46 protein-coding genes, 9 pseudogenes and 1 riboswitch (2 of these 56 cut by a window edge) are annotated in these 57,671 nt (G+C 53.7%); of the genes and pseudogenes, 25 read left to right on the top strand and 30 right to left on the bottom strand.

What is annotated here, in order from left to right:
* A pseudogene (btuB, locus tag HA45_RS17680) lies at positions 1–1,539 on the bottom strand (TonB-dependent vitamin B12 receptor BtuB) (it extends 332 nt beyond the left edge of the window).
* 69 nt (positions 1,540–1,608) lie between these two features.
* A riboswitch (cobalamin riboswitch) is annotated at positions 1,609–1,791 on the bottom strand.
* A gap of 99 nt (positions 1,792–1,890) precedes the next feature.
* Here btuB and trmA point away from each other — a divergent pair.
* Positions 1,891–2,993, top strand: a pseudogene (gene trmA, locus HA45_RS17675) (tRNA (uridine(54)-C5)-methyltransferase TrmA).
* Positions 2,994–3,030: 37 nt separating this feature from the next.
* On the opposite strand, the gene HA45_RS17670 reads toward trmA, so the two are convergent.
* Complete coding sequence (locus HA45_RS17670; protein ID WP_034823705.1) at positions 3,031–3,387, bottom strand: YijD family membrane protein; 357 nt, start codon at positions 3,385–3,387, stop codon at positions 3,031–3,033.
* An 18-nt stretch (positions 3,388–3,405) separates the two neighbouring features.
* Positions 3,406–4,050 carry an HTH-type transcriptional repressor FabR gene (fabR, locus tag HA45_RS17665; RefSeq protein ID WP_100701971.1) on the bottom strand — a complete coding sequence of 215 codons (645 nt, stop codon included), beginning with the start codon at positions 4,048–4,050 and terminating at the stop codon, positions 3,406–3,408.
* A gap of 194 nt (positions 4,051–4,244) precedes the next feature.
* Here fabR and sthA point away from each other — a divergent pair, with 194 nt between their 5' ends.
* On the top strand, positions 4,245–5,645 hold the full coding sequence (gene sthA / locus HA45_RS17660) for a Si-specific NAD(P)(+) transhydrogenase (RefSeq protein WP_100701972.1): 1,401 nt from the start codon (positions 4,245–4,247) through the stop codon (positions 5,643–5,645).
* Here sthA and oxyR read toward each other — a convergent pair.
* From oxyR to argC, 6 genes and pseudogenes are all read right to left on the bottom strand, one after another.
* Positions 5,628–6,545: a DNA-binding transcriptional regulator OxyR gene (gene oxyR / locus HA45_RS17655; protein WP_100701973.1), complete on the bottom strand. Its 918-nt coding sequence runs from the start codon at positions 6,543–6,545 to the stop codon at positions 5,628–5,630. The two genes, sthA and oxyR, sit on opposite strands and share 18 nt — an antisense overlap.
* A gap of 263 nt (positions 6,546–6,808) precedes the next feature.
* Entirely contained in the window at positions 6,809–8,182 is a 1,374-nt protein-coding gene (gene argH / locus HA45_RS17650) for an argininosuccinate lyase (RefSeq protein WP_100701974.1), read from the bottom strand.
* Positions 8,183–8,258: 76 nt separating this feature from the next.
* A pseudogene (locus HA45_RS29125) lies at positions 8,259–8,893 on the bottom strand (adenine nucleotide alpha hydrolase family protein).
* The gene (locus HA45_RS29120) at positions 8,803–9,474 is read right to left on the bottom strand and encodes an argininosuccinate synthase domain-containing protein (protein WP_366557350.1); all 672 of its coding nucleotides are present in this window, start codon (positions 9,472–9,474) and stop codon (positions 8,803–8,805) included. The pseudogene HA45_RS29125 and the gene HA45_RS29120 overlap by 91 nt, the downstream one beginning before the upstream one ends.
* A 15-nt stretch (positions 9,475–9,489) precedes the next feature.
* The gene (gene argB, locus HA45_RS17640; protein WP_100701976.1) at positions 9,490–10,263 is read right to left on the bottom strand and encodes an acetylglutamate kinase; all 774 of its coding nucleotides are present in this window, start codon (positions 10,261–10,263) and stop codon (positions 9,490–9,492) included.
* Between the two features lie 15 nt (positions 10,264–10,278).
* Complete coding sequence (argC, locus tag HA45_RS17635) at positions 10,279–11,283, bottom strand: N-acetyl-gamma-glutamyl-phosphate reductase (protein ID WP_100702065.1); 1,005 nt, start codon at positions 11,281–11,283, stop codon at positions 10,279–10,281.
* A 170-nt stretch (positions 11,284–11,453) separates the two neighbouring features.
* Here argC and argE point away from each other — a divergent pair, with 170 nt between their 5' ends.
* Together argE and ppc are read left to right on the top strand one after the other, a co-directional pair.
* Positions 11,454–12,602 carry an acetylornithine deacetylase gene (argE, locus tag HA45_RS17630; protein WP_100701977.1) on the top strand — a complete coding sequence of 383 codons (1,149 nt, stop codon included), beginning with the start codon at positions 11,454–11,456 and terminating at the stop codon, positions 12,600–12,602.
* Between the two features lie 246 nt (positions 12,603–12,848).
* Complete coding sequence (ppc, locus tag HA45_RS17625; protein WP_100701978.1) at positions 12,849–15,500, top strand: phosphoenolpyruvate carboxylase; 2,652 nt, start codon at positions 12,849–12,851, stop codon at positions 15,498–15,500.
* Positions 15,501–15,737: 237 nt separating this feature from the next.
* Here the strand turns inward: ppc and metF are convergent, their stop codons facing one another.
* The 3 genes and pseudogenes from metF to metB form a co-directional block, all read right to left on the bottom strand.
* Positions 15,738–16,634: a methylenetetrahydrofolate reductase gene (metF, locus tag HA45_RS17620; protein ID WP_100701979.1), complete on the bottom strand. Its 897-nt coding sequence runs from the start codon at positions 16,632–16,634 to the stop codon at positions 15,738–15,740.
* A gap of 216 nt (positions 16,635–16,850) precedes the next feature.
* On the bottom strand, positions 16,851–19,283 hold the full coding sequence (locus tag HA45_RS17615; RefSeq protein ID WP_100701980.1) for a bifunctional aspartate kinase/homoserine dehydrogenase II: 2,433 nt from the start codon (positions 19,281–19,283) through the stop codon (positions 16,851–16,853).
* Between the two features lie 2 nt (positions 19,284–19,285).
* Positions 19,286–20,445: pseudogene (gene metB / locus HA45_RS17610) on the bottom strand (cystathionine gamma-synthase).
* 277 nt (positions 20,446–20,722) lie between these two features.
* Here metB and metJ point away from each other — a divergent pair.
* Positions 20,723–21,040 (top strand): met regulon transcriptional regulator MetJ, encoded by a 318-nt coding sequence (gene metJ, locus HA45_RS17605; protein ID WP_034823729.1) that lies wholly within the window; start codon positions 20,723–20,725, stop codon positions 21,038–21,040.
* A 75-nt stretch (positions 21,041–21,115) separates the two neighbouring features.
* Here metJ and rpmE read toward each other — a convergent pair whose 3' ends face one another.
* Complete coding sequence (rpmE, locus tag HA45_RS17600) at positions 21,116–21,331, bottom strand: 50S ribosomal protein L31 (protein WP_100701982.1); 216 nt, start codon at positions 21,329–21,331, stop codon at positions 21,116–21,118.
* A 221-nt stretch (positions 21,332–21,552) separates the two neighbouring features.
* On the opposite strand from rpmE, the gene priA reads away from it, so the two are divergent.
* From priA to rraA, 6 genes and pseudogenes are all read left to right on the top strand, one after another.
* Entirely contained in the window at positions 21,553–23,751 is a 2,199-nt protein-coding gene (gene priA / locus HA45_RS17595; RefSeq protein WP_100701983.1) for a primosomal protein N', read from the top strand.
* Between the two features lie 166 nt (positions 23,752–23,917).
* Positions 23,918–24,955, top strand: coding sequence for a DNA-binding transcriptional regulator CytR (gene cytR / locus HA45_RS17590; protein ID WP_100701984.1), 1,038 nt, complete (start codon positions 23,918–23,920; stop codon positions 24,953–24,955).
* Between the two features lie 151 nt (positions 24,956–25,106).
* Positions 25,107–25,999 (top strand): annotated as a pseudogene (gene ftsN / locus HA45_RS17585) (cell division protein FtsN).
* A gap of 89 nt (positions 26,000–26,088) precedes the next feature.
* Positions 26,089–26,625, top strand: coding sequence for an ATP-dependent protease subunit HslV (gene hslV / locus HA45_RS17580; protein WP_100701986.1), 537 nt, complete (start codon positions 26,089–26,091; stop codon positions 26,623–26,625).
* Between the two features lie 5 nt (positions 26,626–26,630).
* On the top strand, positions 26,631–27,968 hold the full coding sequence (hslU, locus tag HA45_RS17575) for an ATP-dependent protease ATPase subunit HslU (protein ID WP_100701987.1): 1,338 nt from the start codon (positions 26,631–26,633) through the stop codon (positions 27,966–27,968).
* 153 nt (positions 27,969–28,121) lie between these two features.
* Entirely contained in the window at positions 28,122–28,607 is a 486-nt protein-coding gene (gene rraA, locus HA45_RS17570) for a ribonuclease E activity regulator RraA (protein ID WP_034823742.1), read from the top strand.
* A gap of 65 nt (positions 28,608–28,672) precedes the next feature.
* On the opposite strand, the gene zapB is transcribed toward rraA, so the two are convergent.
* Positions 28,673–28,912, bottom strand: a complete 240-nt coding sequence (zapB, locus tag HA45_RS17565) for a cell division protein ZapB (protein ID WP_100701988.1) — start codon at positions 28,910–28,912, stop codon at positions 28,673–28,675.
* 422 nt (positions 28,913–29,334) lie between these two features.
* Between zapB and HA45_RS17560 the strand changes: the two genes are divergently transcribed.
* The 3 genes from HA45_RS17560 to glpX all read left to right on the top strand — a co-directional run bounded on the left by HA45_RS17560 (position 29,335) and on the right by glpX (position 32,831).
* The gene (locus HA45_RS17560) at positions 29,335–30,183 is read left to right on the top strand and encodes an MIP/aquaporin family protein (protein WP_100701989.1); all 849 of its coding nucleotides are present in this window, start codon (positions 29,335–29,337) and stop codon (positions 30,181–30,183) included.
* A 29-nt stretch (positions 30,184–30,212) separates the two neighbouring features.
* Positions 30,213–31,724 carry a glycerol kinase GlpK gene (gene glpK, locus HA45_RS17555; RefSeq protein ID WP_100701990.1) on the top strand — a complete coding sequence of 504 codons (1,512 nt, stop codon included), beginning with the start codon at positions 30,213–30,215 and terminating at the stop codon, positions 31,722–31,724.
* Positions 31,725–31,820: 96 nt separating this feature from the next.
* On the top strand, positions 31,821–32,831 hold the full coding sequence (gene glpX, locus HA45_RS17550) for a class II fructose-bisphosphatase (RefSeq protein WP_100701991.1): 1,011 nt from the start codon (positions 31,821–31,823) through the stop codon (positions 32,829–32,831).
* On the opposite strand, the pseudogene emrD reads toward glpX, so the two are convergent.
* Positions 32,821–34,010: pseudogene (emrD, locus tag HA45_RS17545) on the bottom strand (multidrug efflux MFS transporter EmrD). The gene glpX and the pseudogene emrD sit on opposite strands and share 11 nt — an antisense overlap.
* Before the next feature lie 296 nt (positions 34,011–34,306).
* Here emrD and fpr point away from each other — a divergent pair.
* The 3 genes and pseudogenes from fpr (at position 34,307) to tpiA (ending at position 36,637) form a co-directional block, all read left to right on the top strand.
* A pseudogene (gene fpr / locus HA45_RS17540) lies at positions 34,307–35,052 on the top strand (ferredoxin--NADP(+) reductase).
* 106 nt (positions 35,053–35,158) lie between these two features.
* Positions 35,159–35,749: a YiiQ family protein gene (locus tag HA45_RS17535; RefSeq protein ID WP_100701994.1), complete on the top strand. Its 591-nt coding sequence runs from the start codon at positions 35,159–35,161 to the stop codon at positions 35,747–35,749.
* Positions 35,750–35,869: 120 nt separating this feature from the next.
* A complete protein-coding gene (gene tpiA, locus HA45_RS17530; protein ID WP_100701995.1) occupies positions 35,870–36,637 on the top strand; it encodes a triose-phosphate isomerase in 768 nt (255 codons plus the stop codon).
* Between the two features lie 271 nt (positions 36,638–36,908).
* On the opposite strand, the gene HA45_RS17525 is transcribed toward tpiA, so the two are convergent.
* The 5 genes from HA45_RS17525 to cpxP all read right to left on the bottom strand — a co-directional run bounded on the left by HA45_RS17525 (position 36,909) and on the right by cpxP (position 41,718).
* The gene (locus tag HA45_RS17525) at positions 36,909–37,667 is read right to left on the bottom strand and encodes a CDP-diacylglycerol diphosphatase (RefSeq protein ID WP_100701996.1); all 759 of its coding nucleotides are present in this window, start codon (positions 37,665–37,667) and stop codon (positions 36,909–36,911) included.
* Positions 37,668–37,797: 130 nt separating this feature from the next.
* A complete protein-coding gene (locus tag HA45_RS17520) occupies positions 37,798–38,787 on the bottom strand; it encodes a sulfate ABC transporter substrate-binding protein (protein ID WP_100701997.1) in 990 nt (329 codons plus the stop codon).
* A gap of 147 nt (positions 38,788–38,934) precedes the next feature.
* The gene (gene pfkA / locus HA45_RS17515) at positions 38,935–39,849 is read right to left on the bottom strand and encodes a 6-phosphofructokinase (RefSeq protein WP_128598983.1); all 915 of its coding nucleotides are present in this window, start codon (positions 39,847–39,849) and stop codon (positions 38,935–38,937) included.
* Positions 39,850–40,103: 254 nt separating this feature from the next.
* A complete protein-coding gene (gene fieF, locus HA45_RS17510; RefSeq protein ID WP_100701999.1) occupies positions 40,104–41,006 on the bottom strand; it encodes a CDF family cation-efflux transporter FieF in 903 nt (300 codons plus the stop codon).
* Positions 41,007–41,205: 199 nt separating this feature from the next.
* Positions 41,206–41,718 carry a cell-envelope stress modulator CpxP gene (gene cpxP, locus HA45_RS17505; RefSeq protein ID WP_100702000.1) on the bottom strand — a complete coding sequence of 171 codons (513 nt, stop codon included), beginning with the start codon at positions 41,716–41,718 and terminating at the stop codon, positions 41,206–41,208.
* 150 nt (positions 41,719–41,868) lie between these two features.
* Here cpxP and cpxR point away from each other — a divergent pair, with 150 nt between their 5' ends.
* The 3 genes from cpxR to trmL are packed head-to-tail and all read left to right on the top strand — an operon-like array spanning position 41,869 to position 44,449.
* A complete protein-coding gene (cpxR, locus tag HA45_RS17500) occupies positions 41,869–42,567 on the top strand; it encodes an envelope stress response regulator transcription factor CpxR (protein ID WP_007885339.1) in 699 nt (232 codons plus the stop codon).
* The gene (gene cpxA, locus HA45_RS17495) at positions 42,564–43,940 is read left to right on the top strand and encodes an envelope stress sensor histidine kinase CpxA (protein ID WP_100702001.1); all 1,377 of its coding nucleotides are present in this window, start codon (positions 42,564–42,566) and stop codon (positions 43,938–43,940) included. Before cpxR ends, cpxA begins: the two co-directional genes overlap by 4 nt.
* A 35-nt stretch (positions 43,941–43,975) precedes the next feature.
* The gene (gene trmL / locus HA45_RS17490; protein ID WP_100702002.1) at positions 43,976–44,449 is read left to right on the top strand and encodes a tRNA (uridine(34)/cytosine(34)/5-carboxymethylaminomethyluridine(34)-2'-O)-methyltransferase TrmL; all 474 of its coding nucleotides are present in this window, start codon (positions 43,976–43,978) and stop codon (positions 44,447–44,449) included.
* On the opposite strand, the gene cysE is transcribed toward trmL, so the two are convergent.
* The 5 genes from cysE to HA45_RS17465 form a co-directional block, all read right to left on the bottom strand.
* On the bottom strand, positions 44,446–45,261 hold the full coding sequence (gene cysE / locus HA45_RS17485; protein WP_100702003.1) for a serine O-acetyltransferase: 816 nt from the start codon (positions 45,259–45,261) through the stop codon (positions 44,446–44,448). The two genes, trmL and cysE, sit on opposite strands and share 4 nt — an antisense overlap.
* A 66-nt stretch (positions 45,262–45,327) precedes the next feature.
* A complete protein-coding gene (gpsA, locus tag HA45_RS17480) occupies positions 45,328–46,347 on the bottom strand; it encodes an NAD(P)H-dependent glycerol-3-phosphate dehydrogenase (RefSeq protein WP_100702004.1) in 1,020 nt (339 codons plus the stop codon).
* The gene (gene secB, locus HA45_RS17475) at positions 46,347–46,811 is read right to left on the bottom strand and encodes a protein-export chaperone SecB (protein ID WP_100702005.1); all 465 of its coding nucleotides are present in this window, start codon (positions 46,809–46,811) and stop codon (positions 46,347–46,349) included. The genes gpsA and secB overlap by 1 nt, the downstream gene beginning before the upstream one ends.
* Positions 46,812–46,850: 39 nt before the next feature.
* Positions 46,851–47,105 carry a glutaredoxin 3 gene (gene grxC, locus HA45_RS17470; protein WP_007885328.1) on the bottom strand — a complete coding sequence of 85 codons (255 nt, stop codon included), beginning with the start codon at positions 47,103–47,105 and terminating at the stop codon, positions 46,851–46,853.
* 17 nt (positions 47,106–47,122) lie between these two features.
* Positions 47,123–47,554: a rhodanese-like domain-containing protein gene (locus HA45_RS17465; RefSeq protein WP_100702006.1), complete on the bottom strand. Its 432-nt coding sequence runs from the start codon at positions 47,552–47,554 to the stop codon at positions 47,123–47,125.
* A 249-nt stretch (positions 47,555–47,803) separates the two neighbouring features.
* On the opposite strand from HA45_RS17465, the gene envC reads away from it, so the two are divergent.
* The 3 genes from envC (at position 47,804) to HA45_RS17450 (ending at position 51,217) form a co-directional block, all read left to right on the top strand.
* Positions 47,804–49,105: a murein hydrolase activator EnvC gene (envC, locus tag HA45_RS17460; protein ID WP_100702007.1), complete on the top strand. Its 1,302-nt coding sequence runs from the start codon at positions 47,804–47,806 to the stop codon at positions 49,103–49,105.
* A complete protein-coding gene (locus HA45_RS17455; RefSeq protein WP_100702008.1) occupies positions 49,106–50,008 on the top strand; it encodes a divergent polysaccharide deacetylase family protein in 903 nt (300 codons plus the stop codon).
* 129 nt (positions 50,009–50,137) lie between these two features.
* Complete coding sequence (locus HA45_RS17450) at positions 50,138–51,217, top strand: glycosyltransferase family 9 protein (protein WP_100702009.1); 1,080 nt, start codon at positions 50,138–50,140, stop codon at positions 51,215–51,217.
* A 38-nt stretch (positions 51,218–51,255) separates the two neighbouring features.
* Here HA45_RS17450 and HA45_RS17445 read toward each other — a convergent pair whose 3' ends face one another.
* From HA45_RS17445 to rfaD, 4 genes and pseudogenes are all read right to left on the bottom strand, one after another.
* Positions 51,256–52,161, bottom strand: coding sequence for a WaaZ-like lipopolysaccharide core biosynthesis protein (locus tag HA45_RS17445; RefSeq protein WP_100702010.1), 906 nt, complete (start codon positions 52,159–52,161; stop codon positions 51,256–51,258).
* Positions 52,162–53,122, bottom strand: a pseudogene (rfaC, locus tag HA45_RS17440) (lipopolysaccharide heptosyltransferase RfaC).
* Positions 53,123–53,124: 2 nt separating this feature from the next.
* Positions 53,125–54,168 (bottom strand): ADP-heptose--LPS heptosyltransferase RfaF, encoded by a 1,044-nt coding sequence (gene rfaF / locus HA45_RS17435; protein ID WP_100702012.1) that lies wholly within the window; start codon positions 54,166–54,168, stop codon positions 53,125–53,127.
* Positions 54,169–54,185: 17 nt separating this feature from the next.
* The gene (gene rfaD, locus HA45_RS17430) at positions 54,186–55,118 is read right to left on the bottom strand and encodes an ADP-glyceromanno-heptose 6-epimerase (protein WP_100702013.1); all 933 of its coding nucleotides are present in this window, start codon (positions 55,116–55,118) and stop codon (positions 54,186–54,188) included.
* 231 nt (positions 55,119–55,349) lie between these two features.
* Here rfaD and HA45_RS17425 point away from each other — a divergent pair.
* Together HA45_RS17425 and tdh are read left to right on the top strand one after the other, a co-directional pair.
* A pseudogene (locus HA45_RS17425) lies at positions 55,350–56,557 on the top strand (glycine C-acetyltransferase).
* Positions 56,554–57,582 carry an L-threonine 3-dehydrogenase gene (gene tdh / locus HA45_RS17420; RefSeq protein ID WP_100702015.1) on the top strand — a complete coding sequence of 343 codons (1,029 nt, stop codon included), beginning with the start codon at positions 56,554–56,556 and terminating at the stop codon, positions 57,580–57,582. Before HA45_RS17425 ends, tdh begins: the two are co-directional and overlap by 4 nt.
* 34 nt (positions 57,583–57,616) lie before the next feature.
* Here tdh and HA45_RS17415 read toward each other — a convergent pair whose 3' ends face one another.
* Positions 57,617–57,671, bottom strand: partial view of a glycosyltransferase gene (locus HA45_RS17415; protein WP_100702016.1) — the 3' end only. The gene runs 1,028 nt beyond the window's last position; 55 of the gene's 1,083 nt are visible here — the last part of the coding sequence; its start codon lies off the right edge, out of view; the stop codon is at positions 57,617–57,619.

The raw sequence follows: 57,671 nt of genomic DNA, 5'->3' as shown, positions 1-57,671 counted from the left end.
CATCAACATAATCGTAAGAGACTTGATGGCTCAGCGGGCCTGTATCGAAGGAAGCAGTAGCTTCAACACCTTTAATACGTGCTTTGTCGATGTTGTAATAAACGTAGGTGCTGGGATCGCTATCAATCAGATTGTCGATATCATTGCGATAACCCGATACACGCCAGTTTACCGGGCCCGTCAGCCCCTCAAAGCCCCCTTCCCACTGCTTGCTCTTTTCTGGCTTCAGATCCGGGTTACCATAGGTCTGGCTGTACAGCTGTCCCAGATTCGGTGATTTGAATGCCGTACCGTAAGAGGCGAAGACACGGTAACCGTCGACAAACTCCCACGCGGCACTGCTCTGCCAGGTGTTGTGCCAGCCAAACGCATCGTTGTCGTCGCCACGCACCGCCCCTTCCAGCGTTACGCTGCCAAATTGCTGCTGTGCAGTGGCATAAATACCAGTATTACGCTGCTCCTGTCCTTCAATCGTGGAGTTGGTACCCGGTTCCGAGGTCTGTTTCTGCCAGTCCACGCCACCACTGATTGCACCGTGCCCGACTTGCACCGTATTGCCCCATTGCAGGTTGTACTGCTGCACATCATTTAAAGAGGCAGTCGCATCATATTTACCGAGTTGCGGGCTGTAGTTGTAATCTTTGGTATGGCTATAGCTGGCGATTAACTGGGATGAGTAGATACCCTGATTGAAGCGCAGGCCGGTATCCCAGGTTTGGCTATAAAGCTGGCGGGTATCGACAAAGGTGTTTGGTTCTACGTAAGTAGGATAACCATCGTAAGCGGTGCGGTTATCAAAGCCATAGCCGCGTACAAAGCCGCTGAAATCATCACTAAACTGATGCTCCAACGATCCATACAGGGTTTTACTCATAAAACCATCACGGTCTTTTGCGCGGGATCGCCATACACGTCAGGCAAGTTCGCCACGACATCGTAGCCCCTGGTGTAGGTATAGTTTCCCGCCATGGTGAGCTTGGTAGCATCACCCAGCATCTGCTGTGTGGAACCATCATAGCTTTGGTAACCGTTGGAACCGACACCCGCCGTCAACGTTGTACCCGGTTTCCCACGGCCGGTAATGATGTTCACCACCCCACCAATCGCATCCGAGCCATACACCGCAGAACGTGCACCACGGATATATTCGATGCGTTGCACCAGTGACAGCGGAATCTGGCTTAGATCAGACGAACCAGAAATACCCGCCTGATTGAGGCGAACGCCGTCAATTAATATCAGCACATGGCTGGAGTTAGTACCACGGATAAACATCGAGCTGGATTGACCAAGGCCGCCGTTCTGCGCGATATCCACGCCCGGTAAACGGCGCATCACATCCGTCAGGCTTTTCGCCTGCCAGCGATCGATCTCTTCACGGGTGACGACCGTTGTCGGTGCCAGCACCGATGAAACCGGTTGAGCGAAGCGGTTGGCGGTAACGATTTGCGTATCATCATCCTGAGCGTAGCCATACGCAGCCCAGAGTGAAAGCGCCGTTGCACTGAAGGCACACAGCGTAGTGTTGCTTTTATTCATTGTTGTAAGCATCCAAAAGACGAAGCAGGATGCCGCAGGCCTGCGACCGATAGCACGCGATGGTCGTAGTAAATGCGACGTCACACCGGCAGGTCTTCGGGCTGAGAATCATAAATGGTGAAAAACTTCCCATCCCGCAGGACAGTGTTGATAGGTGCACTCACCACGACATTCTTTTACCGCTGCGCGTCAGCTCCAGATTCACACTGGATTCCCTTTTAACTCAAGGAGGCCGGCAGTCGCAGTCTACGGTCAAGAAGGCCGGAAAGCCATCTTACCTTTACAGTACTGGACATCAGCAGGTGAATGCCTACAATCGCCCGGCAAGCAAGCTTATTACCAGGATTAAAGATGACACCCGAACAGCTCCCGATTGAACAATACGACGCGCAACTGGCGGAAAAAGTCAGCCGTTTACAGGCGATGATGGTGCCCTTTGCCGCGCCGGACGTGGAGGTGTTCCGCTCACCCGTTAGCCACTATCGTATGCGCGCCGAATTCCGCATCTGGCATGAAGGTGACGATCTCTACCACATCATCTTTGATCAAGAGACCAAACAGCGCATCCGTGTGGATCAATTCCCCGCGGCCAGCGAGTTGATCAACCAATTGATGCCAAAACTGATCGATGCGATCCGTGATAACAAAGCGCTGCGTTTCAAGCTATTCCAGATCGATTACCTGTCGACCATGAGCAATCAGATTGTGATTTCGCTGTTGTACCATCGCAAGCTGGAAGCGGACTGGACTGAAGCCGCCACCGCGCTACGAGATGCGTTGCGCGCTGAAGGCATCGATGTGCAACTGATTGGACGTGCGACCAAAACCAAAATCTGCCTCGATCGCGATTACGTCGATGAATGTCTGCCGGTGGCGGGCAAAGAGATGATTTATCGTCAGGTGGAAAACAGCTTCACCCAGCCAAACGCAGCGATGAACATTCAGATGCTGGAATGGGCGCTGGATGTCACCCAAGGCTCGCGCGGTGATTTGCTGGAGCTGTACTGCGGCAATGGCAACTTCTCACTGGCGCTGGCGCGTAACTTCCGTCGCGTACTGGCAACCGAGATCGCGAACCTTCGGTCGCATCGGCGCAGTACAACATTGCGGCCAACCAGATCGATAACGTGCAGATTATCCGCATGGCGGCGGAAGAGTTTACGCAAGCGATGAATGGCGTACGCAGCTTTAAGCGTTTAGAAGGCATCGACCTGAAGAGCTATCAGTGCGAAACCATCTTTGTCGATCCGCCGCGCAGCGGGTTAGATGAGGAAACCGTGAAGATGGTGCAGGCCTATCCGCGCATCCTTTATATCTCCTGCAACCCGCAAACCCTGTGCGATAACCTTGCCATACTAGGTGAAACGCATGACGTGTCGCGGCTGGCGCTGTTCGACCAGTTCCCGTACACCCACCATATGGAATGCGGCGTGTGGCTAACGCGTAAAGCCTAAAACAACAACGGGAACCCTGCGGTTCCCGTTGTTGTTTCTAGCTCTTGTTCCTGGCACGACGAAAGCGCGTGGCAATCCAGAACACCAGCGCCACCATCAAAATAGTCGGAATGAAGTTGGAACCGATATCTGGATATTCAGCACGCACTAGCGCGCTATACACCAGAATGCCCAGCAGGAAAAACGCCGCTGCCAGTGAAGGCATGCCATCTGGCATATTGCGATTGAGATAACGTTGATGCAGACACCAGGCCGCGAGGCCAAGTGCAATCAACGGAAATATCGAAAATGGCACAAACGTACTGAACAGCACCGAAAAGGAGCCGTTGATCGCTAATCCGGTGATAAAAGCCAGTAACAGGGTTCCTTTATCGCGCGGGTTTTGCTCAATCATTTCATTATCCTTATCACATTACTCTTCGGGTTTTTCCAGGGTAACCGCCAGACGTTCTTGCTCCCGGCGATACCAGTAATAAGCACCTTTGGCGATCATGCGCAGTTGCAGCACCAGGCGATCTTCCAATTTGCGCCGCTGTTCGATATCCACATCCAGCGCTTCTGCGCCGGCGCTGAACACGATCGTCACCATGGCTTCGGCCTGCGCTTCAGTGAAGCTGCGCGGCATACGGTTTTCCAGCTCAAGGTAATCCGCTAACTCAGCGATAAAGTGCTGAATTTCACGCGCGACTGCGGCACGAAACGCGGCTGATGTTCCAGAGCGCTCGCGTAGTAAGAGACGAAAAGCATTGGGATTGTTCCCGATAAATTCCATAAATGTGGCAACGGAGGTCTTAATGATGCTGCCGCCCTTGGCGATGCGCTGGCGTGCCTGACGCATCAACTGGCGTAACATCAGGCCACTTTCGTCGACCATGGTCAAACCCAGTTCATCCACATCTTTGAAGTGACGATAAAATGAGGTAGGTGCGATTCCGGCTTCACGTGCAACTTCACGCAAACTCAGGCTGGCAAAACTCCTTTCTGCACTCAACTGACTGAAAGCTGCTTCAATCAGCGTACGTCTTGTACGTTCTTTCTGTTGCGCCCTAACGCCCATTTTCCCGGCCTTTTGAGTGATCTGGCAGGCACTATAACAAACTTTTCAGCGTACAGTGGCGCAAAGTTTGTGACCGCCTGTGTACCTCACGCTTTGTCAAAACTGGGGATTTTTCGCTGTTAGAATTCAGAAGTGCGCGGCGAGATGTTAGAATCTCGTTGTAAAAATGTGATAAAAAAATAGGACGTACTGGTATGCAAAAGTCTTACGATTACGATGCCATTGTGATTGGCTCCGGTCCAGGCGGCGAAGGTGCGGCAATGGGCCTGGTGAAGCAGGGAGCGCGCATTGCAGTGATCGAACGCTACCATAACATCGGCGGCGGTTGTACTCACTGGGGGACGATCCCTTCTAAAGCTTTGCGTCACGCTGTCAGCCGTATTATCGAGTTCAATCAAAATCCGCTTTATAGCGATCACACCCGACTTCTTCGCTCTTCATTTGCTGACATTCTGAATCACACTGAAAACGTTATCAGTCAGCAGACTGCCATGCGTCAGGGCTTTTACGAGCGCAACCGTTGTGAGCTTTATCAGGGCGATGCCCGCTTTGTTGATGCCAACACCATTGAAGTGGAACAGCCAGATGGCACCCGCGAACGCTTAACCGCAGAGAAATTCGTGATTGCTTGCGGCTCACGCCCATATCATCCGGCAGACGTCGACTTTACCCATCCACGTATTTACGATTCCGACTCCATCCTTAATCTGCATCATGAGCCTGGCCACGTGATTATTTACGGTGCTGGTGTGATTGGGTGCGAATACGCGTCGATTTTCCGCGGCCTGAACGTCAAGGTTGATTTGATTAACACCCGCGATCGTTTGCTGGCGTTTCTCGATCAGGAAATGTCAGATTCGCTCTCGTATCACTTCTGGAACAGCGGCGTGGTGATTCGTCACAACGAAGAGTTTGAGAAGATTGAAGGTGTGAGTGACGGCGTAATCATGCACCTGAAGTCGGGCAAAAAAGTGAAAGCGGATTGCCTGCTGTACGCCAACGGCCGTACCGGTAATACCGACTCACTGGCGCTGGAAAATGTCGGGCTGGAAGCCGATGGTCGTGGCCTGCTGAAAGTGAACAGCATGTACCAGACTGCGCAGCCGCACATCTATGCGGTGGGCGACGTGATTGGTTATCCGAGTCTGGCTTCAGCGGCCTACGATCAGGGCCGTATTGCCGCGCAGGCGATCATTAAAGGTGAAGCCACTGCCCATCTGATCGAGGACATTCCTACCGGGATTTACACCATTCCGGAGATCAGCTCCGTGGGGAAAACCGAACAGCAGCTTACTGCGATGAAAGTGCCTTACGAAGTGGGTCGTGCGCAGTTCAAACATCTGGCGCGTGCGCAGATTGTGGGGATGCATGTGGGCAGTCTGAAAATCCTGTTCCATCGCGAAACCAAAGAGATTTTGGGCATTCACTGCTTTGGTGAGCGTGCGGCAGAGATTATTCACATCGGGCAAGCCATCATGGAACAGAAGAACGGCGGCAACACGATTGAGTACTTCGTGAATACCACCTTCAACTATCCAACGATGGCCGAGGCCTACCGTGTGGCAGCGCTTAACGGCTTAAACCGCCTGTTTTAACGACGTACCCATGTAACCCTGCATATGGGTTTTGATTGCTTCTGCCAGCTGCTCATAGCGGCTGCGCAGAGGTGATCCTGGGCGATACACCAAAGCAATTGTGCGCTGTGGAACCGGCTTGTAGCATGGCAGATAGCAGACGCCATCACGCACACGCTCATTCGGCACCGCCAGCGATGGCAGTAAAGTAATGCCGCTTCCTGCCGCAACCATGTTGCGCAGCGTTTCCAGGCTGGTTGCGCGGAAATGGGTGTCTTCATCGGCGCCGGCTTCGAAGCAGAAGCCCATCGCCTGATCGCGCAGACAGTGGCCATCTTCCAGCATCAGCAGCTTTTCACCCGCCAGATCTGACATCGGCACACGATCGCGATCGTGCCACGGGTGATCCTTATAGATCGCCAGCTTCATCGGTTCATCAAACAGCGGCACCTCAATAAAGGCCTCGCTCTCTTTCACCAACGCCAGAATGGCACAATCCAGTTTGCCGCTGTCGAGCTGAGCCAGCAGCTGCTGCGTCTGCGCTTCGTGCAGATACATTTCGAGTTTGGGGAAAGTCTGGTGCAGCATCGGGATGATTTGCGGCAACAAATACGGGCCAGTGGTCGGAATCAGACCAATATGCAGCGGACCGGACATCGCTTCGCCCTGCTGGCTTGCCATCTCCTTCAACACTTTCACTTCACGCAGCACGGTTCGCGCCTGATCCACCAGCAACAGCCCTGCCTGGGTAAATAAGACTTTGCGGCTGGTACGTTCCAGCAGCATCACACCCAGTTCATCTTCCAGCTTACGAATCTGTCCGCTCAAGGTAGGTTGGCTGACATGACAAGCATCAGCTGCACGCCGGAAATGGCGATGCTCCGCAAGCGCAACGAGATACTCCAGATCACGAATGTTCATTGATATCCTCCAAACCACGATAGCCCGTGGCGATAGATAGAATAGCAATGAACGATTAGCCCTATCAAGCGATGAACAGGAATAATACCGGCCATAGCAAGCAATGTTGAAAATGAAGCTGAGATGACATCGAGCATCACCTGCAAGCAGCTCGAAATATCATAGCGTTGGCCGGGAGTGCCAGCCTTTGATGATGTGCCTATAACAATATGTAATTCTGAAGCTAGAGGTTGGCGGGCTACCGAAAAGGAGCCCGCTTTTTTTTAGCCTAAACGCTTTTTCGCTTCAGCGATGGCAAATGCCACTTGCTGAGGAGACACGCCGCCCTGCGCATTACGTTTGTCGAGGCAAGATTGCAGCGACAGGATTGGATAAACATCATCTTCAATCACAGCGCTGAACTGCTTAAGTTGCGCCAGCGTCAGTGCTTCTAGCGCCACGCCTTGTTTGATAGCTTCCACCACCGTTTCACCGACAATGTGGTGCGCTTCGCGGAACGGTACACCTTTGGCCACCAGATAATCTGCCAGTTCGGTGGAGTTAGCATAACCCTGCTCGGCCGCTTCCTGACAACGTGGACGTTTTACCTGAATGCCATCCAGCACCAGTACCGACATGTGCAAACAATCAACCCAGGTGTCGAGCGCATCGAACAGCCCTTCTTTGTCTTCCTGCATGTCTTTGTTGTACGCCAGCGGCAAGCCTTTCAGCGTCATCATCATACCGGTCAGTGCGCCCTGTACACGGCCACATTTGCCGCGAATCAGTTCTAATGCATCCGGGTTTTTCTTCTGTGGCATCAGTGAAGAACCTGACGTCACTTTGTCAGACAGCTCAAGGAAGCCTGCTTCGCCGGTGTTGAAGAAAATCAAATCTTCGGCGAAACGTGAGAGGTGAATCATGCCGATAGAAGCATCAGACAGCAGTTCCAGCACGTGGTCGCGGTCAGACACGGTATCGAGGCTGTTGCGCGTGGCAGATGCGAAGCCTAACCAGCCCGCCAGCTGCTGACGATCGATTTCATACGCGGTACCGGCCAGTGCGCCACAGCCCAATGGGCTCACATCCAGACGCTTCAACGTATCCTGCAGACGGCTTTCGTCACGCGCCAGCATTTCGACATAGGCCAAACACCAGTGGGCGAAGGTCACCGGCTGCGCACGCTGCAGATGCGTATAACCCGGCATCACGGCATCCTGATTCGCTTCAGCGGTAGCAACCAGTGCAGATTGCAGCTCGCGCGTGGCGTCCAACAGCACCGCGACCTGCTCTTTGCACCACAGTTTCAGATCGGTAGCTACCTGGTCATTACGGCTACGGCCAGTGTGCAGTTTTTTGCCCAGAGCACCGACTTTGTCGATCAGCTTGCCTTCAACCCAGCTGTGAATATCTTCTGCATCGCTTTGCAAAATCTGCTCAGGGTTGGCGCGCACGTCTGCCAGCAGTTCATTTAATGCGGCTTCAAGTTGTTGCTGCTCTTCGCTGCTCAACACATTCACGGTAACCAGCGCTTTAGACCACGCTATCGAACCGGTGATGTCCTGCTCCGCCAGACGATAGTCAAAACGCAGTGAGTCGTTGAACTGTTTGAACCGTTGGTCTGCTGCCTGCGAAAAACGTCCGCCCCAAAGTGCCATCTGCTTTACTCCTGAATGCTGTTATAGAAAGGGCGGCCCGAAGCCGCCCTTGCAAAAAATGTTATTTGCTGCGGTATTACTTCTTCTGCTCGTTCAATGCACGAATGCGTGAAGAGAGAGAGAACAGACGGATGAAGCCGCCCGCGTGACGATGATCGTACACTTCGTCTTCGCCAAAGGTCGCAAACTCTTCAGAATACAGGCTGTTGGCCGATGTTTTCTGCGTTGCAGTGGCGTGGCCTTTGTACAGCTGCAGTACCACTTCGCCGTTTACTTCTTCTGCCAGTGATTCGGCAGCGGCCTGGATGGATTTACGCAGCGGCGCGAACCAGCGACCGTCGTAAACCACGTAAGACATTTCATGGCCCAACTGCTCACGCCATTTGAAGCTATCACGATCCAGTACCAGCTGTTCAACCGCACGCAGCGCGTTGACCATGATGGTGCCGCCAGGAGTTTCGTAGCAGCCACGAGATTTGATACCGACCAGACGGTTTTCCACGATGTCGATACGACCCACACCGTGTTTCGCGCCCAGCACGTTCAGTTTTCCAGACACTGGAACGGGCTCAGCTTCTCGCCGTTTACCGCCACCACACGACCTTTCTCAACGGTCACGGTTACGTTTTCTGGCTGATCTGGCGCTTCCAATGGATCAACGGTCCACACCCAGCAATCTTTGTTCGGTGCGTTGGCTGGGCTTTCCAGCACGCCGCCTTCTGTAGAGATGTGCCATGCGTTCTCATCACGGCTGTAGATTTTTCCAGCGACGCGGTGGTCGGGATGTTGCGCTCTTTCAGGTAATCCAGCAGCGCTTCACGTGAACGCAGATCCCACTCACGCCAAGGCGCAACCACTTTCAGCTGTGGAGCCAGTGCGGTGTAGGTGGTTTCGAAACGCACCTGATCGTTACCTTTACCGGTCGCACCGTGGCACAGCGCGTCTGCACCGACTTTCAGCGCCAGCTCAACCTGCGCTTTAGCGATGATTGGACGTGCCATTGAGGTGCCCAGCAGGTAAGTGCCTTCGTACAGTGCACCGGTTTGCAGCACTGGATAAACATATTCGCTGATGAACTCTTCACGCAGATCCGCTACGTGGCACTCAGAAGCACCAGACTGCAGCGCCTTCTTCTCAACGCCTTCCAGATCGGCTGGATCCTGGCCAATGTTGGCGACAAATGCCACCACTTCACAGTCACCGTAGTTCTCTTTCAACCATGGAATGATGGCTGAAGTATCAAGACCGCCGGAGTAGGCCAGAACGATTTTTTTGATGTTTTGCGTGCTCATATCTTAAATCCTTGATTATGCGAGAATCCGGGTGCCAATCGACACGCCGTTGAAAAGGGTTGGCAACTGTTCAGCATGGCGCCAGCTAGCGATATCAACCGGGCGACCTAACGTCCGCGCGGCATCGAGTGCTGCGTTAACTTTAACGATCATGCCATCAGTGATAATGCCCTGGTCGATCAGCTGCTGCGCTTTCTCGGCGGTCATCTCTTCGATGCGTTGACCTTTGCCATCGAGAATACCGCTGACATCTGAAAGCAGCACTAAGTCTGCACCGATAGTCGCCGCCAGCGCGGTCGCCGCCTGGTCAGCGTTGACGTTCATCAGCTCGCCACCGTCGGTGATACCGATAGAGCTGATCACCGGCATATAGCCTGCGCTCAATAAGGTGTTCACCAGCGCCGGATTACCCGGCGTCGCGTTGCCTACATGGCCGAGTTCTTCATCGAACTGCGCCACGTTCACCAGGCCCGCATCGCCAAGGCACAAGCCCACTGCACCGATACCGTATTTCTTCGCCCACGCCAGCAGCGTTTTGTTCGCTGTACCCGCTAAGGCACCGGTAATAATGTCAATCTGATCGGCTGGCGTCACGCGTAAACCGTTCTTCTTTTTCACTGGCAGCGCGAGCTTCTTCATCAGCTCGTCAACCAGGCAGCCGCCGCCGTGTACGATGATCAGCGGACGCTGATGCGCATTACGGTAAGCCAGCAGCGCATCAAACAGTCGGGCCAGCGCTTCTTCGCTATCCAGCAGCACGCCACCCAGTTTAATGATTAATGGATTCATTGCAGTTTCCGTCCGTTAAATCAGTGACAGCGTTTCGGGGAAGCCGAAACGGATATTCAAACACTGAACCGCCTGCGAAGAGGCGCCTTTCAGCAGGTTATCTTCGGCTGCCACCACAATCAGGTGCTCGCCCTGCATGGCAAAACCGATATCGCAGAACGGCAAGCCGACCACGGCTTTCAATGCCGGAACACCTTTGTCATACACACGCACCAGCGGTTTGTCGTGGTAGGCCTTGTGGAAGGCATCCGCCACGTCTTGCTGCGTCACGCCCGCTTTCAGGCGGCAAGTGGTGGTCGACAAAATACCGCGCGGGAAGCTGCCCAGATGCGGAGTGAAAATTACCGGGGTGCCGAGATGCGCCACGATTTCAGGATGATGACGATGGTTGAACAAGCCATACGGCTGCAGGCTCACTTCGCAGAAGCTGGTGCCCACGTTGGCTTTACGCCCTGCACCGCTCACGCCACTGGTGGCATTGATCACCGGCCATTGTGCATCGTTAAGCAAATCGGCTTCGATCAGCGGTTTTAAGGACAGCTGCGCCGCCGTTGGGTAGCAACCCGGTACCGCCACCAGCTGTGCATCTTTAATCTGGTCATGCTGCCATTCGGCCAGGCCGTAAACCGCTTTATCCAGCCATTCCTGATGCTGATGGCTGAAACCATAATATTGAGTATAGAAAGCATCGTCGTTGACGCGGAACGCACCGGAAAGGTCGAACACCACGCAACCTGCTTTGAGGAATTCGGGTGCCAGATCGTGACTGACTTCATGCGCGGTCGCGAGGAACACCACATCGACTTTATCCGCCCACTCGGCAGCATCACTCAGCGGTTGCAGGGGCAAATCGACAATGCCTCGCAGCTGCGGATGCAGATCAGACAGTAATTTTCCGGCATCCGGGCTTTGCGCTGAAACCGCCAAAGCGGTTATGTTCATATGCGGATGGCGATTCAGGTAAGTGGCAAGCTCTACGCCAGCATAACCACTGGCACCAACGATCAGCGTATTCAACATCAGGCTGTAACCCTTATTTACAGTCATACATTCCGGGTCGCGGCTTTGCCCCGTTGCCCACGATGCCGTTTGCAGATGATTTACCCCTTCACATGCAAGCGACGTTATTGTATTTTTATTCACTATTAATGCATGAATATTGATACATCCTAACCCAAGGACCGTCAACAGTGAAGACAAAATTACCACCTTTTATCGAACTCTACCGCCAGCTGATTGCCACACCATCGATCAGCGCCACCGACAGCGCGCTGGATCAGAGTAATGAAACTTTAATCAATTTGCTGGCGGGCTGGTTCCGCGATTTAGGCTTCAGCGTCGAAGTACAACCGGTCCCTGGCACACGTCATAAATTCAATATGCTGGCACGCAGTGGATTGGGCGCCGGCGGCCTGTTGCTGGCGGGTCATACTGACACCGTTCCTTATGATGATGGCCGCTGGACGCGCGACCCATTCACCTTAACCGAGCACGATAATAAGTTGTACGGTTTAGGCACGGCGGATATGAAAGGTTTCTTTGCTTTTATTCTGGATGCGCTGCGTGACGTTGACGTGACCAAACTGAATAAGCCGCTTTATATCCTCGCCACCGCCGATGAAGAGACCACCATGGCGGGCGCGAAGTATTTCTCTGAAACCACTCAGCTGCGCCCGGATTGCGCCATCATCGGTGAGCCAACCTCACTGAAGCCGGTGCGCGCGCACAAAGGCCATTTGTCGAATGTGATTCGTATTCAGGGCCAGTCAGGTCACTCCAGCGATCCTTCGCGCGGTGTGAACGCCATCGAGCTGATGCATGAGTCCATCACGCAACTGATGCAACTGCGCAATACCCTTAAGAATCGTTATAACCACGACGGTTTCGCTATCCCTTATCCGACCATGAACTTTGGTCATATTAACGGTGGCGACGCCGCTAACCGCATTTGCGCCTGCTGTGAATTGCATATGGATATTCGTCCACTGCCAGGCTTAACCCTGAGCGATCTGGATGGTTTGCTGAATGAAGCACTGGCGCCGGTGAGCGAGCGTTGGCCGGGTCGTTTGACCGTGGGCGAACTGCATCCACCGATTCCGGGCTATGAATGCCCGGCCAATCATGAACTGGTAAAAGTGGTGGAGAAACTGCTGGGCGTGCCAACCGAAGTGGTGAACTATTGCACCGAAGCGCCTTTTATCCAGCAATTGTGTCCAACACTGGTTTTAGGCCCGGGATCGATCAATCAGGCCCATCAGCCGGATGAATTTATTGATACCGCATTTATTAAGCCAACTCATGCGCTTATCACCCAGGTTGTGCAGCATTTTTGCCACTGATTAACAATAGATGGGGCAATTCACTGTTAAAACAGTAAATTGCCCGGTCATTGTTCGGGATTTAATAATAAGAATAACTTATCTCGCTTCCCCTCACTTTAATTCTATGAATTTCCGGTAGTTAGCAGCGAATTATCGTCGATTTAAGTCAATTGACGAACAGGAAGAACCGTGGCTAGATAAAAGACGATGTTATGCCCGTTGGGTGTAAGGGTACTTTCAAGACGATAAGGGTGTCAGGGTCAAATGAACGAACAATATTCCGCAATGCGAAGTAATGTCAGTATGCTCGGCAAACTGCTCGGGGATACGATAAAGGATGCACTGGGAGAGAACATCCTCGATCGGGTGGAAACCATCCGCAAACTCTCTAAGTCCTCCCGCGCAGGCAATGACACCGATCGTAAGGAACTGCTGAACACGCTGCAAAATCTCTCAAATGACGAGCTGCTGCCCGTCGCGCGTGCATTTAGCCAGTTCCTCAACCTGACCAACGTGGCAGAACAGTATCAGACCATTTCGCGCAGCGGCGATGGCGCCAACAATCCTGAAATCCTGAAGAAAACCTTTGAGCGTCTGAAGCAGCAGAACGACATCAGCGAAAGTTCGATTCGTCAGGCGATTGAAGAGCTGTCGCTGGAGCTGGTGCTGACCGCTCACCCCACCGAAATCACCCGCCGTACACTGATTCACATGCTGGGCGAAGTGAACAGCTGCCTGCAGCAACTCGATCACAGCGATCTCTCGGATTACGAGCGCACGCAGGTGATGCGTCGCCTGCGCCAGTTAGTCGCACAAGCCTGGCATACCGATGAAATCCGTAAGTATCGCCCAACGCCGATTGATGAAGCCAAATGGGGCTTTGCCGTCGTCGAAAATAGCCTGTGGCAAGGCGTACCGGCTTTCCTGCGTGAGCTGAACGAGCAGGTTGAAGAGACCTTCGGTATTAAACTGCCGGTGGATTTCGTGCCGATCAAATTTACCTCATGGATGGGCGGCGACCGCGACGGCAATCCAAACGTCACCGCGCCGATCACGCGCCATGCGATGCAGCTGAGCCGTTGGAAAGCTGCCGATCTGTTCCTGCGCGACGTGGGTGTGCTGATTTCTGAGCTGTCGATGTCTGAATGCAGCGATGAAGTGCGTGAGCTGTGCGGCGATCCAGAAGCGCTGGAACCGTACCGCATGATCCTGAAGCGTATTCGTGGCCAGCTGATGACCACGCAAGCTTATTTAGGCCGTCGTTTGAAAGGCGAACGCCTGCCGCGCCCTGCCGATCTGCTGGTGTCTAACGAGCAGCTGTGGCAACCGCTGTACGCTATCTATCAATCCCTGCAACAGTGCGGCATGGGCATTATCGCCAACGGTCAGTTGCTGGATACGCTGCGTCGCGTGAAGTGTTTTGGCGTGCCGCTGGTGCGCATCGATATCCGTCAGGAAAGCACCCGTCACACCGAAGCGATTGCGGAAGTGACGCGCTATCTTGGACTGGGTGACTACGAAAGTTGGTCAGAAGCCGACAAACAAGCGTTCCTGATCCGCGAACTGAATTCCAAACGTCCGCTGCTGCCGCACCAATGGGAGCCAGGCGACAATACCCGTGAAGTACTGGATACCTGCAAAGTGGTGGCTGAAGCGCCGCAAGGTTCCATCGCCTCTTACGTAATTTCGATGGCGAAAACGCCGTCGGACGTGCTGGCGGTGCATTTGCTGTTGAAAGAAGCCGGCATTCCTTACGCGATGCCGGTGGCGCCGCTGTTCGAAACCCTCGACGATTTGAACAACGCCAATGACGTGATGACGCAGTTGCTGAGCATCGATTGGTATCGTGGCTTCATCAACGGCAAACAGATGGTGATGATTGGCTATTCCGACTCGGCGAAAGATGCCGGCGTGATGGCCGCCAGCTGGGCGCAGTACGAAGCGCAAGATGCGCTGATCAAGACCTGTGAGAAATCCGGCATCACGCTGACGCTGTTCCACGGACGCGGCGGTTCTATCGGCCGTGGCGGCGCACCTGCGCACGCAGCACTGCTGTCGCAACCGCCGGGCAGCCTGAAAGGCGGCCTGCGCGTGACCGAACAGGGCGAGATGATTCGCTTCAAATACGGTCTGCCAGAAGTCACCATCGCCAGCCTGTCGCTGTATACCGGTGCGATTCTCGAAGCCAACCTGATGCCACCGCCAGAACCCAAGCGCGAGTGGAAAGAGATCATGAACGGTTTGTCAGCCCACTCCTGCGCCATGTATCGCGGCTATGTGCGTGAGAACCCGGATTTCGTGCCGTACTTCCGCTCGGCCACACCAGAACAGGAGTTGGGCAAACTGCCGCTCGGTTCACGTCCGGCCAAACGTCGTCCTACCGGCGGTGTAGAGTCGCTGCGTGCCATTCCATGGATCTTCGCCTGGACGCAGAACCGCTTAATGCTGCCTGCGTGGCTCGGTGCCGGTGCGGCGTTGCAGAAAGCAATGGATGAAGGTCATCAGGATCAGCTGGAAGCGATGTGCAGCCAGTGGCCATTCTTCGCTACGCGTCTGGGCATGCTGGAGATGGTGTTCTCGAAAGCCGACCTGTGGCTGGCGGAATATTACGATCAGCGTCTGGTGGATAAATCACTGTGGCCGCTGGGCCAGCAGCTGCGCGATCAGCTGGCTGCGGATATTAAAGCTGTGCTGACCATCGCCAACGATGCGCACCTGATGGCCGACCAGCCATGGATCGCCGAGTCGATCGCATTGCGTAACGTTTACACCGATCCCCTCAACGTACTGCAGGCTGAGCTGCTGCATCGTGCACGTGCGCAGGAAGAGCGTGGTGATGAGCCGGATGCGCGTGTTGAACAAGCGCTGATGGTGACGATTGCGGGTGTTGCGGCGGGAATGCGTAATACGGGCTAGTTGCGGCACGAGATGATAATTAAGGGGCCGATGGGTCCCTTTTTTAATGGGCACAATATTACAAAGCGGGAAGAAGCGGCAAATGGAGTAAAGCGTCGAGCGCCAGGGATGGCGCCCGCCGAGCGATCAGGGACGAGACAGCGACTTTACGTAATTGCCGCTTCTTTCCCGCGACACGCACAGCTCATAAAAAACAGGGCGCATTGGCCCTCTTCTTCGTGATTCCATTTTAGATAATCAGGCCGTTAAGGTCGGACGTACACCCAGCGTATGACAGATGGCGTAGCTCAGCTCTGCGCGGTTCAGCGTATAGAAGTGGAAATCCTTCACCCCTTCACGCGACAGGATTTTCACCATGTCCATGGCGATGTTGGCGCCGACCATTTTGCGGGTTTCCGGATCGTTATCAAGACCGTCAAACATCGCATTCATCCAGCCCGGTACGCGCACGTTGGTCATGGTGGCGAAGCGTTGCAGCTGTTTAAAGTTCGATACTGGCAAGATACCCGGCACGATTTCCACATCGATCCCCGCCGTTACGCAGCGGTCACGAAAACGCAGGTAACTCTCAACGTCAAAGAAGAACTGCGTAATGGCGCGATTGGCACCGTTATCCACTTTACGCTTCAGGTTGATCAAGTCCGCCTGCGCGCTTTTCGCTTCAGGATGCACTTCAGGGTAAGCCGCTACGGAAATATCGAAATCACCGACTTCTTTCAGCAGCGCGACCAAATCAGCGCCGTACATTTCAGGCTTGCCGCTGCCCGGTGGCAAATCACCACGCAAGGCAACAATGTGGCGAATGCCGTTTTCCCAGTAGTCACGGGCAATGCCGCGCAGCTCTTCAGGTGTGGCATCGATGCAGGTCAGATGCGGAGCCGCTTCCAGACCGGTGCGCTCTTTAATGCCTTTGATGATGCTGTGCGTACGGTCGCGTTCGCCAGAGTTAGCACCGTAAGTCACGGAGAGGAATTTCGGTTTCAGGCTGCTCAGTCGATCGATTGAGCTCCACAGGGTTTCTTCCATTTCACTGGTGCGAGGCGGGAAAAATTCAAAAGAGACATTAATTTGCCCGTGCAACTCAGCCAGGCTCTGATTCAGTGCTTCGCGCTGATTGGCGTGAAAGAAACTCATCCTAATTACCTCGTCGTCACATATCGATTAACTTACGGCCTGCGAACATCCATACGTTTAGACGTCCAGATGCACAAAATGAACCATTCGCGCTTTAGCGTCAACTTAAAATTAATGTACAGGCGTGACAAATACTCAACCAGGTTGAAAGAATTTCATGTTAGCGGAGAGGATGAAAAGCGCAGACGGCGAGCACCGTCTGCGACGAGAAGCAGATTACAGCAGTTGAGCGAGGCGGTTAATATCCGATTGCAGCGCGCCGGCCGTAACATCACGGCCCGCGCCCGGTCCGCGGATCACCAGCGGATTATCGCGATACCAGCGGCTTTCAATGGCAAACACGTTATCGCACGGCAGCAGTGAGGCCAGCGGATGCTCCGGACGCACCGCTTCGACACCCACTCGCGCTTTGCCGTTGGCATCGAAACGCGCCACATAACGCAGCACCAGACCCATCTCTTGCGCCGCTTCAAGGCGTTGCAGCATTTGGTCGTTCAGCTCATCGGCGTTCTCGAAGAAGTGGTCAATTGACTCGCCTTCGCAATCCGCTGGCACCAGCGATTCGACACGGACGTGATCCGGTTCGATGTCATAACCCGCTTCACGCGCCAGAATCACCAGCTTGCGCATCACGTCCTGCCCCGATAGATCCACACGCGGATCGGGTTCGGTTAGGCCTTGCTGCCAGGCCTGATCCACCAGCTCACTGAACGGCACCGTGCCGTCAAACTGCAGGAACAGCCACGACAACGTGCCGGAGAAAATACCGCTAATGGACAGAATGCTGTCGCCGCTTTCACGCAGATCGCGCACCGTATGGTTGACCGGCAAACCGGCGCCGACGGTAGCGTTGTACAACCAGTGACGGCCGGTTTTAGCGAACGCATCGCGAATCTGGCGCCAGCTCTGGCTGCTGGATGCGCCTGCCACTTTGTTGGCGCTGATGACGTGGAAACCGTGGCTGGCGAAATCGAGATACTGCTGCGCCAGCGGTGCGCTTGCCGTGACATCCAGCACCACTAAATCGTCGAACGGATGCGCACGCATCCACAGGAACAGTGACTCTTCATCACGCTCTTCGGCTTCGTCATCAAAGAAGGCCAGCGCACGGCTGGCTTCCAGACCGTCATAACTCAGCAGGCTGCGGCGGCTATCAGCCACGCCGGCCAGCACATATTCAAAACCGGTGCGTGCCGATAGGCTCTCCTGCTCACGTGCAAACAGCTCCAGCCAGCGGGAGCCGATGTTGCCTTTGCCAAACAGCATCAGACCGATGCGTTTTTCCGCGCGGAACAGTGATTGGTGCAAGCCCTGAATCAGGTGCTGCGTCGGTCCCACACGCAGTACGGCAACAATACTGATGTGATCTTCCGACTGCCAGACGAACTCAACCGGCTGGTCTTTGATTTGCTGCCAGAAACGGTGGCTGTGCAGCGGGTTACGCGTCACGCCTGCGCCCACCAGCGCCACCAATGCTAAACCATCGCGCAGTTGCAAATGACCCGGCAACGCAGCGTCCTGTAACAGGTTAAAGGCGCTGTTGACCACTTCTGAGGTGTAGCAAAGTTGCAGCAATCGGCGATCGGGATGGACACCCATCGCCAGCGGACGCAGTTGCGCCCGCTTCAGCAGCAGATCGATCTCTTTCTGCTGTGTTTTAAAATCGTGATTATCCGGGATCTGAATCTCGACCAGACACACGTCATCGTGGCTGGTGACGATGCGCGCTCCGGTACCGGAAGCCAGTACGCGCTCGATGCGCGTTGAACCCTGCTCCGGTTGATAACTGCAACGCAGCTGCAAATCGATATCGCTGTTCGACACCGGCTGCAGTGTGCGCGTATGCAATACCGGCGCGGCGAGGCGTGCCAATTCGCTGGCTTCGTCTAAACGCAGCAGCGGCAGCAAACAAGCGTCAGAGACTTTACGCGGATCGGCGCTATAGACGCCCGCCACATCACTCCAGATGGTGACGCGACCCACGCCCGCCAGCGCGCCAATTTGCGTGGCTGAATAGTCAGAACCATTGCGCCCCAGCAGCACGGTTTCACCGGCGTCGCTGCGGCTGATAAAACCGGTCACCACCAGGCGTTTATGCGGATGCTGGGCCAGCAGGGCCTGCAATAACGGCCAGGATTTACCTTCATCCACCTGCGGTTGCGCCGCACGCTCCGCACGCAGGAAGTCACGTGCATCCAACCATGCGGCTTCAATATCGCGCTGGCTCAGCACGGCGGCCATTAAACGTGCCGACCAGATTTCACCGTGGCCCACCACTTCGGCATACACCGCATCCGAAATCGTGCCATCCAGCAAGGCAGCCAGGCGCTCCAAATCGCGAATAAAGGCCGCCGTTAAGGTTTCAGCAAATTCAGCAGGCAGCAGCGCAGCGATCAGCTCACTGTGATAACGCCGTAATGCCTGTTGCACCTGATGAGCAGATAAGCGATCGCTCTGGCTCAGTTTAAGCCAGCTGATCAACTGATTGGTGGTGCTGCCCGCGGCAGAGACCACCATTAAATCGCCTGGATGACTGTAATCCGCCATGATGTTGGCGACACGCTGATAACAACGCGCGTCGGCCAGGCTACTGCCACCAAATTTGTGCAACTGCTTGTTAGGCGTTCCCGCGCCTGCTGAACTCGTCATGCTTACTCCTCGGCTGCGATCCGGAATGCATTATCCAAATCGGCGATTAAATCTTCGTGATCTTCAATTCCGACAGAAATACGCAGCAGCGTTTCTGAAATACCCGCTGCCGCGCGCGCTTCCGCTGACATGCCTGCGTGCGTCATGGTGGCGGTGTGCGAAATCAAACTCTCCACGCCACCCAGCGATTCCGCCAGCGTGAACAGCTCAAGCGCCTTAAGGAAACGGCGCAGACGCGCTTCGTCAGCGTCGAGTTCGAAACTCAACATCGCACCAAAGCCGCGCTGTTGACGCACCGCATACTCATGTCCGGCGTTTTCCGGCAGAGACGGATGATACAGTTTTTCACCAGCGGTTGTTGCTTCAGGTAATCAACAATCGCCAGCGCATTACGTTGTGCTGCTGCCATACGCGGTGCCAAAGTACGCAGACCGCGCAGCAGCAGGTAGCTATCAAACGCTGCGCCGGTTACACCAATATTATTCGCCCACCAGGCAAGCTCAGTGGCCATCGCCGGATCTTTGGAAATCACCGCGCCGGCGACCACATCAGAGTGGCCATTCAGGTATTTGGTACAGGAGTGGATCACCAGATCGGCACCCAGCGCCAGCGGGTTTTGCAATGCCGGGCTGAGGAAGGTGTTATCCACCACGCTCACCGCACCGGCCTCGCGCGCTGCCTGACAAATACCGGCGATATCCACCACGCGCAGCAACGGATTACTTGGGCTTTCCACCAGCACCAGCTTTGGCTTCTCGGCCAGCGCGGCGGCCAAAGCGGCTTTGTCACCCTGATCGACAAACTTCACACGATAGGCACCGCGTTTGCTCAAGCTGTCAAACAGACGATAGCTGCCGCCGTAACAATCATGTGGGGCAATCAGCAAATCGCCCGGCTTCAGGAACACGGTGGTCACCAGATGAATCGCCGACATTCCGGTATTGGTGAGTACCGCTCCGACACCGCCTTCCAGCTCAGCCAGCGCGCGTTGTACCACATCACGCGTCGGGTTACCGCGACGTGAGTAGTCATGCGCGCGCGGTTCATTGAAGTCGAGGAAGTTGTAGGTGCTGGAAAGATGAATCGGTGGGACAACGCAGCCATATTGCTCGTCATCATTCAAACCGCTGCGTACTGCGATGGTTGCCTGTTTACGCGTCATGGTGCTTACTGTTCCTGAAGAGTAATAAGAAGTGGCAACAGGATAACATTCAGCGCATAGACGTCAATACATCTGGACATCTAAATGTCTTTGCGTATAGATTGAGCAAATCATCAATACCCGCTAAAATTACGCGTCATCGCCTGGTGTTCAGCGCGCTTTCCTGTGAAAAGCGATGCGTAAGCATAAAACCGGCAGTTTAAGCGGTCAGGCACAGAAAAATCGGGCATAATCAACGGATTTCCCCATATTCAACTTTTATTGATTAAGGTAACCCATGGCTGAGTGGAACGGCGAATATATCAGCCCTTACGCTGAACACGGCAAGAAGAGCGAGCAGGTTAAGAAGATAACCGTATCTATCCCGCTGAAAGTGCTGAAAATTTTAACGGATGAGCGCACCCGCCGTCAGGTAAATAACCTGCGTCACGCCACAAACAGCGAACTGCTGTGTGAAGCCTTTTTGCATGCTTTCACCGGACAGCCTCTGCCGAATGATGTTGATCTGCGCAAAGAACGCAGTGATGAGATCCCGGAAGAAGCCAAACAGATTATGCGTGAGATGGGCATCGATCCCGATACTTGGGAATACTGAGTCCAGATACAAAAAAACCCAGCCGAGGCTGGGTTTTTTCTTGCTTCCGAATCCGGAGATTCGACGGCGAAAATCTTATTTCTTGCTGGTTGGCATGCCGAAACGCTTGTTGAAGCGATCTACACGACCACCTGAATCAACAACACGCTGCTTGCCAGTGTAGAACGGGTGGCATTTGCCGCACACGTCCAGGTTCAGGCTACCGGTCATGGTTGAACGGGTGTTGATCACGTTACCGCAAGAGCAGTTGATGGTCACTGCTTCGTATTTCGGGTGAATACCTTGTTTCATGGGAGAACCTCATAAAAGGCCGTGTCGCTCTCTATGCCAGGCGAACCTGCACAGCACCACACGCGGTTAATAATTAAGTGTATCTTTGACGAGCGATCTCATCAAAGGCGGCATAGTATACAGAATTTAAGCGCATCAGGCAAATCGCCACAGCGGATACCCGCTCGCCTTATCAGGGTGTACACTACTTCTCCTTAATTCAGAACCGGATAGAGATCGACATGCCCGTTGTTCAGGTTGCCCTGCCCGTTCCGCTCCCCCGCTTGTTCGATTACCTGCTGCCCGCCGATGCGCCGCAGCCGGTGATGGGCGCGCGCGTCAGCGTGCCGTTTGGCAATCGCAAAATGATTGGCATTGTGGTGGCGATAAAGGAAAGCAGCGATCTCCCTCTGACTCAGCTCAAGCCGCTGGAAAGTGTGCTGGATGACCAAAGCCTGTTTTCACCAGCGCTGTGGCGTATCCTCAATTGGGCCGCCAGTTACTATCACTCCCCCTTGGGTGAAGTGCTGAGCCACGCGTTGCCCGTGCTGCTGCGTCAGGGCAAACCGGCGCAGGAAGCGCCGCTCTGGCAGTGGGTGGTCAACGACGCCGGGCGTGAAGTGGCGATGGAAAGCCTCAAGCGGGCGCCGAAACAGCAGCAAGCGCTGGCGGCACTGCGACAGCAACCGCTGTATCGCCATCAGGTTAGCGAACAGGATCTCACCGACGCCGCGCTGCAATCGTTGCGCGCTAAAGGGTTATGCGATCTGCGTGAACACGCACCGCAGATGCATGACTGGCGCACCACTTTTGCCGTAAAAGGCGATCGGTTGCGCCTCAATACCGATCAGGCGATGGCCGTCGGTGCGATGCGCAGCGAGGACGATCATTATGCGGCGTGGCTGCTGGCGGGCATTACCGGATCGGGAAAAACCGAAGTCTATCTCAGCGTGTTGGAAAATGTGCTGGCGCGCGGCAAACAGGCGCTGGTGCTGGTGCCGGAAATCGGACTGACACCGCAAACCATTGCCCGTTTCCGTGAACGCTTCGATGCGCCAATAGATGTGCTGCACTCGGCACTCAATGACAGTGAACGCCTTGCGGTGTGGCTGCGTGCGCGCAGTGGCGAAACCGCGATTATCATCGGCACCCGTTCCGCCTTATTTACCCCGCTGGCGCGTCCGGGGGTGATCATCATTGATGAAGAACACGACAGCTCCTACAAACAGCAGGAAGGCTGGCGCTATCAGGCACGCGATCTGGCGGTGTTCCGCGCGCATGAGGAAGATATTCCGATTGTGATGGGTTCAGCCACACCTGCGCTGGAAACCCTGCACAACGTTCGCGTGGGTAAATATCGCCAGCTCAACCTCACCAAACGCGCTGGCAATGCCAAACCGGCACTGCAACAGCTGATCGATCTTAAAGGTCAACAGCTCAAAGGCGGCCTCGCGCCCGCATTGTTGGGAAAAATGCGTCAGCATTTACAGGCCGATAATCAGGTATTGCTGTTCCTGAATCGCCGCGGATTCTCTCCTGCATTGATGTGTCACGACTGCGGCTGGTTAGCCGAATGTCAGCGCTGCGACAGCTATTACACGCTGCATCAACATCATCGACAGTTGCGCTGCCACCACTGCGACAGCCAGCGTCCGCTGCCCAATCAGTGTCCGGGTTGCGGTTCAACGCACCTGATGCCGGTCGGCGTCGGTACTGAACAGTTAGAGCAGCAGCTCAGCACGCTTTTCCCCGGCGTGCCGGTTTCGCGCATCGATCGTGATACCACCAGCCGTAAAGGCGCATTAGAACAACATCTGGCCGATGTGCATCGCGGCGGTGCGCGCATTCTGGTGGGTACGCAGATGCTGGCAAAAGGCCATCATTTTCCTGACGTGACGCTGGTTTCGCTACTGGATGTCGATGGTGCCTTATTCTCCGCCGATTTCCGTGCCGCCGAACGCTTTGCGCAGCTTTACACTCAGGTGGCAGGCCGCGCAGGACGCGCCGGCAAACAGGGCGAAGTGTTATTGCAAACCCATCATCCTGAGCATCCGCTGCTGCAGACGCTGCTGCATCGCGGCTATTTCGCCTTTGCCGATGAAACTTTGCTGGAGCGCCAATCGGTGCAGCTGCCGCCGTGGACCAGCCATGCGCTGTTCCGTGCCGAAGATATGGATAATACGCAGGCAGCCGAATTCCTCACGCAGCTGCGCAATTTGCTAGAAGCCAGCCCGCTGAAAGATGAGGCGATGTGGTTGATGGGCCCGGTTCCGGCGCTGGCACCGAAGCGCAGTGGGCGCTGGCGTTGGCAGTTGTTGCTGCAACATCCGTCGCGCAAACGCCTGCAACAACTGCTCAGTAGCTCGTTACCGCTGATTTCCACCCTGCCCGCAGCGCGGAAAATCAAATGGACGCTGGATATCGATCCCACCGAGAGCTAAGCCGCAGCACATCTGCGAGCCAGATCGAAAAAAGTCGCACAAGTCACAATTTTTATGCAAATTAAGTAACAACCTCTCCCGGCGTTGGGTTATCAATAATGCCCGTCCCGGTTGAAGCCCGGCAATGTCTGAAATTAATGCGCTGTACCGCGTCAGGAGTTATACGTTGGACCAGAAGCAACCCTCATCCGCTGCCACCATGAAAGATGTGGCCGAGAAAGCCGGCGTGTCTACCGCCACGGTTTCTCGCGCGCTGATGAATCCGGAAAAAGTCTCTGCTGCCACCCGGCAGAAAGTAGAACAAGCGGTGATTGATGTTGGCTATGCGCCTCACGGGCTGGCGCGCAATGCCAAGCGCGGCGAAACGCAAACCATCCTGGTGATTGTGCCGGACATCTGCGATCCGTTCTTCAGCGAAATTATCCGTGGCGTGGAAGTCACGGCAGCGCAGGAAGGCTATCTGGTATTGATTGGCGACTGCGCGCATCAGAATCAGCAGGAAAAAACCTTTTTGAATCTGATGCTGACGCGCCAAATCGACGGGATGGTGCTGCTGGGTTCACAGCTGCCGTTTGAAGCCGGTATCGAGGACCAACGTAATCTGCCGCCGATGGTGATGGGCAACGAATTCGCCCCGGAAATGGCGCTGCCTACTGTGCACATTGATAACCTGACCGCCGCGTTTGAAGCGGTTAATCACCTGCTGCAACTCGGTCATCGCCAGATTGCCTGTATTACCGGGCCGGAACATATCCCGCTCAGCCAGTATCGTTTACAGGGCTATATTCAGGCACTGCGCCGCAGCAGCATTGCCATCGATCCCACGTTGATTGTGCACGGCGATTTCACCTTTGAAGCGGGTGCCAACGCACTGAAACAGTTGATGAGCCTGCCGCAGCCACCGAAAGCCATTTTCTGTCACAGTGATTTAATGGCGCTGGGCGCGATGAACCAGGCGCGCAAACTCGGCATGCACATTCCACAGGATCTGTCCGTGGTGGGATTCGACGATATCGAACTGGCGCAGTATTACGATCCGCCGCTCACCACCGTGGCACAACCGCGCTTTGCCATCGGCCGCGAGGCGATGCTGCTGCTGTTGGATGAACTGCAAGGCAAACGCGTCAACAACGGTTCACGCTTGCTGGATGCGGAATTGCGGGTGCGTGGAAGTACGGCACCCGCCACAAAACGCGAAAAATAGCCGACGGCGACCTGCATTTTCAGCAGATTCTGAGGGCAGACTCTGCTGGTCAAAGTTCCAGCCCTTGCGTAACATGGCGCATTCCTTACCGGGCGATTAACAGCACATTTACACGCCCATTGGCATTTTTTTGAAGGGTATCAGAACGAAAGTGGCACAGAGAGATTATGTAGGCCGCGGGCGTTCAACAGGGACGCGTCGCAAAAACCCGCAGCGGGCCGCAGCAAGAAAAGCAAAGGCGGCTCCGGCACTTCAAAGTTGATGATAGTACTGGCCGTGGCCGTGCTGGTCACCTTTGCCGGTGGTTTATGGTTCATCTCTCATCATAAAAAAGAAGAGATTGAGGTCATTCCGAATCATAAAGCCAACGGCAACGGCCTTCCGCCTAAGCCGGAAGAGCGCTGGAAGTACATCAAAGAACTGGAAAATCGCCAGATCACCGTGCCGACGCCGACGGAGCCCTCTGCTGGCGGCGGCGTTCAGTCACAAACCCAACTGACGGATGAACAGCGTCAACTGCTGGAGCAGATGCAGGCGGATATGCGTCAGCAACCGACGCAGCTGAACGAAGTGCCGTGGAACGAACAGACGCCAGCACAGCGCCAGCAAACTCTGCAGCGCCAGCAGCAGGTGCAGCAACAACAGCAGCAGATGCAGCGTCAGCAGCAACAGATTCAACAGCAGCAGCGCCAACAACAGATCCAGCAACAGCAGGCCACGCGTCAGCAACAACAGCCTGCGCCGATTACGCGTGAACCGGTACAACAACCGAAACCGCAGGAAACGGCAAAAGCGAAACCTGAAGAAAAAGCCGCTTCGCAACGCTGGATGGTGCAGTGTGGTTCATTCAAAGGCACAGATCAGGCGGAATCCGTTCGCGCGGGCCTGGCATTCGAAGGTTTCGAAAGCCGAATCACCACCGGCGGTGGCTGGAATCGTGTGGTTATCGGGCCGTTTAAAGACCGCAGCAGCGCCGATAGCACAGTCAAACGCTTACACAGTTCCGGCCACGGAAGCTGTATTCCCCTCACTATTGGGGGTTGAAACCCTCTAAACCCACCCCATATCTGGTTGCATGATACCCCGCGCGCTGAGCGCGGAGTTCCTTTTCCACTGCAACAAGGGGTCTGCCCGTGACAACAATAGTAAGTGTACGACGCAACGGCCGAGTCGTGATTGGCGGTGATGGCCAGGCTACGCTCGGCAACACCGTGATGAAAGGCAACGTGAAGAAAGTGCGTCGTCTCTACAACGACAAAGTGATCGCTGGTTTTGCTGGCGGCACCGCAGATGCCTTCACCCTGTTTGAACTGTTCGAGCGCAAATTAGAGATGCATCAGGGCCACCTGGTGAAAGCCGCGGTCGAGCTGGCAAAAGACTGGCGTACAGACCGTATGCTGCGTCGCCTTGAAGCATTGCTGGCCGTTGCGGATGAAAACTCCTCGCTGATCATCAGCGGTAACGGCGACGTGATTCAGCCGGAAAATGACCTGATTGCCATCGGTTCGGGTGGACCTTACGCCCAGGCAGCGGCGCGTGCCCTGCTCGAGAACACCGACATTGGTGCCCGCGATATCGTTGAGAAGGCGCTGAACATCGCCGGCGATATCTGCATCTACACCAACCACAACATCAACTTCGAAGAATTACCGTCTAAGGCTAAGGACTAAACATCATGTCTGAGATGACTCCACGCGAGATTGTCAGCGAGCTTAACCGCTTTATCATCGGCCAGGACGGCGCAAAGAAGGCCGTGGCGATTGCGCTGCGTAACCGCTGGCGCCGCATGCAGCTCGACGAAGAGCTGCGCCACGAAGTGACGCCAAAAAACATCCTGATGATTGGCCCGACCGGTGTCGGTAAAACCGAAATCGCACGTCGTCTGGCAAAACTCGCCAACGCACCTTTCATCAAAGTTGAAGCCACTAAATTCACCGAAGTCGGTTACGTCGGTAAAGAAGTGGACTCGATTATTCGTGACCTGACCGACTCCGCCATCAAGATGGTGCGCAGCCAGGCGATCGAGAAAAACAAATATCGCGCCGAAGAGATGGCGGAAGAGCGCATTCTTGATGCGCTGATCCCACCGGCGAAAAATAACTGGGGCCAGGCCGAACAGAACGCCGAACCTTCTGCTGCTCGTCAGTCATTCCGCAAGAAACTGCGTGAAGGCCAGCTGGACGACAAAGAAATTGAAATCGATCTGGCCGCATCATCAGCCGGTGTTGAAATCATGGCGCCTCCGGGCATGGAAGAGATGACCAGCCAGCTGCAGTCGATGTTCCAGAACCTCGGCGGACAGAAGCAGAAACCGCGTAAGCTGAAGATCAAAGAAGCCATGAAGCTGCTGATTGAAGAAGAAGCGGCAAAACTGGTCAATCCGGAAGAGCTGAAGCAAGACGCCATCGAAGCCGTTGAGCAGCACGGTATCGTGTTCATCGATGAAATCGACAAAATCTGTAAGCGCGGCGGCCAGAATGCCGGCGGTCCTGATGTTTCTCGCGAAGGCGTTCAGCGTGACCTGCTGCCACTGGTGGAAGGTTGCACCGTGTCCACCAAGCACGGCATGGTGAAAACCGACCACATTCTGTTTATCGCTTCTGGCGCGTTCCAGGTGGCAAGCCCGTCCGATTTGATTCCAGAGCTGCAGGGCCGCTTGCCGATTCGTGTCGAGCTGCAGGCGCTGACCGTCAATGATTTCGAACGCATTCTGACGGAGCCAAACGCCTCTGTGACCGTACAGTACAAAGCGCTGATGGGCACCGAAGGGGTGAATATTGATTTCACCGAAGACGCTATCCGTCGCATTGCTGAAGCCGCATGGCAGGTGAACGAAACCACCGAGAACATCGGCGCACGTCGTCTGCACACCGTGCTGGAGCGTCTGATGGAAGACATCTCCTATGACGCCAGCGATCGTAACGGCGATTCCATCACCATTGATGCTGAATACGTTGGCAAGCATCTGGATGAATTGGTGGCGGACGAAGATCTCAGCCGCTTTATTCTGTAAGCGTACTTTCGTTATCCGATGCCCGGCCACTGTGCCGGGCATTTTTTTACGCAGGATATTGATGCAGCGCTTTTTTTAGCGGGTGATGATTTTGCCAACAATCGTCAGATAGCGATATACTTACCGCTCCTGTGGCAAACAGACGATACCCTCATGAAATACGATACTTCCGAACTCTGTGACATCTACCATGAAGAAGTGAACGTGGTTGAACCGCTTTTTTCCAATTTTGGCGGACGCACCTCATTCGGTGGGCAAATCACCACAGTGAAATGTTTCGAAGACAACGGCCTGCTTTACGATCTGCTCGAAGAGAATGGCCGGGGTCGCGTGTTAGTGATTGATGGCGGCGGCTCGGTGCGTCGTGCATTGGTTGATGCACAGCTGGCGCGGCTGGCGGCGCAAAACGAGTGGGAAGGTTTGGTGATTTACGGCTCAGTGCGTCAGGTTGACGATCTGGAAGAGCTGGAGATTGGCATTCAGGCAATTGCCGCGATTCCGGTGGGTGCAGCGGGTGAAGGGATTGGCGAAAGTGACGTACGCGTTAACTTTGGCGGGGTGACCTTCTTCTCGGGAGACCATCTTTATGCCGATAACACTGGCATCATTCTGTCGGAAGACGCCCTCGATATCGAGTAAGCCACAACAAAAACGGGTGCCGCAGCACCCGTCATGGGTTTAAGCGCTGATGTTGAGATCCGGGCTTAAACCTCTTCCATTTTTCCCAACAGTGCACGCAGACGATCCTGCCACACGTGCTGTTCTTCTTTCAGATGCTGGTTTTCACGCACCAGTGCATCCTGGTTGCCGGAGGCCTGGCTGGCTTCATTACGCAGCGTATTATTCTGATCTTTCAGCTCTTCGATTTCCATCTGCAGCAGGGTGATGGTATCAATCGCCTGCTGTACTTTCGCTTCCAGTTTCTCGAACACTTCAAATGACATCTTTATGACCTCTCCTAAATCTCTTGCAAGGCGTTGATGGTGCTGGGACTGCCTTGTTATGGTGCGTCCAGCCACGATGTCTCGATTGTATGTAGCCAAACCCCGCAAGTCCAGCGGCACAAGGCCTGCAGGGGCAGTCTGTAACACTTTTCAGTTAATGCTTAAAAAAAACGCTCACGATCGCGCATTTTTGCGCGCGGTCACGATATTGGACTGAGGGCGGGCAGGGTTAATGGGTCATATAGAAAGGTAAAAGACGCGAAAACGCGCATTTTTATGACGGAGTACACATATTTCGATTTCGCTATTTCTCGTTTATGCTCGTTAACGATAAATTCACATCAGCCCTACATAAGAGCTGGGTGACTCATGGATTGAGAACAAAAACTGATAAAATTTAACCTCGCTTCAGGAATACCATTATGAGTCAGACAACGAACACACTAAAAGGTCAGTGCATCGCCGAGTTTCTAGGCACCGGTTTGATCATCTTTTTTGGTGCAGGCTGTGTGGCTGCACTAAAACTGGCGGGCGCCTCATTCGGTCAGTGGGAAATCTGTATCATCTGGGGTCTTGCTGTCTCCATGGCGGTGTACCTCAGTGCTGGCGTATCAGGCGCGCATTTGAATCCGGCCGTAACGGTCGCTCTGTGCCTGTTCGCTAACTTTGAAGGCCGTAAAGTTCTGCCGTACATCCTGGCGCAGGTTGCCGGTGCCTTCTGTGCGGCGGCGCTGGTTTATGGTCTCTACTACAATTTGTTCTTTGATTATGAAGCCAGCCATCAGATGGTCCGTGGTAGCGTACAAAGCCTCGATTTGGCCGGTATCTTCTCAACCTATCCGAACCCACACATCAGTGTCGGTCAGGCGTTCTTGGTTGAGATGGTGATCACGGCGGTATTGATGGCGGTGATCATGGCGCTGACCGACGACGGCAACGGTGTGCCACGTGGTCCACTGGCACCATTGTTAATTGGTCTGCTGGTGGCCGTGATTGGTGGTTCAATGGGCCCACTCACCGGCTTCGCCCTTAACCCGGCGCGTGACTTCGGTCCGAAACTGTTTGCCTTTGTCGCTGGCTGGGGAGATGTGGCCTTTACCGGTGGTAAAGATATTCCTTACTTCCTGGTGCCGATTTTTGGCCCGCTGGTGGGTGCTTGCCTCGGAGCCTTCGGTTACCGTTCACTGATTGGTCGTCATCTGCCGGTCAATGTTGTGGAAACCAGCAAAGTAGAAAAACCTGTCGCACGCGCTGAACAGCGTAAAGCGTAAGTTTCATCGTTAATCATCAGGAAAATAAAATGACTACGACTGATAAAAAATACATTCTCGCGCTCGATCAGGGCACAACCAGCTCACGTGCCGTGGTACTCGATCATGATGCGAACATCGTCGCCGTCTCGCAGCGCGAATTCACCCAGATCTACCCGAAAGCGGGCTGGGTAGAACACGACCCAATGGATATTTGGGCGTCACAAAGCTCAACGCTGGTTGAAGTGCTGGCCCATGCCGACATCCGTTCCGATGAGATTGCCGCTATTGGTATCACCAATCAGCGTGAAACTGCCATCGTGTGGGACAAAGAGACCGGTAAGCCGATCTACAACGCCATCGTCTGGCAGGATCCACGCACAGCGGACTACTGTAACAAGCTGAAGAAAGAGGGCCTGGAAGAGTACATCCAGCACACTACCGGTCTGGTGATTAACCCGTACTTCTCTGGCACCAAGGTGAAGTGGATCCTTGATCACGTTGAGGGTGCGCGTGAGCGTGCAAAACGTGGCGAGCTGCTGTTTGGTACGGTTGATACCTGGCTGGTGTGGAAAATGACCCAGGGACGCGTACACATCACCGATCACACCAACGCCTCTCGTACCATGATGTACAACATCCACAAGCTGGAATGGGATCAGCGCATGCTGGAGATCCTCGATATTCCGCGCGAAATGCTGCCGGAATTGAAAGGCTCTTCTGAAATCTACGGCCAGACCAACATTGGTGGTAAAGGCGGTACGCGTATTCCAATCGCCGGTATCGCCGGTGACCAGCAGGCAGCACTCTACGGCCAGCTGTGCGTACAACCGGGTATGGCGAAAAACACCTACGGCACCGGTTGCTTTATGTTGATGAACACCGGCACCGAAGCCGTGACCTCAACGCACGGCCTGCTGACCACTATCGCTTGCGGCCCGCGTGGCGAAGTGAACTACGCATTGGAAGGTGCGGTATTCATCGGCGGTGCATCGATTCAATGGCTGCGTGATGAGATGAAGTTGATCAATGATTCAACTGACTCTGAATACTTCGCGCTGAAAGTGAAAGACTCCAACGGCGTGTATATGGTTCCAGCCTTCACCGGTTTGGGCGCGCCTTACTGGGACCCGTATGCACGTGGTGCCATCTTCGGCCTGACGCGTGGTGCTAATGCTAACCACATCATCCGCGCTACGCTGGAATCCATCGCTTACCAAACGCGTGATGTGCTGGAAGCGATGCAGAACGATGCGGGCACCCGTCTGCAATCCTTACGCGTGGATGGCGGTGCGGTCGCCAACAACTTCCTGATGCAGTTCCAGTCCGACATTCTCGGCACGCGCGTTGAGCGTCCGGAAGTGCGTGAAGTCACTGCTCTGGGTGCTGCATACCTTGCCGGTCTGGCAGTTGGCTTCTGGAACGATCTGGATGAAGTCCGTGCCAAAGCCGTGATTGAGCGTGAGTTCCGCCCAAGCATCGAAACCACCGAACGCAACGTGCGCTATGCAGGCTGGAAGAAAGCCGTAGCACGTGCGCAGGCATGGGAAGACGCTGAGTAATACCATTGACCCGCGGCGCCCTGCCGCGGGTTTTTCTCCCCGCCCTACTTTCCCCCTCGTGCTACACTGCCTGCCTGTTTTTTATCAGGTGCAACCATGAAACGAGAACTCGCGATTGAATTTTCCCGTGTGACCGAAGCCGCTGCGTTAGCGGGCTATCACTGGTTAGGACGCGGCGATAAAAATGCGGCCGACGGCGCAGCCGTTCACGCCATGCGCATTATGCTGAATACCATCGATATCGACGGCCAGATTGTGATTGGCGAAGGTGAAATTGACGAAGCGCCGATGCTCTACATTGGTGAAAAAGTCGGTACCGGTCGTGGCGATGCGGTGGATATCGCAGTCGATCCGATTGAAGGCACCCGCATGACGGCGATGGGCCAGGCCAACGCGCTGGCAGTGCTGGCGGTGGGTGATAAAGGCAGTTTCCTGCACGCACCTGATATGTACATGGAAAAACTGATTGTCGGGCCGGGTGCACGCGGTGCTATCGATCTCAACCTCCCGCTCGAAGCTAATCTGAAAAACATCGCCATCGCCCTGGACAAACCGCTCAGCCAACTGACGGTATCGATTCTGGCTAAGCCACGTCACGATGCAGTAATTGCTCAGCTGCAGCAGCTCGGCGTGCGCGTGTTTTCGTTCCCGGATGGCGATGTCGCGGCCTCGATTTTGACCTGTATGCCAGACAGTGAAGTCGATGTGCTTTACGGCATCGGCGGCGCACCGGAAGGCGTGGTGTCAGCTGCGGTGATCCGTGCAATGGATGGCGATATGCAAGCACGCCTGCTGGCACGCCACCACGTCAAAGGCGACAGTGAAGAGAACCGTCGTCTGGGCGAGCAGGAGTTGCAACGCTGCGCTGAGATGGGCATTAAAGCCGGGGAAATCCTGAAGCTTGAAGAGATGGCGCGTAACGATAACGTCATTTTCGCCGCCACCGGCATCACCACTGGCGACCTGCTGAAGGGCATTACGCGTAACGGTAATATCGCCACCAGCGAAACGCTGCTGGTGCGCGGTAAATCACGCACTATCCGCCGCATCCAGTCGATCCACTATCTGGATCGCAAAGACCCGGCGCTGCATCAGTTTATCCTGTAATCGCCTGTTTGCCGCTCTCCGGATGACGTGAGAGCGGCCACCAGCACAGCAGCATCACCAGTGACGTGACGAACATCAGCATGCCGAGCTCGACTGATCGTGCTGCGGCAACAGCGCCGACAGCCAGGCAATCACGCCAGACCCAAGATTCTGTATGCCACCAATCAGTGCGCCCGCACTCCCCGCTAACCATGCATACGGCTCCATCGCGCCCGACGTCGCCAATGGGAACAGCATTCCGGCACCAAAGAAGAACAGCGCCGCGGGCACCAACAGCGTCCAGATATTCATCACACCAAACCATGACGGGATCCACATCAGCAGACCTGCCAGCAAGCAGCTGTTGACGCCGTACCACATCAGCGTATGCCAGGACTTCTGTTCGCGTCCGGCAAACCACGCACCAAAGAACGCTGCTGGAATGGGCAGGATAAACAGAATACTAACGGTGATGCCATCCAGACCGAGCACGCCGCCCATCAGCACGCCACAGCTAGCCTCAAATACCGCAATGCCTGCCAGCGCACCCACCAACAGCAGCAGATAGCGGATAAAATTCCCGTCACCGAGCAAGGTGGCATAACGACGCAGGAAGGGCGTGACGGGTGTATCCACCGGGCGCGTTTCCGGTAGCCAGCGCGCCATGGAAGCTGTAACTCCGACGCACAGCAACAGCAGGAAGGCAAAGCACGCATGCCAGCCAAACATATGCGTGAGCAGTGCGCCAATCACCGGGGCCAGCAGTGGGCTCACCAAAATGCCCATGTTAAGCAGGCTGTTGGCCTGGCGCAGCGCGATGCCGGAATAGAGATCGCGCGGCATGGTGCGTGCCATCACGCCCGCCACGCCGGTGCCTAAGCCCTGCACCGCACTGCCCAGCACCAGAATCTGCAATGAGGGCGCGAACATGGCGATCAGCGCTCCCACGGCAAAGATCGTCATGCCGACAAGGATCACCGGACGGCGGCCAAAGCTGTCTGACAGCGGACCGTAGATCAATTGCGATCCACCATAGGTCATCAAATAGGCGGCCATCACCTGCTGCAGGCTGCCACTGCGTACGTTCAATGCTTCTGCCATGTCAGCCATCGCCGGCACGTAGATGGTTTGCGCCATCTGCCCGACTGCCACCAGCACGATCAGCATGAACAGCAGGAAGCGGTTTTGTGTTTTATTCATCAACATGGAACAAAATGTCTGCCTGAGAAACAAAATAAAAGCAGCACTAAAAAAGGCTGCTGGCGATTTATGGCGGCAAAAATATCAGGATTCAGTGACAAATCGAGAGGTGAGCGCAAAGCGAGGGCGTTGAGGGTGTCAAGAATACGTACCGGGTCGTAACCCGACCGCTACAGTTGATGTGGAGTGCGCAGCATTTGTCGCTGAGAGCCCTTTGCTCTCTGCTGGGCTGGAAATCTTTGAGAGGGCTGGCGATGATAGTGACACGCCTGAATAATCAATAATAAGGAGCGATCATGGCAGAGTGGATCAATGCGGAAGTGAAAGAAGTGAAAAACTGGACCGATGCACTGTTCAGCCTGCGCGTTACCGCGCCAATTGATACCTTTACCGCCGGGCAGTTTGCCAAGCTGGCGCTGGAAATTGATGGTGAACGCGTGCAGCGAGCCTACTCTTATGTGAATGCGCCACAGGATCCGGTGCTGGAGTTTTATTTGGTCACCGTGCCTGAGGGCAAACTCAGCCCACGCTTGCAGGCATTACAGCCCGGCGAGCAGGTGATGATAACCAAAGAGGCGGCTGGTTTTTTGTGCTGGATGAAATCCCGGACTGCAACACACTCTGGATGCTGGCCACTGGCACGGCAATCGGCCCATATTTATCGATTCTGCAACAGGGTGAAGACCTGGAACGCTTCGACAACATTGTGCTGGTGCATGCAGCACGCTTCGCCGATGACCTAAGCTTCCTGCCTTTAATGCAGCAGCTTCAGCAGCGCTATCAGGGGAAATTGCACATTCAGACCGTGGTGAGTCGCGAACAGATCGCCGGTTCACTGCACGGCCGTGTTCCGCAGTTGATAGAGAGCGGTGAGCTTGAACGTGCGGTGGGTTTGCCGATGACCGCTGACACCAGCCACGTGATGCTGTGTGGTAACCCGCAAATGGTGCGCGATACTCAGCAACTACTGAAAGATACGCGTGAGATGCGTAAACATTTCAAACGCAAACCCGGCCATATGACCAGCGAACACTACTGGTAATACGTATGCTGTGAAGAATGTCAGACTTTTCCCAGTGCGGGTTTTGACTTTGGTCGGTAAAAACCGTTCTAATCGTGGGCTAAGTGAATGATTTAGGGCCGAAGCAATGAAGAACCTGCCAGTCGCACTGATCCTCAGTGTCGCGCTGACATTTCCCGCCTGGGCGGAGGACGCGACACCGCAGGATCGTAACGATCACCTGCCTGCCGCCCCTTATCTGTTGGCGGGTGCCCCCACCTTCGACATGACCATCGCGCAGTTCCGCGAGAAGTATAATGCCGCCAATCCAGACCTGCCGTTGCTGGAGTATCGCGCGATTGACAATCGTGACGATAAAAGCAACCTGACGCGCGCCGCCAGCAAGATCAATGAAACGCTTTATGCTTCAACTGCGCTGGAGCAAGGCACCGGTAAAATCAAAACCCTGCAAATCACCTGGCTGCCGGTTCCCGGTCCGGATATGAAGACCGCGCAGGCACGCGCGATGGATTATATGACGGCACTGCTGCGCTTCTTCGTTCCCGGATTGTCCCCTGAAAATGGGCGCAAGAAACTCGATACACTGCTCGCCGCCGGTAAAGGCGCACGCTATTTTGCCAGTACCGAAGGCGCATTGCGCTTCGTGGTCGCCGATAACGGTGACAAGGGGTTAACCTTCGCGGTAGAGCCGATAAAACTGGCGCTCGCCACCCCCTGATCACCGCGGCAAAAATGACGAAAAGCAAAGCCAGCAACACGTTTGATCTCTATACTGTCTGGCAGACATCGCTGCCCGATGGCAGCGCTATTTCATGAATCGCGTTATGCGGAGGAAAGAATGCGACATCCACTGGTTATGGGTAACTGGAAACTGAACGGCAGTAAGAAAGTCACGGCTGAGCTGATCGACGGTTTGCGCAAGGAACTGTCTGGTGTTGAAGGCTGCGGCGTGGCCATTGCTCCACCGGCTATCTATCTTGACCTGGCAAAACACGCCATTTCCGGCAGCCACATTGCACTGGGCGCACAGAACGTAGACGTTAACCTGTCTGGCGCATTCACCGGTGAAACCTCCGCAGAAATGCTGAAAGACGTTGGCGCGAAATACATCATCATCGGCCATTCAGAGCGTCGTACTTATCACAAAGAAAGCGATGAGTTCATTGCGAAAAAATTCGCAGTAGTAAAAGCAGCCGGCCTGGTGCCAGTCCTGTGCATCGGTGAAACCGACGCAGAGAACGAAGCGGGCAAAACTGAAGAAGTGTGCGCACGTCAGATCGACGCGGTGCTGGAAACTCAGGGCGCAGCGGCGTTCGAAGGCGTGGTCGTGGCGTATGAGCCAGTCTGGGCCATCGGTACCGGCAAATCAGCGACCCCTGCTCAGGCTCAGGCCGTGCACAAATTCATTCGTGACCATATCGCTAAGAAAGATGCAGCGATTGCTCAGCAAGTGATCATTCAGTACGGCGGTTCTGTTAACGACAAGAATGCCGCAGAGCTGTTCACTCAGCCTGACATCGATGGCGCACTGGTTGGCGGTGCTTCACTGAAAGCCGATGCGTTCGCGGTGATCGTGAAAGCAGCTGCAGCAGCGAAAAACGCGTAAGTTTTTCGGTCTGGAATAAGGCGGCTAATCAGCCGCCTTTTTTATTGTCTTCAACCGTCCTGAATAGCGTTGACACTTTTTCTCAGTTTGCTGAGGAGAATGTGATGAAACAGAACGTTAAATACAGACATCGCGCTGATTCTCCAGGCCATGTACCAATCTGAAAAGCGTTGCCTGATACCTGAGATTTGAAGGGTATGGGATGAAACAGCACTTCAACACGCTGAGCCTGATCACCCCGTATCCTGGAGCGGTAAGTTTGACGCGGTGATTAATGATTCAAAATCTGGCATTGATGGTCCTGCAACTCCTCCGCAGAACCGCTGTTCAGCATCAGCCAATTCCGCTCCAGCGCCAGCAACGCTAAACGCCCATCCGGCAACTCCACCAATGCCAGACCGAATTTCCCCATCTCACTGCGCGCATTAGGTACTTCCGTTGCCAGACGGATAAAGACACTTCGCTGCGCCAGTTCAGCCGTCGACAACGTACGAATCAAATAACGATGTTTGCGCAGCGTGGCTGGCTGCCACTGTTCGTCGAGCTTAGGGCTTAACGCATCAAGCCGCTGGCGCACATCAGGACGCAGACAGGAGATGTGGATATGCAGCTGATTCTGCGTACGACCATATTGCGCGTTGATGGCCAAAGACAGTGCGCTATCAGCAATCGGTGCACCGCGTTTTTTCGCCAGCAGACTGCGGTGCAGCCAGGCGGCGGCAAACAAATTGGGCGTAGTGGGTTCGAGAATTATCGGGCTTTCCATGCCGGTGATTTTTTCGATCGGCATCAGTAAATATTGCAGTGGACCGTTGAGGTCTTTCAGCGTGACATAGCCCTGTGCCGTATTCACTTGCTGGCAAGGGGCGGGATTGCCACTCCTGGCCTGGTTGGGCACGCACTTCTCACTGATGATCTGCCAAAGGGCATTGGAATTTTTCTGGAAGTGGAAGGCGCTGATAATCAGCCCGACAATCAGCACTAGCAAACACACGGTAAGCAACTTCAGGGTGCGACGACTTCCCTGCATGGCCGAATTCCTCTGTTCATCACCTGCCAGCATCCTCGCCTGCCGCCTGGGCAAAGTCACGGACTTTTACTGCTCCACAATGCAAAACGGCCAGCACAAGGCTGACCGTTTCACTTTAATGACGTTGTGATTAAGGCTTCATCACCTGGTCGTAGCTACCGCCATCGGCAAAGTGGGCTTTCTGCGCTTGAGTCCAGCCACCGAACTTACTGTCGATAGTGAACAGTTTCACCGGCGCAAAAGTGCTGGCGAACTTCTTAGCGACCGCTGGATCGCGCGGACGATAGAAGTTTTCCGCTGCAATAGTCTGGCCCTCTGTTGAGTAGAGATACTTCAGATAATCTTCGGCAACTTTACGCGTACCCTGCTCATCCACCACCTTATCGACCACTGAAACGGTAGGTTCCGCCAGAATCGATTCGCTTGGCGTGACGATTTCAAACTTGTCTTTACCCAACTTGTTGACGGCCAGATAGGCTTCGTTTTCCCAGGCAATCAGCACATCGCCAATGCCACGCTCTACGAAGGTGTTGGTCGCGCCACGGGCACCTGAATCCTGCACTTCCACGTTTTTGAACAAGGCTTTCACATACGCCTGCGCTTTCGCCTGGTCACCGTTGTTTTGATCTAACGCCCAGCCCCATGCGGCCAGATAGTTCCAGCGAGCGCCACCCGAAGTTTTCGGGTTTGGTGTAATCACTGATACGCCAGGTTTGGTCAAATCGTTCCAGTCATGGATGCCCTTCGGGTTGCCTTTGCGAACCAGGAACACGATGGTTGAAGTATAAGGTGCAGAGTTATCTGGCAGACGTTTGATCCAGTTTTTATCGATACGACCACGGTCAGCAATAGCATCAACGTCAGACTGCAGCGCCAGGGTCACAACATCAGCACGAATGCCGTTGATCACTGAGGTCGCCTGCTTACCTGAACCGCCATGAGACTGACGAATCACTACGTTATCGCCCGTTTCCTGCTTATAGTGTGCACTGAACGCTTTGTTGTATTGCTCATACAGCTCACGCGTTGGATCGTAAGACACATTTAACAGCTGGATATCCTTTGCCAAAACACTGGTTGAAGCCAGTAACAGGGTGACACCAATACTCCACTTGTTCATTGCTTGCTCTCCCGAGGTCGTTATAGAACAAGACTGACATAAACCAATCCATAGATTAAAGAATTAAAAATAAGTGGTTATAACTGGAGAGAATATAGGCAGGAATAAAAAAAGGCGCGATTGATCTCGCGCCTTGGTGCAGCTTGATTAGTAGAGTTTTTTCGCGGTATCCAGCCAGTCGCGTTTGAACGGACGCTTCATGTTTTCAATGGCGTCAACGATATCGTGATGCACCATTTTTTCATTCTGAATACCCACGCAACGACCGCCGTAACCCTGCAGCAGCAGTTCAATAGAGTAAGCGCCCATGCGTGAAGCCAGAATACGGTCATAAGCACAGGGGGCACCGCCGCGCTGAATATGACCGAGTACAGTGGCACGCGTTTCGCGTTTGGTTTCTGCTTCGATGTAATGCGCCAAATCGTCGATATCGCAGATGTGTTCGGTAATGGCCACAATCGCGTGTTTTTTACCTTTGGCGATGCCCGCTTTGATCTCTTCGACCAGCTCTTCACGGGTATAAGGAATTTCCGGCAGCACGATAAATTCACAACCACCGGCGATGGAAGCAGCCAGAGTCAAATCACCGCAGTAACGCCCCATCACTTCCACAATAGAGATGCGCTGATGTGAAGAGGAGGTATCGCGCAGACGGTCAATCGCTTCAACCACGGTTTCCAGCGCCGTGAAGTAACCGATGGTGTAGTCGGTACCGGCAACGTCATTATCGATGGTGCCCGGCAGACCGATGCACGGGAAGCCCATTTCGGTCAGGCGCTTAGCGCCCATATAAGAACCATCACCGCCAATAACCACCAGCGCATCAATGCCGCGCTTCTTCATGTTTTCGATGGCAATCTGGCGAACTTCTTCGTTACGGAAATCAGGGAAGCGGGCTGAACCGAGGAAAGTGCCGCCGCGGTTGATCATATCCGACACGCTGTAGCGGTCGAGGTTGATCATACGGTCTTCATACAATCCCAGATAGCCGTCGTAGATACCAAAAACTTCAAGGCCTTCACTCAGCGCGGAACGGACAACTCCGCGGATGGCTGCGTTCATGCCTGGGGCGTCACCGCCGCTGGTCAGTACTCCGATTTTTTGATCATGACAACCTCTGGATTGTTCAAAACTAAGGATTATTCCTGCCTGCCGACCGGTGTAAACCCGCTCACGATCGTGCGGCTTAATAGTTGCAGATAGTATATCAAAGGCTTGATGCTGAATTGATTCAGGTCAGACAAGTTTTCGCTATTTTTTTACAGAGTTGTTAGCGTTACGTCATTTTTATCACGCAACGCCATGATTTTTAACCTCTAAAACTGGAAAAAACCTTGCTGTTTTTCTGGCACCGCTGAGCAAGGATCCTGATGGATGATCACATCGGAGCCGGGAAACTTAAGCCGCAGTGCTTGCTCGATCTGGTCAGCCACCTGATGCGCCTGCACCAGCGGCAAATGATCGTCCATTTCCAGATGAAGCTGAATAAAACGAGTTGGGCCCGATTGGCGCGTACGTAACGCATGCGCGCCACGCACGCCAGGCCAATGACTCACCACATCAATAATTTCCTGCTTTTCTGCTTCCGGTAGCGCGCGGTCCAGCAATGACTGCACGGCTTCATAGCCCATGCGCAAGGCGTTATAGAGGATGTATACGCCAATACCCAGCGCAAAAAGTGCATCTGCCCGGACAAAACCATAGCTGCTTAATACCAATGCCACCAGGATTGCACCGTTCATTACCACGTCCGATTGGTAGTGCAGCATATCTGCACGAATCGCCTGGCTGCGTGTACGTCTGACCACCCAGCGCTGAAACGCAACGAGTAATAACGTCGAGAAAAGGGCGACCACCGTCACGACAATACCCACCAGCGGCGCACGCAATATATTCGGTGATGCCAGATGCTGAATACCGGTGAGGAACAAAAACAAGGCGGAGCCGGAGATAAACATACTTTGTGCCAGCGCCGCGAGCGACTCCGCTTTGCCATGACCAAACGTGTGATCGGCATCGGCAGGCTGCAATGAATAGCGCACCACCAGCAGATTAGTTAGCGATGCGGCGATATCCACCAGTGAATCCACCAGCGCCGCCAGCATGCTGACGGAACCCGTCAGCCACCAGGCGAAAACCTTTACGATCATCAGCAATGTCGCCAGCGTGGTGGCTGCCAGCGCCGCGCGATTGACTAATTTTGCATATGAGGGATCCATGCCATGCCTCGTCGAAGCGAACGCTCAGCACGTCGCCGTTAGTCACATAATGGCTAAAGTTTATCATCGGCAGACGTAAGCTGCGTGAATTGAATATTAAGGTGATGATGCTGAACAGGAATGGCAGATAAAAAAACCCCCGCATCATGCGGGGGAAGACAGGGATGGTGTCTATGGCAAGGAAAACAGGGATACTATGTTACTGGTTACTGCTGGTACTACTCACTGCATGCAGCGGTGATGATGGCTGCAATCCTGAGAGCTGACGTACTTCATTGAGACGTCGCTCGTAATTTTTCTGCAATGTCGCTTGCTGAGCAGGCGTTAGCAGGTGATACATCTGATTACGAACCCGAGCCATCTCGACTTGCAGTTCTATCTGCACGCGGGCTTGTTTTTCTGCCTGCTGCCGAATAGCCGATTCGTTAAATTTGTCTGCAATGACAAGGTCATGCATAGTTTCTAAATCCTGAACGCTCATTGTTGGTCGTTCATGTCGCGCTTGCTGCATCAGGTCTCGCATCTGTTGCCGCTGTTGTTCAGTCAGCTCAATGCCATCGAACATGTGGCTTTGCGGATTTTGCGTCATAATGCCTGTCGTCAATCCGCCGTTCTGATGCATCTCGTCAATCGTCGTCGTGTCTGCTGCTTCTGCGCTGGCGTGACTGAGAACCATCGCTGAGGCAATGACGACGGCGGTTAAGTAGCGCATCGTTTACTCCCAGTTCGTTCCGTTTTGCGATTCAACGAGGACCAGAGTACAGCTCTAGCTGCAAACATCCGTCAGGGGGTGTAAAACTACGTAAAGCGTTGGATTGCAAGTCATGGAACACGGTATTTTGCCTGCGGAGGGCAACAAAAAATGAATAAAATCCTGTTGGTTGATGATGACCGCGAATTAACTTCGCTGCTTAAAGAATTGCTTGAGATGGAAGGTTTTGAGGTGATTGTTGCCAGCGATGGCGAGCAGGCGCTCAACCTGCTGGACAACACCGTTGACCTGTTATTGCTCGACGTGATGATGCCGAAGAAGAACGGCATCGACACGCTAAAAGAGCTACGCCAGCAGCATCAAACCCCGGTCATTATGCTGACCGCCCGTGGTAGTGAATTGGATCGCGTACTTGGCCTTGAGCTGGGCGCGGACGACTATCTGCCAAAACCGTTCAACGACCGCGAACTGGTGGCGCGTATCCGCGCTATTTTACGCCGTTCAAACTGGAGCGAGCAGCAACAACAGCATGACAACAGCTCCCCTACGCTGGAAGTGGATTGCCTGCGCCTGAATCCAGGTCGCCAGGAAGCCAGCTTTGATAGCGAAACGCTGGATCTCACCGGCACCGAATTCACCCTGCTCTATTTGCTGGCACAGCATCTGGGTCAGGTGGTTTCACGTGAACATCTTAGCCAGGAAGTGCTCGGCAAACGCCTGACACCGTTTGACCGCGCGATAGACATGCACATTTCAAACCTGCGCCGTAAACTGCCGGAACGTCGCGATGGTCACCCGTGGTTTAAAACCCTGCGCGGACGCGGCTATCTGATGGTTTCGGCATCATGATTGGAAGTTTGACCACCCGCATCTTCGCCATCTTCTGGCTAACCCTGGCGCTGGTGTTGATGCTGGTTTTAATGGTGCCCAAACTCGACTCACGCCAGATGACAGCACTGATGGAAAGTGAGCAACGACAGGGCACCATGATTGAACAGCACGTTGAAGCTGAACTCTCGCAAGATCCACCCAATGACCTGATGTGGTGGCGCAGGCTGTTTCGCGCCATCGACAAATGGGCACCGCCTGGCCAACGTCTGCTGCTGGTCACCAGCGAAGGTCGGGTTATTGGTGCGCAGCATAATGAAATGCAGGTGATTCGTAACTTTATCGGGCAATCTGATAATGCCGATCATCCTCAGAAGAAAAAGTATGGCCGATTAGAAATGGTGGGGCCATTCGCTGTGCGAGACGGCGAAGATAACTACCAGCTCTATCTGATTCGCCCCGCAACCAGTTCACAACTCGACTTCGTCAACCTGCTGTTTGACCGACCATTGCTGCTGCTGATTGTCACGATGTTAATCAGCTCACCGCTGCTGTTATGGCTGGCGTGGAGCCTGGCTCGTCCCGCCCGCAAACTCAAACATGCAGCCGATGAAGTGGCGAGCGGCAATTTACGCCAGCACCCTGAACTGGAATCCGGCCCACAGGAGTTTCTTGCGGCAGGTTCAAGTTTCAACCAAATGGTGAGCGCGCTCGAACGTATGATGACGGCACAGCAACGTCTGCTGTCTGATATAAGCCATGAATTACGTACACCACTCACGCGTCTGCAACTGGCCACCGCCTTGCTGCGCCGTCGTAACGGTGAAGGCAAAGAACTGCAGCGCATCGAAATGGAGGCCCAGCGTCTGGATGGTATGATCAATGATTTGCTGGTGCTGTCGCGCACCCAGCACAAGAATGCATTAGTCAGTGAAGCCATGAAGGCTAACCATCTGTGGAATGGCGTACTGGAAGATGCCAAATTCGAAGCTGAGCAGATGGGCAAAACCATGGATGTGCCCTATCCACCGGGTCCGTGGCCTCTGTACGGCAACCCACATGCGCTGGAGAGTGCGCTGGAAAACATCGTGCGCAATGCCCTGCGTTATTCTCACACGCACATCAGCGTGAGTTTCTCCGTGGATATTCAGGGTATTACCGTTCACGTGGATGATGATGGCCCCGGCGTCAGCGCCGAGGATCGCGAGCAGATTTTCCGCCCGTTCTATCGCACCGATGAAGCACGTGACCGTGAATCTGGCGGCACCGGATTAGGACTGGCGATTGTCGAAACGGCCGTGCAGCAGCATCGCGGTTGGGTGAAAGCCGATGACAGTCCGTTAGGCGGTCTGCGGCTTACGCTCTGGTTGCCGCTGTACTCCGCTCGCAAATAATTTGCTATGCTTCGGCCCTCGTTTCCGGGGGCCTTATGCTGAACATCGTTTTATTTGAACCTGAAATCCCGCCAAATACTGGCAACATCATCCGCTTGTGTGCCAATACCGGCTTCCAACTGCACCTGATTGAGCCGCTGGGCTTTGCCTGGGATGACAAACGTCTGCGCCGCGCCGGACTCGATTACCATGAATACACCTCGCTAAAAAAACACGCCAATTACGCCGCGTTTATCGAGTCAGAAGCGCCACAGCGTCTGTTTGCACTCACTACTAAAGGCACGCCTGCTCATAGCGCCGTAAGCTATCAGAAAGGGGATTATTTGCTATTTGGTCCAGAGAGTCGGGGGCTGCCAGCAGAGATTCTCAATGCACTGCCCGCAGAACAGAAGATCCGCATCCCCATGATGGCGGAGAGTCGCAGTATGAATCTTTCGAATGCAGTATCCGTAGTGGTGTATGAAGCGTGGCGCCAACTGGATTACGCTGGCGCACTGATCAAAGCTTAGATGCCGTCGCCGTATTCAAAGCCGGCGCCGGTGAAATGCTGATCCATATCCATCGACGGTTTGTCGCTGGTTGGCTTGCCCACAATACGGGCGGGAACGCCTGCGGCGGTGGTATGCGGTGGCACAGGTTGTAATACCACTGAACCGGCGCCAATTTTTGCCCCGCGTCCCACTTCGATATTGCCCAGAATTTTAGCACCCGCGCCAATCATCACCCCTTCGCGGATTTTCGGGTGGCGATCGCCGCTGGTTTTACCGGTCCCGCCCAGCGTGACCGATTGCAGAATCGACACGTCGTTTTCAATCACTGCCGTTTCACCGATCACGATGCCGGTGGCATGGTCCAGCATGATACCGCGGCCAATACGCGCAGCGGGGTGGATATCTACGGCGAAGGAGACTGAGACTTCGTTCTGCAGGTAGACAGCCAGCGCACGGCGGCCCTCTTTCCACAACCAGTGGCCAATGCGATAAGCCTGCAGTGCATGGAAGCCTTTCAGGTACAGCAGCGGGGTTGAGTATTTATCGACAGCAGGATCGCGCAGGCGCACCGCCTGAATATCATAGGCCGCAGAGACAATCATCTCTGGATCTTCGCGATAGGCTTCTTCAACGATTTCACGCACTGCGATGGCAGGCATTATCGGGTTGGCGAGCTTGTTTGCCAGCATGTAGCTGAGCGCGCTGCCAAGGTTTTCGTGCTTCAGCAATGTCGCATGATAAAAACTGGCCAGCATAGGTTCACAATCAGCCAGCGCTCTGGCTTCAGCTTTGATGTTGTTCCAGACCAGTTCTAACTCTTCTGACGACATTGCTCTGTGCTCCCGATAAAAAAGCGCCTGTAAGGCGCTGCAGGTGGTTTAGCTGAGCATCCTGCTTCAGCTTTGGCTGTTTTCGTCCTTCCTTGCACGGCCAAGTAAACTCAATGCTGCCTCTCGCGCCGATTTTTCGCAATACAGTACCTGATAAATCTGCTCGGTAATGGGCATTTCAACACCGACTCTCGCAGCCAATGCTTTGACTTCTTTGGTGTTTCTGTAACCTTCTACAACTTGTCCGATAATGCGCTGCGCCTCATCCACGCTCTCGCCCTTGCCTAACATCATGCCAAAGCGACGGTTGCGGGATTGATTATCGGTACAGGTCAGCACTAAATCACCTAAACCGGCCATGCCCATAAAGGTGGTGGGATCGGCTCCAAGCGCGGCGCCAAGGCGGCTCATCTCCGTCAGCCCACGGGTAATCAGCGCGGTTCGTGCGTTAGCACCAAAACCAATTCCATCGGAAATGCCGGCACCAATCGCAATGACGTTTTTCACTGCTCCGCCAAGCTGAACGCCAATGAAATCAGGATTGTTATAAACGCGGAAGCTTTTACCACAATGCAGTTTCTGCTGCAGGTCTTCAGCGAACTGTGCATCGGTCGCCGCCAGGGCTATCGCTGTTGGCATGCCTGCGGCTAATTCTTTCGCAAACGTTGGGCCAGAAACCACAGCCAGGGGGATGCTATCGCCGAGGATTTCACGTGCGACGTCCTGCAACAGGCGGCCGGTCTCTTTTTCCAGTCCTTTGGTTGCCCAGACAATACGGGAATCAGGGCGCAGATGCGGCTTTAGCTGGATCAGTACATCGCCAAATACATGGCTGGGTACGACCACTAACAGATCGCGACTGGCATTCACCACCGTAGCCAGATCGGCTTCAGGAACAAGATTATCAGGGAAAGGAACATCAGGCAGGAAAGCGGTATTGCATCGGTCAGCCTGGAGCTGAGCCACGCTTTGCGGGTTGTGGCCCCAAAGCAGTACCGGATGGCCGTTGCGGGCCAGCGTGATAGCTAATGCGGTGCCGTACGAGCCGGCACCGATCACGCTAATCGAAGCGTTGAGTGTAGTCATCAGGCATCCTGACGTGGCGCTTCGCCTTCACCTTGCTGCTGCAGATAGTTCATGAACAGGGCATCAAAGTTTACTGGCGCCAGATTGAGCTGCGGGAAGGTACCACGAGACACAAGGCTGGTGATGCATTCACGTGCATACGGGAACAGAATGTTCGGGCAGTATGCGCCGAGGCAATGTGCCATCTGAGTGCCTTCGATACCGCTGATGGTGAAGATACCCGCCTGCTGCACTTCACACAGGAAAGCAGTATCTTCGCCGACGGTTGCAGTAACAGTAACGCGCAGAACAACTTCATACACTTCATCAGCCAGCTGAGAAGAAGCGGTGTCCAGGTCCAACTTCACTTCGGGCTCCCACTCTTTCTGGAAAACCTGAGGTGCGTTTGGCGCTTCGTAAGAAACGTCTTTGGTGTAAACACGTTGAATCTGGAACTGCATTTCGTTAGGGGTATGTTCTGACATGTTACTAAATCCTGTGAGTTAAATTGTCTGACCGAAAAATTATGCCTGGAGTAAGGGATCAAGTCCCTGACGCCCATCCAGCGCGTAAAGATCGTCACAGCCGCCAATGTGCTGTGCATCAATAAAAATCTGTGGAACCGTTGTACGGCCGCTACGTTGAATCATCTCTTCACGTTTCGCCGCGTTCCCATCAATGGGAATCTCCTGGAACGATACGCCTTTCTGATCCAATAACGCCTTTGCCCGGTGACAATATGGGCAAGTTACTTTGGTGTAAATCTCTACATTAGCCATGCGGTTACCTCTGGGAATTATTTACCGCGTACCAGCGGCAGATTCTCACCACTCCAGCCGCTCACGCCATCTTTCAGCACGGAGACTTTTTCGAAACCTGCGGCACTCAATTTTGCTGCCGATTCACCCGCGCTCTGGCCGGTGGCACATACCACAATTATGGGCTGTGACTTATGCTTTTCCAGCTCGCCGAAGCTGCCTTTTTTAATATCTGCTGCTGCGAAGTTTAGAGCCCCTGAAATGTGTCCTTTGCGGTAATCGTCACGTGAGCGAACGTCTACCACCACCGCGTCCTCTTTATTAATCAGGTGGGTTGCTTCACCACGGCTGATGGTTTTTACCTTAGAGAACATTCCTTTAACGGTGGTCACAATCACCAGAACGAGTAAAGCAACCCATGCCAAACTGAGGATGGGGTGATTGCTTGCAAACTGCATAATTTCTTGCATGAGGGGTAACGACTCCAGACCGGGCTAATAAGCTAAAACAAGGGTTCTGAGTATACCTGCGCCACTTAGCATGTACAGTCGCGAAGCGGCCAGAGTTACAATTTGTGCGTCATTTTCCAAAAAAAGTGTTCTAATCCCAAAATTGAGACAAAGTTTATGCCGGTAAGCTCGGCACCGACATCTTTCGTAAAGCAAAACCCGTCCAGGATAACTGGTAAGCGGCTGTTCATCGTGGAATAATTATCGACTATGAAGGGAAAAGCGACCGTTTCACATACAAGGACCCGTTACAACGGCCCAGCGCATCCGTTGTTATTTCGCTGGTCCGAAATCTCCCTGAGCCTGCTCTGCGCGGGCGCGTTGTTATTGCCTGTTTATGCACACAGCGCGGATGACAACAAAACCCAACTCAAGTCCATTCAGCAAAACATCGCTGAAAAAGAGAAGAGCGTTAAAGCGCAAAAACTGCAGCGCAGTAAGCTCCTGGATCAGTTGCAAAGTCAGGAAAAAGTGATTGCGCAGGCCAGTCGTCAGCTGCGGGAAACGCGCAATAGCCTGACCGCGCTAAACGGTGACATCGCCCAAATCACCGCCTCGATTTCTCGTCTGGAAAAACAGCAAGCTCAGCAGGAAAAACTACTGGCTCAACAGCTAGATGCGGCATTTCGTCAGGGCCAGCATAATGGTTTACAGCTGCTGTTGGGCGGTGAAGAAGCCCAGCGCAGTGAACGCATTCTTGCCTACTTCGGCTACCTTAATGCTGCACGCCAGAAAAACATCGACGATCTGAAACAAACTCAGCAGCAACTGGCTGAGCAGCGTCAAGCGCTACAAGGTAAGCAGGACCAACAAAAATCCTTGTTAGCGCAGCAACAAACGCAGCAAACCAAATTGGAAACAGCCAGTGCAGCGCGGAAGAAAACCTTGACCGTGCTCGAAAGTTCACTGGAAAAAGACCAGGCTGATTTGGTTGAGATGCGAGAAAACGAAAGCCGTCTGCAGGATAAAATTGCCAAAGCAGAGCGGGAAGCCCGCGAACGTGCAGAGCGTGAAGCACGCGAGGCAGAAAAAGTGCGCCAACGTCAGGCGCAGGCGAAAGCCAAAGGATCCAGCTATCAGCCAACGCAGAGCGAACGCGAGCTGATGGCGCGTACCGGTGGTCTTGGTAAGCCCGGCGGGCAAGCCTTGTGGCCAGTATCCGGACGCATTGAACATCGCTTCGGGGAATCCATGCAGGGTGAACTGCGTTGGAAAGGTCTGGTTATTGATGCGCCAGAAGGCACCGAAGTGAAAGCCATCGCCGATGGACGCGTACTGATGGCCGATTGGCTACAAGGCTACGGTCTGGTTGTCGTACTGGAACATGGTAAAGGCGATATGAGTCTTTACGGCTACAACCAAAGTGCGCTAGTGAGCGTTGGTGCTCAGGTGAAGGCAGGACAGCCTATCGCCCTTGTGGGCACCAGCGGCGGCCGCGGCACGCCATCGCTCTACTTTGAAATCCGACGTCAGGGACAGGCCGTCAATCCACTACCGTGGTTAGGAAGATAAGTGTTTTTTCAGCCCTTAAAGCTACCCATTGCGCTCTGCGCCCTATTTTTCACACTTTCAGCTCAGGCGGGCAAACTCTCAATTGTGATCGACGACTTTGGATATCGCCCGGTTGAAGAGAACAAAGTGCTGCAAATGCCCGCTGCCATTTCTGTTGCCGTTTTGCCTAACGCGCCACATGCGCGTGAGATGGCAACCAAAGCGCATCAGGGTGGCCATGAAGTGTTAATCCACCTGCCAATGGCACCGCTCAGTAAGCAGCCGCTGGAAAAAGACACGTTAACCCCCGACATGAGCAGCGAGGAAATCGCGCGCATAGTACGCGATGCGGCCGGTAAAGTGCCCTTCGCGGTGGGTCTCAACAATCATATGGGCAGTAAAATGACCTCCAGCCTGCCCGGCATGCAGAAAGTGATGCAGGTACTAAATCAGTACAATTACTACTTTCTTGATAGCATGACGATTGGGAACAGCCAGTCCATTCCTGCCGCGCAAGGTACGCGCGTCAAGGTACTAAAACGCCGGGTATTCCTCGATGACAGCCAGAATGAAGCGTCAATTCGCGAACAGTTTACGCGTGCCGTAAAACTGGCACAGCGCGATGGTTATGCCATTGCCATCGGCCACCCGCATCCAAATACCGTTCGTGTGCTGCAACAAATGCTGCCGTCACTGCCGGGCGATATTACACTGGTTCGTCCGAGCCAATTGTTAGGTGAGCCTGTGCACCAGGGTAAAACTCCGCCGGCAACGAATAACTCACCAACGCTGAAATTCCGTGCGCCGGGAGTGTGTAAGGTCAGTAAACCGCTGCCGCCAGTGCCACAAAGTCGTGCCGTAGATGTCGTGATCGAAAGTGTGGCAGACAGTAAGTTAATCAATCAGTTAGGTTTACTTTTTTAACCCAATCATCAACGCTTTGAAAAATTAACGTTAGTCCCATTCGGGGCTAGCGTTTTTTTCGTTATCATAACGAAATTAATTCCCGTAACTGATGTCAAATTTGCCAGGTTCTTAGGGTTAATTGTAATAATGAAAAAGCATTGGAAAATAAACGTAATCAATAACGTACTCAGTTTGCATGCCAGACTGAGCCAGATTGACAAACACAAGACGCAGCTGAGCTCAAATCATGAGTTTAAACGTATTGTTATTTTCTCAACGACCGCATTGGGGGATCTACTTTTTAACACTCCTGCGATCAAAGCCATTAAACGTCGCTATCCAGATGCCAAACTCATGCTGGTATCCAGTGACAAAAATCGCGATCTCGTTGAAAAGAGTCAATGGTTCGATGAAGTTGCAATTTGGGACAATAAAATTGTTCGTGCGCCCAACTTAATCAGAAAGATTCGTCGATTTAAGCCTGACATTACACTTTTATTACACTCCAGCTTGGGATACGATATTCTTTGCTCTCGGTTAGGTGGATCACCCTATATCCTTCGTGATAATTTCCGCCATGATAACACCGCATTCAACCATTGGCTGGATAAGTACTCCACCAGTGTAGATGGCCATATTATTCAACGTAAAATGGATTTAATTAGCGTATTAGGTTGTGATATTTCTGATATCACCATGCAATTCCCTATCACGATAAATAAAGAACTTCGAGATGAAGGCAGCCAGATTATTGGCTTTCAAATGGGAGCATCCGGTAAAAATCGCTGCTGGCCAGTTGAACATTTTTCTCAGCTAGCCGAATGCATTTTTTTAAAACATCCGAATGCAAAAATTGTATTAACAGGCGCTGGACAAGATCAGCCAATTGAAAAAGCGTTCTTTGCACTCTTGCCTGAACAATATCGCCATCGCGTAACATCCTATATCGGGAAAACCCGTCTTCCTGCGTTAATTGAGCTTATCCATTCTATGGATGTATTGGTGACAGGTGATACCGGTCCACTTCATATTGCAGTTACCGCTCAGACCCCGACAGTCAGCCTTTATGTCAGTGCCAACCCGAGACATACCGGGCCTTATCAAGACTTATCGATTCATAAAACCATTCGCATAGAGCCGGAAACGGGAGATGATGTTCATTACCCATTACGTAAAATCAGTGTGGAAAGGGTTTATGATGAATTAAGCAGCGTCATTAAAAAGTGATACTTGCTGCCAGTTTCATTGTGCAATCTGGCAGTGAGCTATTGAGGGAAGAGAGAGTCCAGCGTGGATTTTTCAAAGATATCCTCACCCAGCCCGCTGTTTAAGCATAGGTTGTAGGTTTTTATTCCTGCACGGTCCAGCTCTCTACTAGCGTGCAAGAAAGCGGGCTTGATAATATCAGAAAAGTTTGCAGCCAATAAGCTGGGGAGCTTATCACCTTCACTTTCATAAAACCTGGGTGCGGTGAAATTATTCATATCAACACCCGCTAATAAAATGCGTTCTGCTCCCAACCATACGGCAATTTGCAGCGCCCAATAGGCAACCGTGCCCGCATCAAAAATACCCTGACGGATATCCCAGGAAAATCCCGCGCAAGGTTCTGTAGGGAATAAAGTAATGCCATTTTTAAAACGATAATGACGTTCATACTCTGCTGGCATTATTTTTTGGCGAAACACTTTATAACTTAAGTCTTCAATAATGGCCAATCGGCACTTAATATCCGCTAACTTTATACTCCTGAGCATATCATTTAGGCAATGCACAGTGGTAAAAAGTAATAATTGCGAATCAGCAAGCACTTCTCGCACAAGACTCGCACGCTGTTCAACAAAACCACGATCAACAATAACGTAATACGAAAACTTCACATGGTTCCGCAGATGATAGGCACCATTTACGCCAATAAAAGTCGTTCCCGACAGTTTATTCAAATCCAGTGAATTGACCGAAGGCCCAGTGGCTAAAATAGTGATGTCGCCAGACACCCGGGCCTGCAATTGGCTTAGATTTTCCAGCGGCACATTCTGTTTGCGGTAGGTCAACGTCTTAATATGGTCTTCTGCTGCCCGTTGGATCGTAATGTACGGCCAAAAGTTCTCATTGTGCCGCATGATTCTGGCATGAGTATATCGATACAGCTGTTTGAAGAGAGAGTCCATTCAGGACAGCTCCCGCAACTTCAACATCACATCTTCAGCCTGAATGGCCTGCATATTTCCACCGGCACCGCGCAACTCATGCTGATTCTTACCATAACCCCCAATCAAACCCGGATCGGTCGGACCAAAAAGGGTAACATTTGGACGATCCAGCGCAGCGGTCAGATGGCTCAAGCCGGTATCAACAGAAACAACCGCGCGCGCCCTGCTAGTTGCTGTGCCACCTGCTCCAGCGTCAGTTTTGGCAGAACCTCTGCATGGGCAAAACCTTCAGCCATTCTCAATGCACGCTGATGCTCATGTTCAGCTCCCCACGGTAATTTCACTCGCAGGCCGGTAGGTTGTACTAATTCAATCAACTCGCGCCAATGCGACTCTGGCCAATGCTTGTTATCGCGCGTGGTGGCATGCAGAAACACCAAATACTCACTTGCATCGCTGGGCAGCGAGGAGAGGAAATGGCCTGCAATCGCATAATCACCCTGGGTCTCCGGTTTCTCATAACCCAGGCTTTTAGCAAACAGCTCACGCGTGCGTTCTACCGCATGTTGCTGTTTGTTGATTTCATGGCGTTTGTCATACCACCAGCTAGCAAACGGCTCACGCGCGCTGCGGCTATCTTGTCCATGCTTTTCGCCTTTAGCCAGGCGTGTCACCAGTGCGGCGCTTTTGATCAGCCTTGCGCATCAATCACCACATCATACTGGCGGGATTGCAGATCTCGCTTAAACAGCACGCGCTCTTCACGCTGCTGGCTGCCAAACCAATGTTTACGCCAGCGGCGAATCGCCACTGGCAGCACTTTATCGACTGCCGGATGCCAGCTGGGGATCTGAGCAAAATTCTCTTCGACAACCCAATCAAAACGGATGCCGGGAATAGCCTGCATCGCATCAGTCAACGCCGGTAAGGTGTGCAGCACGTCTCCCATTGAGGAGGTTTTGACAATTAAAACGTGCATGGTTACTCCTGCACTGAATGCAGCAGCGCACTCAGTTCCTGATGAACACGAGCAGGCTGAATATCAATCAAACTTTGATGATAACCCTCTTCGGCATCACCTTTACGTACTTTGTGATAGCCCGTGATCAAGCGAATAACACGCGCTTGATGAGACAGCGGCGGCGTAAAATCCGGGCTGCTTGGGCCATACAAGGCGACTAACGGACGGTTCAGGGCGGCGGCAATATGCATCAACCCGGAATCATTACTGACGACGGCCGCGCAATGTGCGATCAAGATAACTGCCTGCTCTAGTTGCGTATCGCCCGCCAGATTTTTGCAGTGCGCTCGTGCTGATTCCGATAACGTTTGGACAATAGTGTCACCGGTTTCGCGATCTTTAGCCGAACCGAACAGCACCACCTGGTAGCCTTTGCCAATCAGTTGTTCGGCAAGCGCCGCATAATGGTAGTGCGGCCAGCGCTTTGCTGGGCCAAATTCTGCACCGGGGCAGAATCCAATAACCGGGCGATCGGCAGACAGCGCAAACTGCCCCGCCGTCATGCGTTTCTCATCTTCATCTACCCGCAACTGCGGCCACAATAATGGCTGCGGCAACTGTTGAGCAGAAGCGATGGGTTGGTCATAGCCCAGCGCAACATAACGCTCCACCATCAGCGGAAAAGCGGCTTTGTCCAGCACACGCACATCGTTCAGCACGCCATAGCGCATCTCGCCACGCCAACCGACGCGGCGTTTTATGCCAGCAAAGAACGGAACCAACGCCGACTTGAACGAGTTAGGCAGCACATAGGCACGATCATAACCGCTGTCCTTGAGGGTTTTCCCCAAACGACGCCGTTCACCCAACGCCAGAGCGCCATGGCCCAACGGCATCGCCAGCGCCTGGTTCACTTCCGGCATGCGTGATAGTAAAGGTCGGCACCAGGCCGGCGCCATCACATCAATCACCGCTTCCGGATGCTCAGCCTTGAGCGTGCGATAGAGACTTTGCGACATCATCATATCGCCGACCCAGGAAGGGCCAATGACCAGAATTTTCATTGCTGGTGCCGGTATCCTTATGCGTTACGATTGAGCCAGTTCATGTATTCACCCACGCCCTGAGCAACGGTTTTAAACGGCTTGTCATAACCGGCTGCGCGCAGATTGGTCAGATCAGCCTGAGTGAACGCCTGATAGCGGCCTTTTAGTTTTTCCGGGAACGGGATGTATTCGATCTGACCTTTCTGATGGAAGTTCAGTACCGCATCGGCCACTTCCTGGAAAGATTCAGCACGGCCGGTTCCGCAGTTAAAGATGCCAGATACACCGTTTTCCCAGCACCACAGGTTCACTGCAACTACATCGTCAACGTGGATGAAATCACGGCGGAAGTCATCACTGCCTTCAAACAGCTTTGGATTTTCACCGTTGCTGATCTGCGTGTTCAGGTGGGATGCCACGCTTGCCATACCGCCTTTATGTCCTTCGCGAGGGCCATAGACGTTGAAGTAGCGGAAGCCACACACTGGAGAATCGGCTTCTGGCAGAATCTGACGCACATAGTGGTCGAACAGCATTTTCGAGTAGCCATAAACGTTCAGTGGCTGCTCGTACTGGCGCTCTTCAATGAAGTTCTCGTTACGGCCACCATAAGTTGCAGCAGAAGAGGCATACAGGAACGGAATTTCACGTTCCAGACAGAAGTGCAGCAAATCTTTGGAGTACTGATAGTTGTTATCCATCATGTACTTGCCGTCCCACTCGGTAGTCGCTGAGCAGGCGCCTTCGTGGAACACCGCTTCGATTGGACCCAGATCTTCGCCAGACATGATGTAAGAGAGAAACTCTTCTTTATCCATGTAATCCGCGATATTCAGATCAGCAAGGTTCACGAATTTGGTGCCATCTTTCAGATTATCCACCACCAAAATATCGGTAAGACCGCGATCGTTCAGCGCTTTAACAATGTTGCTGCCAATCATGCCAGCGCCACCGGTTACGATAATCATATGCTTTGCCTTTAAACAGTTGGGGTGAAACAGGAGGTTTCACGCACGAATGCCTAACATCATAACATTTCAGCCCGAGACAGGCAGCCAGATGACTCCGTAACCACTGCACAAATTGCATCCATCACGTGAACTATGCTGCAAAACAGAGATTTCTCTGGCGGAAATGTCGGCACGATGCTTTTCAATTAGTAATATGTGCCAAAATTTTGCTATCTGAGGAGCAGAATCATGTCCAGTCAGTTTTATTCGCAAATCCGTCAACAGCTTGAGACAACGCTTAACGAGGGATTGTTCAAACAAGAACGTACCATCACGTCGGCGCAGCAGGCTGAGATCAATGTCGCCAATAGCCCGCCGGTGATTAACTTCTGTGCCAACAATTATCTCGGTCTGGCGAATCATCCTGCGCTCATTCAGGCCGCCAAAGAAGGCATGGATTCACACGGCTTCGGTATGGCATCAGTGCGCTTTATCTGTGGCACTCAGGATATCCACCAACAATTAGAGCGCAAGCTGGCTGAATTCCTGGGCATGGAAGATACCATCCTGTTTTCTTCCTGTTTTGATGCCAACGGCGGTCTGTTTGAAACTCTGCTCAGTGCGGAAGATGCCATCATCTCTGATGCACTCAATCATGCCTCGATTATTGATGGCGTACGCCTGTGTAAAGCGCAGCGCTATCGCTATGCCAACAACGATATGTCTGAGTTACGCGCTCGGCTACAGGAAGCGCGCGATAAAGGTGCACGCCACATTTTGATCGCCACCGACGGCGTGTTTTCGATGGATGGCGTGATTGCTAACCTACAAGGCATTTGCGATTTAGCCGACGAATATGACGCGCTGGTGATGGTCGATGATTCCCATGCGGTCGGTTTTGTCGGTGCAGCTGGACGTGGCACCCACGAATACTGCGGTGTGATGGATCGCGTTGATATCCTGACCGGCACATTAGGCAAAGCGCTGGGTGGCGCTTCGGGAGGTTATGTGGCCGCGAAAAAGAGGTGGTTGAATGGCTGCGTCAGCGTTCACGCCCTTACCTGTTTTCCAACTCACTGGCACCGGCCATCGTTGCTGCCTCGCTGCGAGTACTGGACCTGCTCAGTGAAGGCGATGGATTACGCCAGCGTCTGTGGGATAACGCCCGCTTCTTCCGCGAAAAAATGACGGCTGCTGGCTTTACGCTGGCAGGTGCCGACCACGCCATCATTCCAGTGATGCTGGGTGACGCCAAAGTGGCACAGCAGTTTGCCAGCCTGCTGCAAAAAGAGGGTATCTACGTCACGGGCTTCTTTTATCCGGTGGTTCCGCAGGGCCAGGCCCGCATTCGCACCCAGATATCTGCCGGCCATACGCAGGCACAACTTGAACACGCCGTTGCCGCCTTTATCCGTATTGGTCAGCAGTTGGGCGTGATTACAGGAGCCGCAGAATGAAAGCGCTGGCCAAGTTAAAAGCCGAAGAAGGCATCTGGATGGTGAAGGATGCGCCGATTCCCGAACCTGGACATAACGACCTGCTCATCAAAATTCGCAAAACGGCGATTTGCGGTACCGACGTTCACATTTACAACTGGGATGACTGGTCGCGTAAAACTATTCCTGTCCCGATGATTACCGGCCACGAATATGTCGGCGAAGTTGTCGGTATGGGCGAGGAAGTAAAAGGTTTTGCCATTGGCGACCGCGTTTCTGGCGAAGGTCACATTACCTGTGGTCACTGCCGAAATTGTCGCGCCGGGCGCACTCACCTGTGCCGTAATACCGTCGGTGTAGGCGTTAATCGTCAGGGCTGTTTTGCCGAGTACCTTGTGATCCCAGCGTTTAATGCCTTCAAAATCCCCGACAATATCTCTGATGAACTGGCAGCGATTTTCGATCCCTTCGGCAACGCCGTGCATACCGCGCTGTCGTTTGATCTGGTCGGCGAGGATGTGCTGATTTCCGGCGCTGGTCCGATTGGTATTATGGCTGCAGCGGTGTGCAAACATGTGGGCGCACGCAATGTGGTCATCACCGATATCAATGAATACCGCCTTGGCCTGGCGCGTCAGATGGGAGTGACGCGCGCAGTGAATGTGGCGCAGGAAAATCTTCGCGATGTGATGACAGAACTGGGCATGACGGAAGGTTTCGATGTCGGGCTGGAAATGTCGGGCGCGCCTCCCGCATTTCGCACCCTACTGGAAGTGATGAACCATGGTGGGCGTATCGCGTTACTGGGCATTCCGCCGGGCGAGATGGCGATTGACTGGAATCTGGTGATCTTCAAAGGACTGTTCATCAAAGGCATCTATGGCCGTGAGATGTTTGAAACCTGGTACAAAATGGCAGCGTTGATTCAATCCGGGCTCGACTTGACGCCCATCATCACACATCGCTATCACATCGATGAGTTCCAGCAGGGATTTGACGAAATGCGCTCCGGGCGTTCCGGTAAAGTGGTGCTGAGCTGGGATTAAAGATTTCAGGGAGGCTTTTGGGCCTCCCATGAACTCACTTAATCAGTGCCAGATACTGCTGACAGATTGCCGCCGTATCAAACTCGGCA

The sequence above is a fragment of the Pantoea rodasii genome (assembly GCF_002095465.1).
GTDB lineage: Bacteria > Pseudomonadota > Gammaproteobacteria > Enterobacterales > Enterobacteriaceae > Pantoea > Pantoea rodasii.
The sequence above is the reverse complement of the archived record's forward strand: the minus strand, read 5'-3'. Positions and strand labels throughout refer to the sequence as shown.

What these genes read in the sequence shown, in the direction of transcription:
- HA45_RS17670 (WP_034823705.1), bottom strand. Translation starts at nt 3,387, where the DNA reads ATGATTGAGCAAAACCCGCGCGATAAAGGAACCCTGTTACTGGCTTTT.
- fabR (WP_100701971.1), bottom strand. Translation starts at nt 4,050, where the DNA reads ATGGGCGTTAGGGCGCAACAGAAAGAACGTACAAGACGTACGCTGATT.
- sthA (WP_100701972.1), top strand. Translation starts at nt 4,245, where the DNA reads ATGCAAAAGTCTTACGATTACGATGCCATTGTGATTGGCTCCGGTCCA.
- oxyR (WP_100701973.1), bottom strand. Translation starts at nt 6,545, where the DNA reads ATGAACATTCGTGATCTGGAGTATCTCGTTGCGCTTGCGGAGCATCGC.
- argH (WP_100701974.1), bottom strand. Translation starts at nt 8,182, where the DNA reads ATGGCACTTTGGGGCGGACGTTTTTCGCAGGCAGCAGACCAACGGTTC.
- HA45_RS29120 (WP_366557350.1), bottom strand. Translation starts at nt 9,474, where the DNA reads ATGAGCACGCAAAACATCAAAAAAATCGTTCTGGCCTACTCCGGCGGT.
- argB (WP_100701976.1), bottom strand. Translation starts at nt 10,263, where the DNA reads ATGAATCCATTAATCATTAAACTGGGTGGCGTGCTGCTGGATAGCGAA.
- argC (WP_100702065.1), bottom strand. Translation starts at nt 11,283, where the DNA reads ATGTTGAATACGCTGATCGTTGGTGCCAGTGGTTATGCTGGCGTAGAG.
- ppc (WP_100701978.1), top strand. Translation starts at nt 12,849, where the DNA reads ATGAACGAACAATATTCCGCAATGCGAAGTAATGTCAGTATGCTCGGC.
- metF (WP_100701979.1), bottom strand. Translation starts at nt 16,634, where the DNA reads ATGAGTTTCTTTCACGCCAATCAGCGCGAAGCACTGAATCAGAGCCTG.
- HA45_RS17615 (WP_100701980.1), bottom strand. Translation starts at nt 19,283, where the DNA reads ATGACGAGTTCAGCAGGCGCGGGAACGCCTAACAAGCAGTTGCACAAA.
- metJ (WP_034823729.1), top strand. Translation starts at nt 20,723, where the DNA reads ATGGCTGAGTGGAACGGCGAATATATCAGCCCTTACGCTGAACACGGC.
- rpmE (WP_100701982.1), bottom strand. Translation starts at nt 21,331, where the DNA reads ATGAAACAAGGTATTCACCCGAAATACGAAGCAGTGACCATCAACTGC.
- priA (WP_100701983.1), top strand. Translation starts at nt 21,553, where the DNA reads ATGCCCGTTGTTCAGGTTGCCCTGCCCGTTCCGCTCCCCCGCTTGTTC.
- hslU (WP_100701987.1), top strand. Translation starts at nt 26,631, where the DNA reads ATGTCTGAGATGACTCCACGCGAGATTGTCAGCGAGCTTAACCGCTTT.
- rraA (WP_034823742.1), top strand. Translation starts at nt 28,122, where the DNA reads ATGAAATACGATACTTCCGAACTCTGTGACATCTACCATGAAGAAGTG.
- zapB (WP_100701988.1), bottom strand. Translation starts at nt 28,912, where the DNA reads ATGTCATTTGAAGTGTTCGAGAAACTGGAAGCGAAAGTACAGCAGGCG.
- HA45_RS17560 (WP_100701989.1), top strand. Translation starts at nt 29,335, where the DNA reads ATGAGTCAGACAACGAACACACTAAAAGGTCAGTGCATCGCCGAGTTT.
- glpK (WP_100701990.1), top strand. Translation starts at nt 30,213, where the DNA reads ATGACTACGACTGATAAAAAATACATTCTCGCGCTCGATCAGGGCACA.
- glpX (WP_100701991.1), top strand. Translation starts at nt 31,821, where the DNA reads ATGAAACGAGAACTCGCGATTGAATTTTCCCGTGTGACCGAAGCCGCT.
- HA45_RS17535 (WP_100701994.1), top strand. Translation starts at nt 35,159, where the DNA reads ATGAAGAACCTGCCAGTCGCACTGATCCTCAGTGTCGCGCTGACATTT.
- tpiA (WP_100701995.1), top strand. Translation starts at nt 35,870, where the DNA reads ATGCGACATCCACTGGTTATGGGTAACTGGAAACTGAACGGCAGTAAG.
- HA45_RS17525 (WP_100701996.1), bottom strand. Translation starts at nt 37,667, where the DNA reads ATGCAGGGAAGTCGTCGCACCCTGAAGTTGCTTACCGTGTGTTTGCTA.
- HA45_RS17520 (WP_100701997.1), bottom strand. Translation starts at nt 38,787, where the DNA reads ATGAACAAGTGGAGTATTGGTGTCACCCTGTTACTGGCTTCAACCAGT.
- pfkA (WP_128598983.1), bottom strand. Translation starts at nt 39,849, where the DNA reads ATGAACGCAGCCATCCGCGGAGTTGTCCGTTCCGCGCTGAGTGAAGGC.
- fieF (WP_100701999.1), bottom strand. Translation starts at nt 41,006, where the DNA reads ATGGATCCCTCATATGCAAAATTAGTCAATCGCGCGGCGCTGGCAGCC.
- cpxP (WP_100702000.1), bottom strand. Translation starts at nt 41,718, where the DNA reads ATGCGCTACTTAACCGCCGTCGTCATTGCCTCAGCGATGGTTCTCAGT.
- cpxR (WP_007885339.1), top strand. Translation starts at nt 41,869, where the DNA reads ATGAATAAAATCCTGTTGGTTGATGATGACCGCGAATTAACTTCGCTG.
- cpxA (WP_100702001.1), top strand. Translation starts at nt 42,564, where the DNA reads ATGATTGGAAGTTTGACCACCCGCATCTTCGCCATCTTCTGGCTAACC.
- trmL (WP_100702002.1), top strand. Translation starts at nt 43,976, where the DNA reads ATGCTGAACATCGTTTTATTTGAACCTGAAATCCCGCCAAATACTGGC.
- cysE (WP_100702003.1), bottom strand. Translation starts at nt 45,261, where the DNA reads ATGTCGTCAGAAGAGTTAGAACTGGTCTGGAACAACATCAAAGCTGAA.
- gpsA (WP_100702004.1), bottom strand. Translation starts at nt 46,347, where the DNA reads ATGACTACACTCAACGCTTCGATTAGCGTGATCGGTGCCGGCTCGTAC.
- secB (WP_100702005.1), bottom strand. Translation starts at nt 46,811, where the DNA reads ATGTCAGAACATACCCCTAACGAAATGCAGTTCCAGATTCAACGTGTT.
- grxC (WP_007885328.1), bottom strand. Translation starts at nt 47,105, where the DNA reads ATGGCTAATGTAGAGATTTACACCAAAGTAACTTGCCCATATTGTCAC.
- HA45_RS17465 (WP_100702006.1), bottom strand. Translation starts at nt 47,554, where the DNA reads ATGCAAGAAATTATGCAGTTTGCAAGCAATCACCCCATCCTCAGTTTG.
- envC (WP_100702007.1), top strand. Translation starts at nt 47,804, where the DNA reads ATGAAGGGAAAAGCGACCGTTTCACATACAAGGACCCGTTACAACGGC.
- HA45_RS17450 (WP_100702009.1), top strand. Translation starts at nt 50,138, where the DNA reads ATGAAAAAGCATTGGAAAATAAACGTAATCAATAACGTACTCAGTTTG.
- HA45_RS17445 (WP_100702010.1), bottom strand. Translation starts at nt 52,161, where the DNA reads ATGGACTCTCTCTTCAAACAGCTGTATCGATATACTCATGCCAGAATC.
- rfaF (WP_100702012.1), bottom strand. Translation starts at nt 54,168, where the DNA reads ATGAAAATTCTGGTCATTGGCCCTTCCTGGGTCGGCGATATGATGATG.
- rfaD (WP_100702013.1), bottom strand. Translation starts at nt 55,118, where the DNA reads ATGATTATCGTAACCGGTGGCGCTGGCATGATTGGCAGCAACATTGTT.
- tdh (WP_100702015.1), top strand. Translation starts at nt 56,554, where the DNA reads ATGAAAGCGCTGGCCAAGTTAAAAGCCGAAGAAGGCATCTGGATGGTG.